The organism is Nocardioides sp. cx-169, from assembly GCF_021083605.1.
Classification (GTDB): Bacteria; Actinomycetota; Actinomycetes; order Propionibacteriales; family Nocardioidaceae; genus Nocardioides.
Genome location: NZ_JAJNRO010000009.1, coordinates 171,425 through 225,976, shown reverse-complemented (window position 1 = coordinate 225,976; position 54,552 = coordinate 171,425). Strand labels below are relative to the sequence as shown.

Here is a 54,552-nt window from a genome sequence, read left to right as displayed (position 1 = left end):
CGCCCGGGGTGTGCGTGCGCTCGTGACGGCCGTGGATGGTGCCCTCCCTGAGGCCGGCCAGGATCTCGTCGCGCACCGACGCGGACAGGCGCGGCTCACGGTTGCCGAGCACGGCGACGGTGACGCCCGCGGCGCGGCCGACGGCCGGCGTCCAGGCGGTGGCGTCGCTCGCGTCGTCCGCGCGCACGCAGAACACCCGCCGCCGCTCGGCCTCCGCCGCGACGCGCTCGTTGACCTCCGCGACGTCGGTGACGGCCAGTGCGTACCAGGAGTCCTCCAGGTCCGCCTCCGCGAACCCGCGGCGGTGCCAGGTGACCTCGCCCGCTCCGACCAGGCCCTCGATCGCGGGGGTGACATCCGGGGAGACGACGTGGACGACGGCGCCGGCGGCCAGGAGCTGGGGGATGCGGCGCTGCGCGACGTGGCCACCGCCCACCACCACCACGCGCCGGCCGGCCAGGCGCAGGCCCACGGGGTACGTCGCTATCTCGTCCACGCGCTCATCATCGCCGGTCCCGCCTCCGGGGTGATGGCCAGGGTTCGGTGCGGCCACTAGGTTGGTCCGCATGAGTCTCGAGCGTCCTCGCAGCCCGAACCCGTACGACCTCCTGCCCTCCGTGCCGTCCTTCACGGTGACGAGCACCGACGTCGACCACGGCGAGCCGCTCAAGGACGACCAGGTCGCGGCCCACGGGAACACCTCCCCCCAGCTGTCCTGGGAGGGCGCCCCCGAGGGCACCAAGAGCTACACCGTCACCTGCTTCGACCCCGACGCACCCACGCCGAGCGGCTTCTGGCACTGGGTGCTCGTCGACCTGCCGGCCGACGTGACGTCGCTCGACACCGGCGCGGCCGCCGGGCCGCTTCCCGGCAATGCCTTCCACGTCCGCAACGACGCCGGCGAGCTCGGGTTCAGCGGCGCCGCCCCGCCGGAGGGGGACCACCCTCACCGCTACTACTTCGTCGTGCACGCGGTGAAGGACGAGTCGCTGGGGGTGGACGCCGACGCCTCTCCCGCCGTCGTGTCGTTCAACCTGGCCTTCAAGACCCTCGGCCGCGCGATCCTGCACGGCACCTACCAGCACTGAGCCCGTCGCCACCCGGCCGGGCTCAGGTGCTGAGGCCGCGGAGCCGGTCGGCGAACGGCGTGGGGTCGGCGAACTCGTCGCGGACCACGTGCAGTGAGCGGCGGCCGCCGAGCAGGTCGACCAGCTCCCCCGCGGCGCGCTCGATGCGTTGGTCCAGGCCGTGGTCGCCGAAGTCCTCGGTCGCCGCGAACACGCCCGTGGGCACGACGACCGCGCGCAGGTAGGCGAACAGCGGGCGCAGTGCGTGGTCCAGGACCAACGAGTGCCGCGAGGTGCCCGCGGTGGCGCCGATCAGGACCGGCTTGCCGAGGAGCAGACCGGGCTCCAGGACGTCCACGAAGGTCTTGAACAGGCCGCTGAAGGACGCACTGAACACCGGCGTGACCATGATCAGCGCGTCGGCCTCGCGGACCTGATCGAGCACCGCCTCGAGCTCGGCGTCGGGGAAGCCGGTGAGCAGGTGATCGGCCAGGGCATGCGCGAGCGGCCGCAGCTCGACGACGTCCACATCCGCGCCGGCGCCGAGCCGTGCGCGCGCCGCGTCGGCCAGGCGGTCGGTGAGCAGCCGGGTCGATGAGGGCGACGACAGGCCCGCCGAGACGGCGAGGACGCGGGTCATGCCGACACCGTCCCCGCGACCCCGGCCTGTTCGACCGACCCGGCCGCGGCGTCCCGCGCGGCCACGAGGCCGGCGTGGGTGGGACCGTCGGGCACGTGGGCCGGGCGACCCGCGGCGAAGCCGGCGCGCAGGTCGGGCAGGATCTCCCCGAGCAGGTCGAGCTGCTCCAGCACGGTCTTCAGCGGCAGGCCCGCGTGGTCGACCAGGAACAGCTGGCGCTGGTAGTCGCCGACGTACTCGCGGAAGCCGAGCGTGCGCTCCAGCACCTCCTGGGGGGAGCCCACCGTGAGCGGGGTCTGCGAGGTGAAGTCCTCCAGAGAGGGGCCGTGGCCGTAGACCGGGGCGTTGTCGAAGTACGGGCGGAACTCCCGGACGGCGTCCTGGCTGCGGCGGCGCATGAAGAACTGCCCGCCCAGCCCGACGATCGCCTGGTCCGCGGCGCCGTGACCGTAGTGCGCGAAGCGGCGCCGGTAGAGCTCGACCATCTGCCGGGTGTGCGAGACCGGCCAGAAGATGTGGTTGTGGAAGAAGCCGTCGCCGTAGTAGGCCGCCTGCTCGGCGATCTCGGGGCTGCGGATGGAGCCGTGCCACACGAACGGGGGTACGCCGTCGAGCGGGCGCGGGGTGGCGGTGAAGCCCTGCAGCGGGGTGCGGAAGCGGCCCTCCCAGTCGACGACGTCCTCGCGCCACAGCCGGTGCAGCAGCGCGTAGCTCTCGATCGCGAGGTCGATCCCCTGGCGGATGTCCTTGCCGAACCACGGGTAGACCGGGCCGGTGTTGCCGCGGCCCATCATCAGGTCCATGCGGCCGTCGGTGAGGTGCTGGAGCGTGCCGTAGTCCTCGGCGATGCGCACCGGGTCGGTGGTGGTGATGAGCGTGGTGGAGGTCGACAGCAGGATCCGCTCGGTCTGCGCGGCGATGTAGGCCATCGTGGTCGTCGGGGACGATGCGACGAAGGGCGGGTTGTGGTGCTGGCCCACGGCCACGACGTCGAGCCCGATCTCCTCGGCCTTCTTCGCGATCTCGACCTGCGCCTTGATCCGCTCGTGCTCGCTCGGCGTCCGTCCGGTCGTCGGGTCGGCCGTGACGTCGCCGACGCTGAAGATGCCGATCTGCATGCTGTCCATCTCCTCGGACTGGTTGAACGATCTATTACCCGCTCAACCGGCCCGCGACCCGCCCTATTCCACTCCCCGCGAACGCCGCCGTCGTGGGAGGCTGCGGCAATGCCTTTGCACGTCGCCGTCGCGACGCGCGCCTTCAAGAGGTACGCCACCTATGTCGGGGCCACGCTCGCCGGCATCTTCACCAACTGCGTCTTCGGCGTGATCCTCTGCTTCGTCTATATCGAGGTGTGGGGCCAGAACCCCGACGCCGGCGGGTACGACGTCGCCGACGCCGTCACCTACGTGTGGCTGGGGCAGGCGATGATCATAACCGTCGCGGTCTGGGGCGGCGGCACCCCGGACGACCTCGCCGAGCGGATCCGCACCGGTGACGTGGTGATCGACCTCTATCGTCCCGTCGGGATCCTCGGCTGGTACCTCGCCGGCGACCTCGGCCGGGCGGCCTACCACCTGCTCACCCGCGGCGTCGCACCCACGGTGGTCGGCGGGCTGCTCTTCGACCTGCGCTACCCCGCCGACGTCCTGACCTGGGTGTGGTTCCTCGCCGCGATCCCGGTCGCGGTCACGGTCAGCTTCGGGCTGCGGATGCTGGCCGCCCTCACGGCGTTCTGGCTCCTCGACGACCTCGGGCCGCGGATACTGCTCGGCTTCGCGGCGCTGTTCTTCAGCGGCCTGACCGTCCCGCTGGTGATCCTGCCCGGGGCGCTGCGCGACGTCGCGATGGCGCTGCCCTGGGCGACGTTCCTGCAGGTGCCGGCCGACATCTGGCTCGGGAAGCGCACGGGAGCCGAGGTCGCGGAGGGGCTGGCGTTCATGCTCGGCTGGGCCGCGGTGCTGCTCGCGGGCTGCGCCTTCGTCCTGCGCCGCGCCGAGCGCCGGGTGGTGGTCCAGGGTGGCTGACGCGGCGGTCGACTACTACCGGATCGCGAGCCTGTGGGTGCGCTCGTCGGTGGCCTATCCTGCGTCGTTCTGGATGATGGCGGTCGGCAGCTTCCTGATGACCGGGCTCGACTTCGTCGCGATCTGGGTGCTGCTGCGCAACGTCTCCGAGCTGGGCGGGTTCGGCCTCACCGAGATCGGCCTCCTCTACGGCGCCACGGGGCTCGGCATCGCGTTCGCCGACCTGCTCGTGGGCCGGGTGGATCGACTGGGCCAGATGATCCGGATGGGCCGCCTGGACACGATGATGACCAAGCCGGTGCCGCTGCTGGTGCAGGTGTGCGCCGACGAGTTCGCGCCGCGCCGCTTCGCCCGGGTGGCGCAGTCGGGGATCGTCTTCGTCTGGGCGGCGACGTACGTCGACTGGTCGCTGCCGCGGGCGCTGGTCGCCGTGGAGATGCTCGTCAGCGGGGCGGTGATCTTCTTCAGCCTGTTCGTCGCGCTCGCGTGCGTGCAGTTCTGGACCGCCGAGGGCACCGAGTTCGCCAACGCGTTCACCTACGGCGGCAACCAGGTCACGCAGTTCCCGATGTCGGTCTTCCCCGCGGAGGTCGTCAAGGCGCTGACGTTCGTCCTCCCGATCGCCTTCGTCAACTGGTACCCCTGCCTCTACCTCCTCGGCCGCGAGGACCCGTTCGGCCTGCCTAAGGCCCTGCAGTTCGCCTCCCCCGTCGCGGCCGCCCTGTGCCTGGGCGTCGCGGTCCTCACCTGGCGCTTCGGCGTGCGTCACTATCGATCCACCGGGAGCTGACATGTCGCTGATCGAGGTGACCGACCTGCGTCGCACCTTCACCGTGCGCCGCCGCGTCGAGGGCGCGCGCCGCAAGCAGCGCACCGAGGTCGAGGCCGTCCACGACCTGACCTTCGGCATCGACGCCGGCGAGATGGTCGGCTACATCGGGGCCAACGGCGCCGGGAAGTCCACGACCATCAAGATGCTCACCGGGATCCTGGTGCCCACCAGCGGGCGGATCTCGGTCGCCGGCGTCGACCCGAGCCGCCACCGCACGGCGCTGGCCCGGCGGATCGGGGTCGTCTTCGGGCAGCGCACCTCGCTGTGGTGGGACCTCCCGCTCCGCGACTCCTTCGACCTGCTGCAGAAGATCTACCGGACCGACCCGGCGCGCCACCGCGCCAACCTCGAGGAGTTCCTCGAGCTGCTCGACCTGCGCGACCTCCTGGACACCCCCGTGCGCCAGCTCAGTCTCGGCCAGCGGATGCGCGGCGACATCGTGGCGGCGCTCCTGCACGACCCCGAGATCCTCTACCTCGACGAGCCTACGATCGGCCTCGACGTGGTGAGCAAGGGCCGACTGCGCGAGTTCCTGCGCGCGCTCAACCGCGACCGCGGCACCACCTTGATGCTCACCACCCACGACCTGCAGGACATCGAGGCGCTCTGCGACCGGGTGATCGTCATCGACCGCGGCACCCTGGTCTACGACGGCACGCTGCCGGGGCTGCACGAGCGCGGCGGCTCGCGCCGGACGGTCGTGGTCGACCTGGCCGACGAGGCGCCGCCGATCGAGGTGGCGGGCGCCGTGACGCGCCGGGTGGAGGGGCCCCGGCAGTGGTTGAGCTTCCCCGCGGGCGCCAGCGCCGCCCCGATCGTGGCCGCGCTGGCCTCGTCGTACGACGTCGCGGACCTCTCGATCCAGGAGCCCGACATCGAGGAGGTCATCCGCGAGCTGTACTCGGCCCCCCGGTCCGGCTGAGCACCAGCACCGCGCGGTCGTCGTCGCCGCGCTCGACCCGATCGATCATGCGACGGGCCGAGCCGACGGGGCCGCCGTCACGGATGGCGTCGCGGGCGACACGGCGCAGCCAGTCGATCCCGGAGTCCAGGTCGCTGATGGGCGACTCGATCACCCCGTCGGTGTAGAAGAGGAGGGCGTCGCCGACGCCGAGGACGCCCTCGCTGACCGTCAGCTCGGGATCGGGCTCGATCCCGATCGCCATCCCCCGCGCGTTGTCGATGTGCCACACGTCCGCGGCCGTGTCCCAGCGCAGCGCCGGCGGGTGTCCCGCGCTGGTGACCGAGTAGCGGCCGTCGTGGAGGTCGAGGACCACGTGTACCGCCGTGGCGAACGAGTCGTCGAGGCCGCGCCGGAGCAGGAACCGATTGGCCGCCTGCATGAGGTCGCCCGGGGGCAGAGAGCCGATCAGGCCACCGAGCGCACCGGCGAACTGCAGCGCCTGCGGCCCGGCCCCGAGGCCCTTGCCGCACACGTCGACCAGGACGAGCTCCAGGCGGCGGCGGTCGTCGGCGAGGTCCGCGACGAGGAAGTCCCCGGCGTACCCGACCCCGTCGGAGGCAATCATCGCGGTCTCGGCGTGCCACCCCTCCGGCATCGGGGGGAGGGCGCTCTGCGACTGGAGCCGGTCCTTGAGCTCCGACAGCAGGGCCTCGCTGAGCGGCGACGGGAGGCCGCTGCGCTGACGGCTGGACTGGTAGAGGATCAACGCCACCGCGACGCCCATCGTGATCAGCGCCGCGGTCCGGGGGCCGTCGACCGGCCCCTCCAGCAGCATCGCGGTGACGGCGGCACAGGCGGTCCAGGTCGTCATCACGGCCAGGAACCAGAAGCGCAGCAGCAGCATGCCGACGATCAGCCAGACGAAGTACGACGTGAGCGGCAGCGCGTTGTAGTCGGTCAGCGAGATCACGAACGACACCGCCACCAGGGCCATCAGCACGCCCAGGACCTCGCGCTGCCCCTCGGTCGAGCCCGTGCGCCAGCGGCGCACGCGGTCGCGCAGGTAGCGCGAGGCGACGTTCGTCACGATCGTCGCCCCCAGCTCACATCGGCAGGCTAGTGGTCCCGGGCCTCTCACCTGCGATGATTCGCCGAAGCCCCGGGTAGCTCGGCGAAACCGCGCGCGAGCGGCTCCGAGAAGCGGCCCACGAACCGCCCGTACGCGTCAGCCGAGACATAGAACGACATGGCATCCTCTACCGCATCGGAGCCTGCAGCGACACGGTGAGCGGGAACTGGTCCCCGCCCACGTCGACCCGCCAGCTCCCGGATCCGAGCCAGTCCGAGGTGACCGGGCCGTCGTGGCGCAGCAGCGCCAGCCCGATGCTCCCGCCGACAGTCTCCCCCCACGAGGCGCTGGTCACCTGACCGACCGGCGAGCCGTCGAGCAGCACGAGCTCGCCACCCCACAGCATCGGCTCAGGGTCCGGGACCACGAACGACACCACCCGGCGTCGCGCGCCGCCCTCGGCCAGCGCCGCGCGGTGCGCGGCGAGCGCCGTCCGCCCCAGGAAGTCCTTGTCACCCTTCAGCGCGGTCGCGAACACCAGCCCGGCCTCGACGGGGGTGAGGTCCGGGGTGAGCTCCCGGCCGAACGCGCGGTAGCCCTTCTCCAGCCGCAGCGACTCGATCGCGTAGTAGCCCGCGTCGACCGCGCCGCCGGCACGCAGCGCCGCGTGCACGCCCACCGCCTCGGCCACCGGCACCATCAGCTCCCAGCCGAGCTCCCCGACGTAGGTCATCCGGGTGGCACGCACGGAGGCACCGGCGACCATGACCTCACGGCTCGTGGCGAACGGGAAGTCGTCCTCGGACAGGTCGGCGTCAGTGAGCGTCCCGAGCAGGTCGCGCGACGCGGGCCCCATGACGCCGAGGACGGCGTGGTCGTCGGTCACGTCGCGCACCCGCACGTCGAGCCCCTCCGGCACCTGCCGCCGCAGCCAGTCGAGGTCGCGCACGGTCGTGGCCGAGCTGGACACGAGGAGGAACGACGCCTCCCCCGTCCGGGTCACCGTCAGGTCGGCCTCGTAGGTCCCTCGCGCGTTGAGGAACGGCGTGTAGACGCAGCAGCCCACCGGGACGTCCACGTCGGCCGCGCAGACCCACTGCAGCCCCGCGAGCGCGTCCGGGCCGTCCACGACGTACTTGCTGAAGGAGGTCTGGTCGAACACCGCGACCGCCGTGCGCGTCGCCCGCTGCTCGACCGCCGACGCGGCCAGCCAGTCGGGCTTGCCCCAGGCGTAGTCGAGCGACGCGGGGCCGAACACGAGCGGGCGCTCCCAGCCCATGCGGGTGCCGAACACGGCACCGGACGAGGCCAGCACCTCGTGCAGGGGCGAGGTCCGCTGCGGCCGGCCGGACTGCAGCTCGCGGTTGGGCCACGGCACGGCATAGTGCAGGCCGAGCACCTCCACGACCCGCGAGCGCAGCCACGTCTCGTCTGCGTGGAACGGCGCGAAGCGACGCACGTCGACCGCCGTCAGGTCGCTGGTCGGCTCGCCCTCCACGATCCACTCGGCCAGCGCCCGCCCGGCGCCTCCGGCCGACGCGATGCCCACCGAGTTGAAGCCGGCTCCGACGAAGAGCCCGGCGACCTCGGGGGTCTCCCCGAGCAGGAACTGGTTGTCGGGTGTGAACGACTCCGGTCCGTTGTAGAACTTGCGGACCCCGGTCTCGGCGAGCGCCGGCACCCGGCGCACCGCCTCGTCCATGAGGACCGAGAAGTGCTCCCAGTCCTCCTCGAGCAGCTGGAACTCGAACGGGTACGGCAGGTCCGAGGGTGAGCGCCAGGGCTTGGCCTCGGGTTCGAAGCCACCGACGACCAGCCCGCCGACCTCCTCCTTGAAGTAGGTCCACCCGTCGGGGTCGCGCATGATCGGCAGGTCGGGGTGGCAGCCCTCGACGGCCTCGGTCACGACGTAGAAGTGCTCAGCGGAGTGCAGCGGCACGGTGACGCCGGCGAGGTCGCCCAGCGCCTTCGCCCACTGACCGGCGCAGTTGACCACGACCTCGGCCTCGACGACCCCGTGGTCGGTCCGGACGCCCGTGACCCGCGGGCGCCGCGGGCCCTCTACCAGCTCGAAGCCGGTGACCCGGACCTGCTCGAGGATCCGCGCGCCGCGCTGCCGGGCGCCCTTGGCCAGCGCCTGCGTGAGGTCGGTCGGGTTGACCTTGCCGTCACCCGGGAGCCAGATGGCCCCGAGCAGGTCGTCCACGCGCATGGCCGGCCACAGCTCCTGGGCGCGCTCGGGCGACACCAGCTCGCAGTCCATGTCGTACGCCGTCGCGTTGGCGGCCGTGCGCCTCAACTGGGTCATCCGGTCCTCGGTGCGCGCGACGATCACCCCGCCGGTGTTGCGGTAGCCCGTGGCGAGCCCGGTCTCCTCCTCGAGCGAGGCGTACAGCTCCGCCGAGTACTGCACCAGCCGGGTGCCGCTCTCCGAGGCCCGCAGCGGCCCCACCAGACCGGCCGCATGCCAGGTCGTGCCACCGGACAGGTGGCCCTGCTCGAGCAGCAGCACGTCGGTCCAGCCCAGCCTCGCCAGGTGGTAGGCGACCGAGGTGCCGATCACGCCGCCGCCCACGATGACCACGCGCGATCGCTCAGGCAGGTCAGCCACCGCCAGCCACCTTCTCCAGCAGACGTGGCAGGTCGGGGCCGCGGAAGACGGCGGCGGCCTTGTCCAGCCGCTGCGCGCCCCACGCGAAGAAGTCGAAGTCGAGCGGGCTCGTCGCGGCCTGGATGAAGCCCCACAGCGACCAGCCGTAGGCCGAGCACAGCGCCTGGACCCGCACCCGCGCCAGGTCGGCCGGCGTCGGGTCACCGAAGTAGGCGGCCGTCCACGCCTCGACGAGGTCGGCGTCGAAGTCGCACTCGGTGGCGGTGTTGCCGAGCTCGAAGGCGGCGTCGTTGTTGCCGGAGTACTCGTAGTCGATGAGCCACACCCGGGTGCCGTCGTCGATGAAGTTGGCCGCGAGCAGGTCGTTGTTGCACGGCACGGTCGGCCGAGGGGCGGCGGCGAGCGCTCGCCGTACGGTCTCCCAGTCCTCGGCCAGGTCGTCGTAGGACGACGGCAGCCGGAAGCCGCTCGACTTCACCGTCGCCAGGTACGTCGCCTGGCGGGCGAACATGTCGAAGTCGCCGTCGAAGCGCGGGCCGGCGTGCAGGGCCCGCACCGCCTGCGCCGCACGTCCGAGCACCCGCTCGTCGGTGAACGAGCCGTTGTCGAGCACCGCTCCGGGCAGGTGCTCGATCACCAGCATCCGCAGGTCCGGCCGGTACTCCACGACCGGAGCGCCCACCCCTGCCTGGGCGGCCCGCATCGTGTTGTGGTGCTCGGCGTCCCGGTCGATGCCGAGCAGGCCCACGTCGCCGGTCGAGCAGCGCACCACGTAGTCGCCTCCGTCGCCGGTGCGCACCCGCACGTTGTGGTTGGTCAGCCCGCCCGGCAGCTCGGAGACCCGACGGGACCGCCCCGCCAGGCAGGCGAGGCGGTCCAGGTCGCTGTCGAGCTGGGACAGGGTCACTACTCGTCGAAGACCTCGACGACGGCCTTGTCGATGGTCGTCTTGGGGCCGGTGAACCAGTGCCTGGCCGAGACCGTCCACCAGACGGCCAGGGCGACGAGCGCTCCGATCGTGACGATCGGCGCGTAGTTGACCGATGCCCACGTGAACTCGTCGCGCCACGGCGCGCCGGCCGGGACCGTGGGCAGCATCAAGAACAGGCACACGACCACGATCTCGACCACGGCCACGATGTTCATCCACTTGTACTTGGCGCCGTTGTTCCACGACCCGAGCTCGAAGTCGTCGCCGATGCGCCACCGCAGCCAGATCGGGATCGCGAAGGCGAAGTACAGGCCGATGACCGCGATGGAGGTGACAGCGAAGAACGCGGTGGGAATGCCGTTGATGCTCTTGAGCGCCGGGAGGGTCACCAGGGCGGCCGTGATCGCCACGAACATCACCGCGTTGGCCGGAACCCTGTTAGCGCTGAGCGCCGCCCACCGTCTCGAGCCTGGGATCCCGTTGTCGCGGGCGAACGCGAAGGTCATCCGCGACGCCGACGTCATGCAGGCGGTGGCGCAGAAGAACTGGGCGGCCGCCGAGATGAACAGCACAAGACCGGCCCAGTTCTGGCCGAGGGCGGTGTTGAAGATGTACGCCACGCCCCCCAGCCCGACCTCCGCGTTCGCGGGGTTGCCGTCCACCCCGTCGGGGATCGCGAAGGTCACCGCGAGCAGGAGGATGTAACCGCCGATCACGGAGTAGAGGATCGACTGCCAGATGCCGCGCGCGGCCGCGTTCGATGCCGACTCCGTCTCCTCGGAGAGGTGGGCGGAGGCGTCGAAGCCGGTGATCGTGTACTGCGTGAGCAGGAAGCCGAACGGGATGACGACCGCGAAGAAGCCGAATGCGCTGGTGCTGCCGTCGAACCAGCCGGAGTTGTTGAACGTCTCGGTGAAGACGTAGCCCGGGCTCTGGTGGGAGTCGGGAACGATCACCAGGATCAGCACGATGATGAGGGCGCCCGCCACGTGCCACCACACCGAGATGTTGTTGAGCACCGCCATGAGGTGGCTGCTGAAGATGTTGAGCACCGAGGCCAGCACCAGCACCACCACGAAGATGATGAAGATCGTTCCGAGGCCCGAGCTCTCCGCCCACCCGTCCGAGACGGTGTCGAGGGTCAGGTCGATGAACGTCGCGCAGCCGTAGGAGACGCCCGCGGTCACGGCGATCAGGCCGATGAGGTTGAGCCAGCCGGTGAAGAAGCCGGCGCGGGCGCCGCCCAGCTTGGCGGCCCACCAGTAGATCCCGCCGGACGTCGGGTAGGCCGAGACCAGCTCCGACATCGTGAACCCGATGATCAGGATGAAGATGCCGAGGATCGGCCAGGACCACGAGATCGAGATCGGGCCGCCGTTGTTGAATCCCGCGGCGTAGTTGGTGAAGCAGCCGGCAAGGATCGAGATGATCGAGAAGGAGATGGCGAAGTTGGAGAAGCCGGACCAGCTGCGGTTCAGCTCCTGCGAGTACCCGAGTCGGGCGAGGTGCTCCTCGTCGGCGCTCAGCTTGGTGGCGGCGTGGTGCTCGGGGACGGGCTCGTGTGCTTCGGGCATACGCACCTCTCAAGGATGTGGCGTCGTTGGAGGGAACGTAGACCGGGGTGTTCAGGGGTGTAAATGGCTCTGCAATAATTTGGTCTGAACTCAGACCATTGTCTTGCGGCCGATTGACACTGCCGTGCACCCGAACGAAGGATGACGTCCATGGCCGCCTCCCCCGCGCAACACCTGCCTGAGGCGGTGCTACGGCCGGTGCGGGGCCACCATGCCTTCGAGGCGTGCGTGGAGCAGCTGGGCACCGCCATCCGGCTCGGTGTCTACCCGCTCGGCTCGACCCTCCCGCCGGAGCGCGAGCTGGCCGAGCGGCTGCGCGTCTCCCGGGCCACGCTGCGCGAGGGCATGGCCGCGTTGCGCGAGGCCGGGCTGGTCCAGACCACGCGCGGGCGCGGCGGCGGCACCGTCGTCACCCTCAAGCCCCGGACTCCGTCCGCCCGCGCCGCGGCGCGAATCGCCCCAACCAAGCGACGCGACTGGCTGGACGCACTGGAGTACCGACGCGTCGTCGAGCCGGGCGCGGCCGCGCTCGCCGCCCAGCGCGAGCTGACCGCCGTACGGCGGGAGCGGCTGGAGCAGGCCCATGCCGAGGTCGCCGGGGCCGATCGTGCGGCCGCGCACCGGCAGGCCGACAGCCGGTTCCACCTGACGGTCGCCGCGCTGAGCGAGTCCCCGCGGCTGATCGAGGCCGTGACCTCGGTCCAGGCCACCCTGCACGAGATGCTGCTGGCGATCCCGGTGCTGGACGCCAACATCGCCCACTCCGACCGCCAGCACGCGACGGTCGTGCGGGCGATCCTCGCGGGCAGCCCCGACCGGGCCCGCCGGGCCATGGAGCACCACTGCGACGACACAGCCGCGCTGCTGCGCGGCCTGCTGGGATAGGAGCCCCATGACGACCACCGAGCTGCGAAACGAGCGCCACCTGAGCATGCAGCACCTGCTCGACCGGATCCGCGACGGCAGGGTCGACACCGTGATCGTCGCCTTCACCGACATGCAGGGGCGCCTGCAGGGCAAGCGCCTGCACGGGCACTACTTCGCCGAGCACGTGGTGGCCCACGGCACCGAGGGCTGCAACTACCTGCTCGCCGTCGACGTCGACATGAACACCGTCGACGGCTATGCCATGTCCTCGTGGGAGAAGGGCTACGGCGACATGGAGTTCGTCATGGACGAGCGGACGATCCGACTGCTCACGCACCTCGACGGGACCGCGATGGTGCAGTGCGACCTGGCGTGGGCCGACCACGCCCCGGTCGTGCAGTCCCCCCGCGCGATCCTGGCCCGCCAGCTGGAGCGCTGCGCGGAGCAGGGGTGGACGGCGCTCGCCGGCACCGAGCTGGAGTTCATCGCCTTCGACACGACGTACGAGGCCGCGTGGGCGTCCGGCTACCGCGACCTGACGCCGGTGAACCAGTACAACGTCGACTACTCGATCCTCGGCACCAGCCGCGTCGAGCCTCTGCTGCGCTCGATCCGCAACCACATGTACGCCGCCGGGATCGACGTCGAGGGCGCCAAGGGCGAGTGCAACCTCGGCCAGCACGAGATCGGCTTCCTCTACGCCGACGCACTGACGACCGCGGACAACCACGCGGTCTACAAGAACGCCGCGAAGGAGATCGCCGCCCAGCAGGGCCAGGCGATCACCTTCATGGCCAAGTACGACGAGCGCGAGGGCAGCTCGTGTCACATCCACCTGTCGCTGCGCGGGACCGACGGGTCGCTGGTGTTCTGGGACGAGGACAAGGGTGAGCGCACGCCGCTGTACGACCACTTCGTGGCCGGCGTGCTCGCGACGGTCTCGGACTTCACGTTGATGTTCGCCCCGAACATCAACTCCTACAAGCGCTTCGCCGACGGCTCGTTCGCCCCCACCACGATCGCCTGGGGTCTGGACAACCGCACGTGTGCGGTGCGGCTGGTCGGGCGCGGACCCACAGCGCGCATGGAGAACCGCGTGCCGGGCGCCGACGCCAACCCCTACCTCGCGCTGGCCGCCATGCTGGCCGGCGGCCTGCACGGCATCGAGCACCGGCTGGAGCTGGAGGAGCCGCTGGTCGGCAACGCCTACACCTCCGGGCGCCCCAAGGTGCCCTCGACCATGGCCGCGGCACGCGAGGCCTTCACCTCCTCGGCCATCGCGCGCGCCGCGTTCGGTGACGAGGTCGTGGACCACTACACCAACATGGCCGACGTGGAGCTCGCCTCCTTCGGCGCGGCCGTGACCGACTGGGAGCTGCGACGCGGCTTCGAAAGGCTGTAATGAGCTCCTACACCGTCATCAACCCCGCCACCGCGACGCCGGTGACCGAGGTCCACCTGGCCTCGGTCGAGGAGACCGATGCGGCGATCGAGGCCGCCCAGGAGGCGTTCGTCGGCGGCTGGCGCGACCTCGCGCCCGGGGAGCGCGCCAGGCTCCTGCGGCGCTTCGCGTCGGTGGTCGACGCTCACGTGGAGGAGCTGGCCGAGCTCGAGGTCCGCAACGCCGGCCACACCTGGGGCAACGCCCGCTGGGAGGCGGGCAACGTCCGCGACTGCCTCAACTACTACTCCGCCGCCCCCGAGCGTCTCTTCGGCCGGCAGATCCCGGTGCCGGGCGGGGTCGACCTGACCTTCCGCGAGCCGCTGGGCGTCGTGGGCGTGATCGTGCCGTGGAACTTCCCGATGCCGATCGCGGGCTGGGGCTTCGCGCCGGCGCTGGCGGCCGGCAACACCGTGGTCCTGAAGCCCGCCGAGCTCACGCCGCTGACCGCCATCCGCCTGGGCGAGCTCGCCCTTGAGGCCGGCCTGCCGGAGCACGTGCTCACCATCATCCCGGGCAAGGGCTCGGTGGTCGGCGAGCGGCTCGTGACCCACCCGCTCGTGCGCAAGATCGTCTTCACCGGCTCGACGGCGGTGGGCAAGCAGATCATGGCCGGCTGCGCCGACCAGGTGAAGCGCCTGACCCTCGAGCTCGGCGGCAAGAGCTCCAACATCGTCTTCGCCGACGCCGACATCGACGCGGCCGCAGCCACGGCGCCGTACGCCGTCTTCGACAACGCCGGCCAGGACTGCTGCGCCCGCTCGCGGATCCTCGTCCAGCGCTCGGTCTACGACGAGTTCCTCGACAAGCTCGAGCCGGCCGTGACCGGGATGCGGGTGCTCGACCCGAGCGACGAGGCCAGCGAGATGGGTCCGCTGATCTCCGCGCAGCAGCGGGCGACCGTGCGCGGCTTCCTGGACGAGGTCGAGGTGGCCTTCGCCGGGAACACCCCCGGAGGTGACGGCTTCTGGGTGCCCCCGAGCGTGGTCACCACCGAGGACGCCGAGGCCCGCATCTGGCGCGAGGAGGTCTTCGGGCCGGTCGTCGCCGTCATGCCCTTCGACGACGAGGCTGACGCCGTGGCGCTGGCCAACGACACCGAGTACGGCCTGTCCGGGTCGATCTACACCCGCGACCTCGCCCGCGGCCTGCGCGTGGCCCGCGCCGTCGAGAGCGGCAACCTCAGCGTCAACTCCCACTCCGCGGTCCGCTACTGGACGCCGTTCGGCGGCTACAAGCAGTCCGGCCTCGGCCGCGAGCTCGGCCCGGACGCCCCTGCGGCGTTCACCGAGGAGAAGAACGTCTTCATCGCACACTGACCCCCATCCCCGGTGGTCGAGCAGCGAGGGCCGCCAAGGCGCGAGCGCCCGTCGAGACACCGGAACCGAAAGGAACCTCATCACCATGGCAGGACGCATCCAGGACCGGGTCGCCGTCATCACCGGCGGCTGCTCGGGCATCGGCCTGGCGACCGTGCAGCGCTTCGTCGAGGAGGGCGCCAAGGTCGTCATCGGCGACATCGACGACGAGCGAGGCGAGAAGCTCGTCGACTCGCTCGGCGGGGAACGAGTCGCTGCGTACGTCCACGTCGACGTCACCGACAAGGAGCAGGTCGACGCGCTGTTCCGCACGGCCAAGCAGACCTACGGCTCGGTCGACATCGCCTTCAACAACGCCGGCATCTCCCCGCCCGAGGACGACTCGATCCTCGACACCGAGCTGGACGCCTGGCGCAAGGTGCAGGAGGTCAACCTGACCAGCGTGTACCTGTGCTGCAAGGCGGCGCTGCCCTACATGCTCGAGCAGGGCAAGGGGTCGATCATCAACACGGCCTCGTTCGTGGCCGTGATGGGTGCGGCCACGTCGCAGATCTCCTACTCCGCATCGAAGGGCGGCGTGCTGTCGATGACCCGCGAGCTCGGCGTGCAGTTCGCCCGCCAGGGCGTCCGCGTCAACGCACTGTGCCCCGGCCCGGTCAACACTCCGCTGCTGCAGGACCTGTTCGCCAAGGACGCCGAGCGTGCCGCGCGCCGCCTGGTGCACGTGCCCATGGGGCGCTTCGGCGAGCCGGAGGAGATGGCCTCGGCCGTGCTGTTCCTGGCCTCGGACGACTCCTCCTTCATGACCGCCAACACGTTCCTGGTGGACGGCGGCATCTCCGGCGCCTACGTCACCCCGCTCTGACATGGCCGCGCCCGTCATCGGCCTGACCACCTACCGGGAGCAGGCGGCCTGGGGGGTGTGGCGCCAGCGCGCCGACCTGCTGCCCACGCAGTACGCCGAGGCCGTCGCCGCCACCGGCGGCCTGCCCGTCCTGCTGCCGCCGGTCGCGGTCGCCGGTGCCGCCGACGAGGTGGTGGCCCGCCTCGACGGGCTCGTGGTCTCCGGCGGCGCGGACGTCGATCCGGCGCGCTACGGCGCCGAGCCGCACCCGCGCACGGCCGCGTGGCGACCGGACCGCGACGCCTGGGAGGTGGCGCTCCTCGACGCTGCCGAGGCGGCCGGCCTGCCCGTCCTCGGCGTGTGCCGGGGGATGCAGCTGATGGCCGTCCACGCGGGCGGTGCGCTCGACCAGCACACGCCGGACCTCGTCGGCGACGAGCGGCACTCCCCCGGCGGGGACGAGTTCGGCGCGGTGTCCGTCGCCACGACGCCGGGCTCCCGGCTCGCGGGGTTGGTGGGCGAGCACCTGGCGGTCAGCTGCCACCACCACCAGTCCGTGCGCTCGCATCCCGGCTTCGCCGCCGTCGCCCACGCCGATGACGGCACCGTGGAGGCCATGGAGGCGCCGGGCGACCGGTTCTGTGTCGCCGTGCAGTGGCACCCGGAGACCGCGGCCGACGTCGGGTTGCTCGCCGGGCTGGTGCGCGCGGCCTCGTCGTACGCTGCGCACCGGGCCTGACAGACTGCGGGCATGACGCTGGAGCCCATCCCCGACGTCCTCGGTGAGCCCTGGGTGGCGGAGACCCTCACGCTGCGCCCCGATGACGAGGGCGAGGTGGTGGCGACCCTGGTCAGCCGACGGGCGCCGGTCGCCAGCCGCGGCGCCGTGCTCCACGTGCACGGCTTCGCCGACTACTTCTTCCAGACCGAGTACGCCGTGTGGTGGCTCGAGCGCGGCTACGACTTCTACGCGCTCGACCTGCGCAAGTACGGACGCTCGCTGCTGCCGCACCAGACCCCTAACTACGTCGCCGACCTGCGCGAGTACGACGAGGAGCTGGCCGAGGCGTGGCACCGGATCACCGCCCGCGACGGGCACACGCAGGTCGTGGCCTCCGCCCACTCCACCGGCGGGCTGATCCTCCCACTGTGGCTGGACCGACGGCGTCCGACCCAGCTCGCCGCTGTGGTGCTCAACTCCCCCTGGCTGGACCTGCAGGGCAGCGCCGCCGCGCGGCTGGTCGGCACGCCCATCATCAAGCGGGTCGGCGCGCGCCAGCCGATGCGCGAGATCAGGCGGGCGGTCTCCGGGCTCTACGCCCGCAGCCTGCACGCCCAGCACGAGGGCGAGTGGGACTTCGACCTGGCGTGGAAGCCGATGATGTCGTTCTCGGTCTACGCCGGCTGGCTGCGCGCCGTACGCGAGGGGCACGCCCGTCTCCAGCGCGGCCTCGACCTGCGCTGCCCGGTGCTGGTGCTGTCCTCGGACCGCTCCTCACAGCCGCAGGCGATGGGCGAGGACGTGCACAGCACCGACATCGTCCTCGACGTGCGCCAGATCCGCCGCTGGTCCACCGCGGTCGGTACCCACGTCACCTACGTCGCCGTCCCCGGTGCCCGTCACGACGTCGTGCTCTCGCGGGCCGAGCCGCGCGCCCGCGTCTATGAGGAGCTCGGCCGCTGGCTCACCACCTACGTCGCTCCCCCGTCGCGCTCGCTGCTCTGACCTGCGCAGCCGCTAGGGTCACCCGCATGAACTCCGTCACCGGTCTCGCCCTCGGCCGCATCGCCGTCGGCGTCGCCTCGCTCGCCAAGCCCGACCTCGTCGCCTCCTCGATGGGCCAGACGCCCTCGCCGCTGCTCACCCAGTGGTTCGGCTCGCGCGAGATCGCGCTCGGCGCCCTGACCCTGGTCGCCTCCGGCAGCGCCCGGCGCAACCTGGTCCTCGTCGGCATGGCCGTCGACGGCGCCGACGCCGGCACGGCGTACGCCGCCATCCAGGCCGGCCACCTGCCCAAGCAGACCGGCTACGGCCTCATGGCAGTCGCCACCGGCGCCCTGCTGTCCGGGCTGGCGGGACTGCGCGTCAAGAAGCGCAAGACGCTCACCGCGTAGCGGCGCGATCCTCAGGTCAGCAGCAGCGCGCACAGCGCCACCAGCCCGACGATCACGATGATGGCGCGCAGTACCAGCGGCGGCAGCCGGCGGCCGACGCTCGCCCCGAGCACGCCTCCCACGACGGAGCCCGCGCCGATCAGGGCGACGATCAGCCAGTCGACGTCGGCCACGAAGGCGAACAGCAGCCCGGCGACCCCGTTGACGCCGGCGGCGAGCACGTTCTTCACGGCGTTGAGCCGCTGCAGGTGCTCGGCGACCCCGATCCCGAGGACCGCCATCAGCAGCACGCCCTGGGCGGCGCCGAAGTAGCCGCCGTACACCCCGGTCAGGAGCACCGCCGGCCACACCCACCAGGCGCCGTCACGGCCGGTGTCGCCGCGCGCCTCGCTGCGGCCCGCGACCCAGGCGGAGAGCCGCGGCTGGAAGATCACCAGCACCACCCCGAGCAGGATCAGCACCGGCACGATGGCGGAGAAGGCGTCCTCGGGCAGCACCAGCAGCAGCACCGCGCCCGTGGCGCCGCCGATGAGGGAGCCCGACAACAGCCTCAGCACCCGCGAGCGCTGTCCGGCGAGCTCGCGCCGGTAGCCGATGGCCCCCGACACCGAGCCCGGCACCAGGCCGATGTTGTTGGACACGTTGGCCGTGACCGGCGGGACCCCGAACGCCAGCAGGGTCGGGAACGTGATCAGGGTCCCCGACCCGACGACGGTGTTGATCGTGCCGGCCGCGACCCCGGCGAGCAGGATGGCCGCAGCCTCGAGGAGCGGCACCGACTACGAGACGGGGGGCGGTGGTGGCGCGTCGTCCCCGGCCGGCGGCACGGCGCCGATCGGCTTGGTCGGGTTGGCGGCAGCCTTGGCCTCGGCGATGGCGTCCTCGACGGCCTTGCTCGTGCGGCCCCGCTCGGACGCCGCCAGCGCGCCACTGCCGGCGAGCTCCGCCGGCTCCGTGCTGCCCATGTCGACCCGGGTCCGCGGGCCCTCGGTCTCGCGCGGGATGCCGGCCATCTCGGTCATCGTCGAGCCCAGACCCTCGAGCGCCTTGCCGATCTCGCTCGGCACGATCCAGAGCTTGTTGGAGCTGCCCTCGGCCAGCTTGGGCATCATCGTGAGGTACTGGTAGGCCAGCAGCGACTGGTCGGGGTTGCCGTCGTGGATCGCCTGGAAGACGGTCTGGATGGCCTGGCCCTCGCCCTGGGCGCGAAGGATCGACGACTCCCGGTCGGCCTGGGCACGCAGGATCAGCGACTCGCGGTCACCCTCGGCGGAGAGGATCGAGGCCTGCTTCTCACCCTCCGCGGTGAGGATCGCGGCCTGGCGGCCGCCCTCCGCGGTGAGGATCTGGGCCCGCTTGTCGCGGTCGGCGCGCATCTGCTTCTCCATCGAGTCCTTGATGGAGGGCGGCGGGTCGATGCCCTTGAGCTCGACCCGATTGACCCGGATGCCCCACTTGCCGGTGGCCTCGTCGAGCACCCCGCGCAGGCGGGTGTTGATCTCGTCGCGGCTGGTGAGCGTGGCCTCGAGGTCCATGCCGCCCACGATGTTGCGCAGCGTGGTCATCGTGAGCTGCTCGACGGCCTGGATGTAGTTGGCGATCTCGTAGGTCGCCGCGATCGGGTCGGTGACCTGGAAGTAGATGACGGTGTCGATGGAGACCACCAGGTTGTCCTGGGTGATGACCGGCTGCGGCGGGAAGCTCACGACCTGCTCGCGCAGGTCGATGAGGTAGCGCACCTTGTCGATGAACGGCACAACGACGTTGAGGCCGGCGGACAGCGTCTCCTTGTACTTGCCGAACCGCTCCACCACGCCCGCCCGCGCCTGCGGCACGATCCGAACGGTCTTGGCGAGCAGGACGATCACGAACAGGAACAGCAGTCCCAGCAGGATCAGGGCGACCATGGGGTTCTCCTTGGCTTGCGGGTCAGGGCTGGGGGTCAGGGCTCGAGGGTGGGCACGGGGTGCACGTAGGCGGTGGCGCCCTTGATCGCGAGCACCTCGACGGTCTGGCCGGGCGCGATCACCAGGTGCTCGTCGTACGGGGCTGCGGACCAGACCTCGCCCGCGAGGCGGATCCGGCCGACCTCGAGACCGCTGATCTGCTCGGTCACGACGGCGCGCTGGCCGACCAGCTTGGAGTGGCCCAGGGTGAGCTCGGGGCCGCCGTGGAAGCGCCGCGCGAGCTGGGGGCGCACCAGCGCCAGCATGGCGACCGACGCGCCCGCGGCCACGAGCGCCTGCAGCGCGAACGGCGCGCCGACCAGGGCCAGGATCATCCCGGCGACCGCACCGGCGGCCATCATGATCAGCACCAGGTCGAGACTGAACATCTCCGCGACACCGAGGACGATGGCCAGGCCGAGCCACGTCTGCCACAGGTTGTCCGCCAGCCAGTCCATGTCCGGAGCCTATCGGTGGCGCGTCTGCCGGCGGGCGGAATAGCGGCCCTCCTCGTGGTGCAGCGCCAGCGGCATGCCGAAGGTCGCCGAGAGCACCGGCTCGGTGAGCACCTCCTCCAGCGGTCCGGCCGCCACGACCCCGCCCTGGCGGAGCAGCAGCGCGTGCGTGAAGCCGGGCGGAATCTCCTCGACGTGGTGCGACACCAGGACCGTCGCCGGCGAGTCCGCGTCCATCGCCAGGACCGACAGCGTGGACACCAGGTCCTCGCGGCCGCCGAGGTCGAGGCCGGCTGCCGGCTCGTCCAGCAGCAGCAGCTCCGGGTCGGACATCAGCGCCCGGGCGATCTGGACACGCTTGCGCTCGCCCTCGCTCAGGGTGCCGAAGGTGCGCTCCGAGAGGTGACTGACCCCGAGCTCCACCAGCAGCGCGTGGGCCCGCTGGTGGTCGAGGTCGTCGTAGGTCTCCACCCAGCGGCCCACCACGCCGTACGACGCGGAGACGACGACGTCGTGGACCCGCTCGCTGCGCGGGACGCGCTCGGCGATCGCCGCGCTGGTGAGACCGATGCGGGGGCGCAGCTCGAAGACGTCGACGGTGCCGAGGACCTCGCCGAGGATGCCGGCGACCCCGGTGGTCGGGTGCATCTGGGCGGAGGCGACCTGGAGCAGCGTGGTCTTGCCGGCGCCGTTGGGACCCAGGATCACCCAGCGCTCGTCCTCCTCGACGGTCCACGAGACCTGGTCCAGGAGGGTCGCCTGGCCGCGCCGGACGGTCACATCGGCGAACTCCAGCACGGCTCCCATGGCGGTCACCCTATCCAGACCCGTCGGCGCCGTCCGCGGGGCGTGGCAACTACCATCGAGCGTCGTGAGCAGCCCTCTTGCCGTCTCGGGCCGCGTCGCGTGGTGGGGCACCTCCTGGCTGCGCGGCCACATCGTCGCCGACCAGCTGCTGGACGCCCTGCTGACCGACAGCGTCTCGCACGTGGTGGGCGGTCTCGGGGAGGGTGGTCCCGAGCCGATCCTCACCGCCCTGGCCCGGCTGCGGGCGCTCGGAGCGACCGGCTTCGGCGCTGCCCTCCCCGCGGAGGGGGACCCGGTCGGGCTCGGCGGCCCGGCGGAGTTCAACGCCGACGCGCTGGAGGTCGGCGAGGCGGTGATCGCCATCGGTGCAGGGGTGGGCCTCACACCTCGGGCGGTGGGTCCGACGTACGAGTGGCACGCCCGGCCGGCGGCTGCCCGACAACTTCCCGACGTCGGCGAGGCGGACCGGGGGCTGCGCACAGCGCTGCTGGAGGGCGCCCGTGACCTCGCCGCCCTCGACGTCGCCCGGTGGCGGCCCGAGGTCGCCGACCGGCTGCTGAACCTGCGCCACGTCGTGCCACTCGCGGCGCCACCGGGCGTGCCCGCGCGGTGCGTGGACCTGGCCGCACGCGGCCTCCAGGCCCTCGAGATCGTGGACCTCGCGCTGGCCGACGACGGCGGCGCCATCACGGCCGCGGAGATCGCGGCGCGCCGCGCCGCGCTGGTGGTGCTGGAGCGCGCCGGGCGCCGCGCCCTCGTCGCCGCCTGCTCCCCCGAGGTCTGGCCGCCGTCTTAGCCTGCGGTCCAGAGGCCGAGCACGTTGCCGCTCGGGTGGTGAAGTGGAAGCGCCGACCGCCCGGGAAAGAGAAGGGCGATCATGGCGCAAGCATGGACGGCACCACCGACAGCGAGACGGTGGGCGATAGCCTCGCCTCCATCATGAGCCCGAAGTCGAAGCCCGAGACGCTCCTGATCACCCTCACCGGCAAGGACCGGCCCGGCGTGACCTCGTCGGTCTTCGGCGCGCTGGCGCAGGCGGGCGTCGAGGTGCTCGACATCGAGCAGATCCTGCTCCGTCGGCGGCTGATCCTCGGCGTGCTGGTGACGGCCCCGCGCGACTGGAGGAAGCTCAAGGCCGCGGTCGAGGAGACCGCCGCCGAGCTCGGGATGACCGTCGAGATCGACCGGGGGTCCGGCGACAACAAGCCGCGGCGCGAGGGCCGTTCCCACGTCACGATCATCGGAACGCCGCTGAAGGCCGGGGCCATGGCCGCCATCGCGGGCCGGATCGCCGACTGTGGCGGCAACATCGACCGGATCGAGCGGATGGCCCGCTACCCCGTCACCGCCATCGACCTGCACGTCTCGGGAGCGAACCCCGAGCGACTGCGCGCCGTCCTGGCCGCGGAAGCGGCGACCCAGACCGTCGACGTCGCCGTACAGCCCGCCAACCTGCTGCGCCGCGGCATGCGCCTGATCGTCCTCGACGTCGACTCCACGCTGATCCAGGGCGAGGTGATCGAGATGCTCGCCGCCCACGCCGGTCACGAGGCGGAGGTCGCCCGGATCACCGAGTCCGCGATGCGCGGGGAGCTCGACTTCGAGGCCTCCCTCCGCGCCCGCGTGCGGCTGCTCGCCGGCCTGGACGCCTCGGCACTGGACGCGGTGTACGAGGAGATCGTGGTGACCCCGGGCGCCCGCACGATGGTGCGGACCCTGCGTCGCCTCGGCTACCGCTTCGCGATCGTCTCCGGCGGCTTCAGCCAGATCACCGACCGCCTCGCCGAGGACCTCGGCATCCACTACGCCCGCGCCAACGAGCTCGAGATCGTCGACGGCGTCATCACCGGTGAGATCGTCGGCGACGTCGTGGACCGGGCCGGCAAGGCCCGCGCCCTGCGGGAGTTCGCAGCCGAGGTCGGCGTCCCCGAGGCCGCCGTCATCGCCATCGGCGACGGCGCCAACGACCTCGACATGCTCAACGCCGCCGGCCTGGGCATCGCCTACAACGCCCGCCCGATCGTCCAGCAGGCGGCCGACACCTCCGTCAACGTCCCCTACCTCGACGCCATCGTCTACCTCCTCGGCATCTCCCGCGAAGAGGTCGAGATGGCCGACGCCGAGGCCGGCATCGTCACGCCTGCGCCGCCGGTGTGAGCAGGTTTCTCAGCATCTGCTGATAACCCGGCGCTTATGGGGACGAATTCCGGCCCAGAAGCACCGGAGAACCCCCAGAACCCCGGCTCGTCAGCAAGCGATTCTCCTCGGGAACAGCTCGCGCCTGATCCGCGCGGCCAAGCGTGCGGGGTCGGCCAGTTCGCTCCAGGTGACCCGGATGCAGCGCCACCCGGTCAGACGGCAGATCTCTCGCTCCCGGTCACGCTCCCGGATGACGACGTCGCTCGTGCGCTCGCCCGGCCTCAGCAGCTTCTCGTACTTCACCAAGCCGTCGAACTCGACGAACACGCCGAGGTGAGGCCAAGCGAAGTCCAAGCGCCACACGACTCGTCCCGCCTCGTCCCGGATCTCGTACTGCGGCACCGGGCACGGCAGCCCCTGTTGGAAGCAGCACCAGAAGGTGCGCGACTCCCCCACTGTCTCGATCCGCGCATCCGACAGCCTGAGGACGAGCTCAATCCCGATCGACCCGGGCCAGTTCTCCATCCCGACGTACTGGGTACGAAGCTGCTCGGCCGTGGCGAGCCGCCGGTGGAGGACGTCGTTCGCGGCGCACAGAGCTGCCTCGGTGCCGGCGAGCGTGGCGGCCTCCAACACGGCTCGGGCCGGCGTCATCACCGGCGCGTGGTTCACTACGCAAAGGTCCCCGGGCCCAAGTCGCCCTTCGTGCTGGTTGATGTCGCGACCACGTCGGCCGGACAGACCGTCGGTCCGCGTCGTGTGGACCGTCGACAGGTCGAAGCCCCACAGTGGCACGTCCCACTCGGCCAGAGCGGAGGTGTGCGAGAGCACCACGGGAGTGCGTGTCACTCCCAGCACGGCATGCCCGCGCAACACGTAGCGGCTCTCCCGGTCACAAGAGGTCCAGACAGTGTCGGGAGCGTAGGTGCCCACTCTGACCTTCACCAGCCCTTCACGCTTCACCAGGCGGGCGATGGCGCGGTCGTCCAGACCCTGCGCGATCAGGTCTCGACGGAACGTGAGCGGTGTGTTGCGGGGATGATCGGCAGGGCGAGTCCGGGCAGGAAGTCTCATGGATGTCACGCTGCCCGGCGAGCGCGTCGCACTAGGGCACGCCGGCATCACCGGTGGAGATGAGTTGCAGGGACCGAGTCCTGTGGACAGCAGGTGGCCACGACGACCCACCGCCTCTGGGGCTTTCCCTGCTCTTCTGGGCAAGAATTCTGGCCCGGAACAGCAGGGTTTTCAGCATCTGCTGATAACCAAGCCCAGCCCGCTCAGGCCCGGGCGACGTGGAACGCAACCAGCCGAGCGCGACCGGCGTCGAGGTCGGCCCACGACGCGTCGTAGGAGAAGAGCGCGAGGGAGCAGGTCGGGAAGCCTGCGGTGAGGTGGGCGGTGGCGGCGGGGTCGCCTTCGCCGTCGTCGAGCAGGGCGGCCAGGTAGGCCATGGTCGGGTTATGGCCGACCAGCATCACGGAGGCGACGTCGTCGGACAGCGCGCGCACCAGGTCCAGGGCCGTGTCGGGGCCGGCGGAGTACAGGCCGCGGTCCAGCGACGGGTCGAGCGACCACCCTGCCCCGGACGCCACGGCCGCCCAGGTCTCCTGCGTGCGTACGGCGGCCGAGACGAGCGCGACATCCGGCCGCACGGCCCGGGACGCCAGCCAGGCGCCGGCGGCTGTCGCGTCGGCACGACCACGAGCCGTCAGCGCCCGCGCGACGTCGGTGGCGCCGGCCGGTTCGGCCTGGGCGTGACGCATGACCACGACGGTGCGATGAGCTGCGGGCATCCCCACACCATAGGGTGACTCGCATGGCCAAGGGACCCCTGATGATCATCGGCGGCGCCGAGGACAAGCTGCGCAAGCGCAGCATCCTCCAGGCGTTCGTCACCGCCGCGGGTGGGGCCGAGGCGCGCATCGCCGTCATCCCCACCGCCTCCTCCCTCGGCGTCGAGGTCGTGCAGGTGTACGACGCCCTGTTCCGCCGCGAGGGCGCGGCCGATGTGATCGCCGTGCGCCCCGAGACCCGCGAGGACGCCCACGACGAGACGCTGGTCAAGACGCTGTCCGACGCGACCGGCATCTTCATGACCGGGGGCAACCAGCTCAAGCTCTCCGCCATCATCGGCGGGACGCCGCTCGGCGACGCCATCATCGACGCCCACGAGCGCGGCGTGGTGGTGGCCGGTACGTCGGCCGGCGCCAGCATCCAGTCCAGCCACATGGTCGCCTTCGGCGGCCCGGGGGCCACGGCCAAGCAGCGCATGACCCAGGTCGCCGCGGGGCTGGGGCTGCTGCAGACCTCGGTCATCGACCAGCACTTCGACCAGCGCAACCGCTACGGCCGGCTGCTCATGATCGTCGCCCAGTCCCCCCAGCTCCTCGGGATCGGAGTCGACGAGGACACCGCCGCGATCGTGGAGTCCCGCGAGACCGACGGCGCGGAGCACGAGGTCCTGCGGGTCATGGGGCGCGGGGCGGTCACCGTCTTCGACCCGGCCCACATCACCACCGACGCCTACGAGGCCAAGCGCTCCGCGCCGATCCTGGCCAGCGGGGTCGTCCTGCACGCGCTCCCGGCCGGGAGCGAGTTCGACCTCACGAGCCGCACGCTGGTCCCCCCGGACCCACGGGTCGACCTCGAGGAGGCGGCCGAGATCGCGGAGGCCAGCCACGACCTGCGCCAGATGGCCCGCGACATCGCGGCCGCCGACGCCTCCCCCAGCGCACTGCGGCGCCGCCTCGCGCGCGCCCGCAGGCAGAGCACACCGCCCACCCACGGCCCGGATGGAGTCACCTCATGAGCGAACGCCCCACCCCCGACCTCCACATCCTCGAGACCCGGGTCTACCGCGGCGCCAACATCTGGTCCTACGACAAGGCCATCCACCTCGTCGTCGACCTCGGATCACTCGAGGACTTCCCGACCAACACGATCCCGGGGTTCACCGACAACCTCCTGCAGATGCTGCCCGGCCTGCGCGAGCACTCCTGCTCGCGCGGCAAGCGCGGCGGCTTCGTGGAACGCCTCAACGAGGGCACGTGGCTCGGCCACGTCGCCGAGCACACCGCGCTCGCCCTGCAGCAGGTGGTCGGCCACGACATCCGCCGCGGCAAGACCCGCCAGGTCAAGGGCCAGAAGGGGGTCTACAACGTCATCTTCGGGTACGCCGACGAGCAGGTCGGCCTCGCCGCCGCCCGGCTCGCGGTGCGCCTGGTCAACCACCTGGTCCAGGCCGACCCCGAGCTCGACTGGGAGCAGGAGCTCGAGTCCTTCATCCTGCGCGCGGAGCGCACGGCCTTCGGCCCCTCCACCCAGGCCATCCTGGACGAGGCGGTCTCGCGCGACATCCCGTGGATCCGGCTCAACCAGCACTCGCTGGTCCAGCTCGGCCAGGGCGTCCACGCCAAGCGCATCCGCGCCACCATGACCTCCAACACCTCCGCGATCGCCGTCGACATCGCCTCCGACAAGGACCTCACCACCCGGCTGCTGGGCGCGGCCGGACTGCCGGTGCCCAAGCAGGACACGGTGCGCACCGAGGACCAGGCGGTCCGCGCGGCCGACCGCATCGGCTACCCGGTGGTCGTCAAGCCGCTCGACGGCAACCACGGCCGCGGCGTGTGCCTCGACCTGCAGGACGCGCAGGAGGTGCGCCAGGCGTTCGCCGTCGCCAAGGAGCAGTCCCGGCGCGGGGTGGTGGTCGTCGAGTCCCTGATCGTCGGCAAGGACTACCGCTGCCTGATCATCGACGGCCGGGTCGCCGCCATCGCCGAGCGCGTACCGGCCTCGGTGACCGGCGACGGCACGAGCACCGTCGAGCAGCTCGTCGACACCGCCAACGCCGACCCCCGCCGTGGCGTCGGCCACGAGAAGGTGCTGACCCGGATCAAGGTCGACGACGCCGCGGTCGAGCTCGTCCGCGAGCAGGGCTTCGAGATGACCGACGTACCGCCCGAGGGCCAGGTGGTGAAGCTGGCCCTGACCGGCAACATGTCCACCGGCGGCATCTCCATCGACCGGACGCTCGAGGCGCACCCCGAGAACGTCGAGATCGCCGAGGAGGCCGCCCGCATGATCGGGCTCGACATCGCCGGCATCGACTTCATCTGCCCCGACATCACCGAGCCCGTCCGCGAGACCGGCGGCGCCATCTGCGAGATCAACGCCGCGCCGGGCTTCCGCATGCACACGCACCCGACGATCGGCGAGCCGCAGTTCATCGCCAAGCCGGTGGTCGACATGCTGTTCCCACCCGGGGCGACCAGCCGGATCCCGATCGTGGCCGTCACCGGGACCAACGGCAAGACCACGACCTCGCGGATGATCAGCCACATCTTCAAGGGGATGGGGCGCAAGGTCGGCATGACCTCGACCGACGGGGTCGTGATCGACGAGCGGCTGCTGATCCGCTCCGACGCATCCGGCCCGCGCTCGGCCCGGATGGTCCTGCAGAACCCCCGCGTCGACTTCGCGGTCTTCGAGGTGGCGCGCGGCGGGATCCTGCGCGAGGGTCTCGGCTACGAGCGCAACGACGTCGCCGTCGTGCTCAACGTGCAACCCGACCACCTCGGGCTGCGTGGCATCGACACGATCGAGCAGCTCGCCGACGTCAAGGCCGTGCTGGTCGAGGCGGTCCCCCGCGACGGCCACGCCGTGCTCAACGCCGACGACCCGCTGGTGCGAGAGATGCGCCGGCGCTGCTCGGGCCAGGTCGTGTGGTTCTCCATGGAGGAGCCGGGCTCGGAGGTGCGCGACATGATCGACGCCCACTGCCGCCGCGGCGGCAAGGCGCTGGTCCTCAACCCCTCGGAGCGCGGCGAGATGATCGTCGTCAAGCACGGCCCCCGAGAGATGCAGCTGGCGTGGACCCATCTGCTGCCCGCGACGTTCGGCGGGAGAGCGCGCATGAACGTCCAGAACGCGCTCGGTGCCGCGGCCGCCGCCTTCGCGGCGGGCGCCCCCCTGCACGACATCCGCCTGGGCCTGCGGACCTTCTCGACCAGCTACTACCTCTCCCCCGGCCGCCTGAACGAGATCGAGGTCAACGGCGTCAACGTCATCGTCGACTACTGCCACAACGCCCCCGGCATGCGCATGCTCGGGGACTTCGTGGACCGCGTCGGGGAGACGTTGGCCTCGTCGCACGACCTGGCCCGCCCGTCGCGGATCGGCGTCATCGCCACCGCCGGCGATCGCCGGGACCAGGACATGTGCGAGCTCGGCGAGATCGCGGCCCAGCACTTCGACGTGGTCATCGTCCGCGAGGACGCCAGCCTGCGCGGCCGCGAGCGAGGCGACGTCGCCGGGCTCGTGGCGCAGGGAGTGCGCGCGGCCATGGACGCCGGCGCGCGCTGCAAGCAGGTCGAGGAGGTGCACGACGAGATCGAGGCCGTGCGTCATGCCATGGCCCGCGCCAACCGCGGCGACCTGGTGGTGATCTGCGTCGACAAGCACGCCGCAGTGATGACCGAGCTCGAGGACTGGTCGTCGCAGGCGCAGGCCGGCGCCGGGGTGACCCTGGACGCCCCGGCGGCCGACCCCGACTTCGTGGCGACCTCCAGCGAGGCCTGATGCGGGTCCTGGACCTCACCACGCTCCCCGGCCGCCGGGTCGACTCCCACGGCAGCCGGGGCTTCTCCGTGGCAGCCTTCGGCCTCACCGCCGACGCCCACCTGGTCACGGTGACGCTGGCGCCCGGTGGCGTCATCGCCCGGCATCCCGCGGCCGGCCGCCAGCTGCTGGTGGTGCTCGCCGGTGAGGCCGTCGTCTCCGGCGGCTCGGACGGGGAGGGCCGGGAGGTGGCCGTGGGTCCTGGACAGGCGGTGGTCTGGGAGCCGCACGAGCCCCACGAGACCCGGACGACCGACGGCCTCACCGCGCTGGTGCTCGAGGGCGAGGTCGAGGTCGGCAGCCCCGGCCACCACGTCGACCCCGGCGACGTCTGAGGTACGACGATGGACGCCTACAGCACCTCACACCTCGTGATGCTGGCGGCGTTCGTCGTCGGGCTGCCCCTGGCGGTGCTCCTCGGCCGCTGGGAGCGGCGTACGGGCACCAGGACGCTCAGCAGGGCCGCTGCGCTCGCCATCCCGCTCGTGCACGTGCCGACCCAGGTCTACGACGTCGCGACGCGCTTCGAGCTGGGAGTCTCGCTGCCGTTCCACCTGAGCGACCTCGCCTGGATGGCCGCCGCCGTGGCACTGTGGACGCACCACCGCTACGCGGTCGCGCTCACCTACTTCTGGGGCCTGGTCCTCACCACCCAGGCCATCGTCACGCCGTCGCTGGGTGAGGACTTCCCCGACGTGCGCTACTTCGCCTACTGGTTCATCCACCTGCTGGTGGTATGGGCGGCCGTCTTCCTGGTCTGGGGACACGGGCTCGCACCGCGCTGGCGCGACTACCGGTTCACCGTGGCGGTCACGTTCACCTGGGCGGTCTGCGCCTACGCGTTCAACGAGGTCGCGGGGACCAACTACGGCTACCTGCAGCGCAAGCCCGGAGGAGGCTCGGCCCTGGACCTGCTGGGGCCGTGGCCGGTCTACGTCTTCGCGGAGATCGGCATCGTGCTGGTCGTGTGGGCGCTGATGACCTGGCCGTGGGTGCAGCGGGCCTCAGCCGGTCGCGGCGCGGACCTTGGCGGCCAGCGTCTCGGGTGAGTCCGGCTTCCCGCCATGCTCGGCGATCCAGTCGTAGCACTCCTGCCGCTCGGCGTGGCACATGATGCCGACCACGTCACCCGGCAGCGCCTGACCGACGAGGGCCGCCAGCACGCCGACCTCGGTCGGGTACGCCGGCACGCCGGTGACGCCGACCCGCTCGGCGCCGGCGCGCATCAGGGCCTCGAGCTCCTCGGTGGTCCGCCCGCGCAGGTAGTGCTCCTTGTGACCGATCGCCACCACGTCGCTGTCGCGGGCCGCGATCTCCCCGAGCTTCTCGATCAGCTCGTCCTGGCGGTCGCCCACGACTCCCAGCCCCAGCAGCAGCCGGGACCCTGGGGCGCGCACACCGTTCATGATCTCCATCAGCGCCTCGAGCCCGGCCTCGTTGTGCGCGAGGTCCATGACCACCGACACCTCCCCGAGCGTGAAGAAGTTCATCCGCCCGGGGTTGTGCTCCGCGTCGGGCAGGAAGCTGCGCAGCCCCTCAACCACGACCTCGCGCTGGATCCCGATGGCGAGGGAGGCCGAGACGGCCGCCAGGGTGTTCTCGACGTTGAAGCGCGAGAGCCCGGCCAGCGTCATCGGGACGTCGACGAGCTCGATCAGGGGGTCGGGGTCGGCCTTGGCGGTGAGGACGCAGACCCAACCGTCGATCACGGTGGTGGCCCGCCCGCCGGCGGTCAACGTCTCGCGGATCGCGGGCGAGTCGGGGTCGCGGCTGAAGACCCACGGCTTGCAGCGGATCACGTTGCGCATGTCGTAGACGCGCGGGTCGTCGCCGTTGAGCACCGCCCACCCGCTCTTGCGGGTGATCCGCGGCACGACCGCCTTGACCTCGGCGAGCTGGTCGACCGTGTCGATCCCCTGGAGCCCGAGGTGGTCGGCCGTGACGTTGGTGACCACGGAGACGTCGTTGCGGGTCAGCCCGATGCCCTTGAGCAGGATCCCGCCGCGCGCGGTCTCGGTCACCGCCAGCTCCACCTGCGGGTGATCGAGGACGCGGCCGGCGCCGCTGGGCCCGGAGTAGTCACCACCCTCGACCAGCTCGCCGTCGATGTAGATGCCGTCGGTGTTGGACCACCCGACGAGCCGGCCGTCGGTGCGGGCGATGTGCGCGACCATCCGCGACGTGGTCGTCTTCCCGTTGGTGCCGGTGACGGCCACGACCGGCACCCTCGGCGTCAGCGTGCGTGGCCGCTCCCCCGGATCGCTGGCAGAGACCCGCGCGGCCGCCGCGCTCACGGCGGAGTCGATGTCCTTACTCAGCAGCGAGTCGAGGACGTCCCCGATCGCCCGCCCCATCTCCTGCGCGCGCTCGCGGTGGGTCCAGGGGAACGCGACCACGATCCGGTGCTGATCGCTGGTCGGCCGAACGCGGACGCCGAGCCGCGACGTGCCCGACTCCTGCGCGACCGCGCGCACCAGCCGCGCGATCGCGCGCAGCGCGAAGCGCTGGCGGAACCCCGACTCCGGCGCCCCGGGTCGAGCGTTCTTCAGGCCGATCCGGGCCGCGAACCGCAGCGCCGTCTCCTCCGACGCCGCGGCCAGGGCACTGATGTCCAGCGTCAGCTTGATGGCCGCGCGCGGGAAGTACAGGTTGGGCCCCTCGAGGACCCGGAGCTCGATGAGGGAGGACGTCACCGCCCGAACGCTACTGGTCAGGCACCCATCGCATGGAAGCCGCCGTCGACGTGCACGATCTCGCCGGTCGTGGCCGGGAAGAAGTCCGACAGCAGCGCGCAGACGGCCTTGGCCGTCGGCTCCTGGTCGGTGTTGTCCCAGCCGAGCGGGGCACGGGTGCCCCACATGTCCTCCAGGTCGCTGAACCCGGGGATGGCCTTGGCCGCCAGCGTGCGCAGCGGACCGGCCGCGACCAGGTTGACCCGGATCCCCTCGGCGCCCAGGTCACGGGCCAGGTAGCGCGAGGTCGACTCGAGCGCGGCCTTCGCCACGCCCATCCAGTCGTAGGCCGGCCAGGAGACCGTCGCATCGAAGGTCAGCCCCACGAGCGAGCCACCGGAGCCCAGGAGCGGACGGGTCGCCTGTGCCAGCGCCTTGAGCGAGTACGCCGAGACCTGCAGCGCCTGCGCCACGTCGTCCCACGGGCCGTCCATGAAGTTGCCGCCGAGCAGCGTGGCGGGGTTGCCGTAGGCGATGGAGTGGACCACCCCGTCGAGGCCGTCGACGTGCTCGCGCACGGCGTCCGGGAGAGCAGCGAGGTGGTCCTCGTCGGTCACGTCGAGCTCGATGACCGGAGGGGTCTCGGGCAGGCGCTTGGCGATGCGGCGGGTGATGCCGAGCGCGCGGCCGAAGTTGGAGATCAGGACGGTGGCGCCCTGCTCCTGGGCCACCTTGGCAGTCGCGAAGCCGATGGAGCTGTCCATCGTGACGCCGGCCACGAGGATCCGCTTGCCGGCCAGGATGCCGTTCGGGTTGATCTCGCTCATCTCAGTGCCCCATCCCTAGTCCGCCGTCCACCGGGATGACCGCCCCGGTCACGTAGGCGCCGCCGTCGCCGGCCAGCCAGGTCACCGCGGCGGCGACCTCCTCGGGGGCGGCGTAGCGCCCCAGCGGCACCTGGGTCTTGATCGCCGCGCGCTGCTCGTCGGTGAGCACGCCGGTCATGTCGGTCTCGACGAACCCGGGCGCAACGACGTTCGCCGTGATCGAGCGCGAGCCGAGCTCCCGGGCCAGCGAGCGCGCCATGCCGACCAGGCCCGCCTTCGAGGCGGCGTAGTTGACCTGCCCCGGGGAGCCCAGCAGGCCCACGACCGAGGAGATGAAGACGATCCGGCCGCGACGCAGGCGCAGCATGCCCTTGGCGGCGCGCTTGGCCAGCCGGAACGACCCGGTCAGGTTGGTCTCGATCACCGAGGACCACTGCTCCTCCGACATCCGCAGCAGGAGCGTGTCGTCGGTGATGCCGGCGTTGGCGACCAGCACCTCCACCGGTCCGTGCTCGGCCTCGACGGCGAGGAACGCCGCCTCGACCGCCTCCGGGTCCGTCACATCGCAGCGGACGTCGAGGGCGCCCATCGGCGCCCCACCGCTGCGCGTTGTCACCGCGACCCGGTCGCCCTGCGCGAGGAAGGCCTCGGCGATGGCGCGGCCGATGCCGCGGTTGCCGCCGGTCACCAGAACCGATCGGGGCTCGTGCTGCGTGTCGTCGCTCACGTTCACCGACGCTAGCGATTACCGGGAGGTAGGCCTAAACCGATGCGTCAGTCGTCCTCGAGCCGGAAGCCGACCTTGATGCCGACCTGGAAGTGCTCGACCGCCCCGTCCTTGACCTGGCCACGGACCTGGGTCACCTCGAACCAGTCGAGGTGGCGCAGGGTGCGAGCGGCACGCTCGACGCCGTTGCGGATCGCGGCGTCGATGCCCTCGGGAGAGGTGCCGACGATCTCGGTGACGCGGTAGGTGCGGTCGCTCATGGGATGCCTTTCGTTGCACGAGTTCGGGTGCCTGGAGGCTACCGCCACCGGCGTAGGATCGAGACATGGCTCGGCAACGCAAGACGGACGGCGCGGCCGTCCGCATCACCACCGCCGAGGTGAGCCGTGAGGAGGACATCGCCGCCCGTCAGCGGCGCTACCTGCTCTCCATGAGCCTGCGGTCGGCCTGCTTCGTGGGCGCGGTCGTCGCTGCGTTGGCCGGCCTCACCTGGCTGTGGCCGTTCCTCATCGCCTGCGCGATCGTGCTGCCCTACATCGCGGTGGTCCTGGCCAACGTCGCCACCACCCGCAGGGAGGGCTTCGAGCTCCGCGGTGCGCCCGGCTCCCACCCGGAGCTGCCCTCCGGCGGGGGCCACCGGGACTGAGCCGTCGGGACCTCGTGGGCCAGACTGGTCCCATGGACCCCGACCTGTGCTCGGCCAAGGGCTGTCAGGCGCCTGCCACCTGGCAGCTGCTGTGGAACAACCCCCAGCTGCACACCCCTGACCGGCGCAAGATCTGGCTCGCCTGCGACGAGCACAAGGGGACGCTCTCGGACTTCCTGACGGCGCGTCGGTTCTTGAAGGACGTGCAGACACACCCGGCTGCGTAGTCCCCAGCCAGCGGTTGGCTCACTGGGTCTCGACACGCTCCCTCGCGGCTTCGCGGGCTCAGCCGCACCCGGCTGCGTTGTCCCCGCCGTCGGCAGTCGGCTCACTGGGTCTCGACACGCTCCCTCGCGGCTTCGCGGGCTCAGCCGCGGTCGCTGCTCGACCACCGACGTTGACCCCCGCTGACGCGGTGGTCAACCCCCGATGGCGGACATGGGGCGGTCGGGCTGCAGGAAGCCGGGGTCGTCGATGCCGTGGCCGGGCAGCTTGCCGGCGACCGCCGCGACCCAGCGGCGGGCGATCTCGTCGTCGGCGGCGCCGCTGCGCAGGGCCAGGCGGAGGTCGGACTCGTCGCGCGCGAACAGGCAGTTGCGCACCTGGCCGTCGGCGGTGAGCCGGACCCGGTCGCAGTCGCCGCAGAAGGGGCGCGTGACCGAGGCGATGACCCCCACGGTCCCCGGCCCGCCGTCGACCAGGAACAGCTCGGCCGGCGCGCTCCCGCGCGGCTCCTTCGCCGGCGTGAGCGCGAACCCGGTGGCGAGCCGGGCGAAGATCTCGTCGGCGGTCACCATGCCGTCGCGCTGCCAGCCGTGCTGGGCGTCGAGGGGCATCTGCTCGATGAAACGCAGCTCGTAGCCGCGGTCCAGGCACCAGCGCAGCAGCTCGGGCGCCTGGTCGTCGTTGACGCCCCGCATGAGCACCGCGTTGACCTTCACCGGTCCCAGCCCTGCGGCCTCCGCGGCGGCGAGCCCGGCGATGACGTCGTCGACCCGGTCGCGGCGGGTGATGGTCTTGAAGGTGTCGGCGCGCACCGTGTCGAGGCTGACGTTGACCCGGTCGAGCCCGGCGTCGGCGAGCGCCTGCGCCGAGCGCGCGAGCCCGAGCGCGTTGGTGGTCATCGACAGGTCCGCGTCGGGGCCGATCTCGCGCACCCGGCCGATGATGTCGACGATGCCGCGGCGCACCAGCGGCTCACCGCCGGTGAAGCGGATCTCCTGGATCCCGAGCCGCTCCACGCCCACGCCGATCAGCCGCACGAGCTCGTCATCGGTCAGCATCTTCTCGTCCGGGAGCCAGTCCAGGCCCTCCGCCGGCATGCAGTAGGTGCACCTCAGGTTGCACTTGTCGGTCAGCGAGACGCGCAGGTCGGTCGCCACGCGCCCGAACCTGTCCCCGAGCTGCAAGACCTCCATGAACGCAGTCTAGGGGGCGCAGATAATCTCGAGGGGTGCGCGCGTTCCGGTTTCTCATGAGCAGACGGTGGGCGCTCTTCGCGGCGGCCATCGTGGTGGTGGCCTCCGCTACCTGGTGGCTGGGCCAGTGGCAGTTCGACCGGCTTGCCGACCGCAAGGAGCGCAACGAGGTCGTCCGGGCCAACGAAGGTGGCGCCCCGACGCCGGTCGACGAGGTGCTCGAGCCCGGCGGGGACGTCGCCGAGGACCATGAGTGGCTGATCGTGACGGCCACCGGCACCTACGACACCGACGACACGGTGATCGTGCGCTACCGCACCCGCGACGGCAGGTCGGGGATCGACGTGGTGGTGCCGCTCGTCACCTCCTCCGGCACTGCCCTGCTGGTCGACCGTGGCTGGATGCCCACCGCCAACCAGGGCGACGCTGCCCTCGACGACGTACCCGCTCCCCCGAGCGGCGAGGTCACCGTCACGGGCTGGGTCCGCGCCGACGGCACCGGCTCGTCCACGGCGGTCACCGACCGGTCCACCCGGGCGATCAACAGCAAGGCGATCGGCGAGGCGCTCGGCCGCGACGTCTATGGCGGCTTCGTCGAGCTCCAGTCCGAGGACCCGGCGCCGGCGCCGGCGACCAGCCTGGAGCAGGTGGAGCTGCCCGAGCTCGACAACGGCCCGCACTTCTTCTACGGCCTGCAGTGGTGGTTCTTCGGCGTGCTGGCGATCTTCGGCTTCTTCTACCTGATGTACGACGAGTGGCGCGGCAGCCGCCGTGGCCGCGGCTCGGGGGCGGTCGCGAGCCGCGAGCCCAAGCCGGTCAAGCAGGGGCGCGTCCGCCAGAGCAACCACCCCTACGTGCTCGCCCAACGTGCCCGCGACGCCGAGAACGACGACAGCCACCAGATCGACACGTAGCGGCGCAGCGGCCGGAGGTGGCGGACCCGGGCCGCTCGACGGCTCCGGCCTCGCTAGACCTCGACCGGCGCCGGCTTGTGGTCGAACTGGGTGCGGTACAGGTCGGAGTACAGCCCACCGCGAGCCAAGAGCTCCTCGTGCGTGCCGAACTCGACGATCCGGCCACCGTCGAGCACCAGGATCTGGTCAGCGTTGCGCACGGTCGAGAGCCGGTGGGCGATGACGAGGGAGGTGCGGCCCTCCAGCGCGGCGTCGAGGGCCCGCTGGACGGCGGCCTCCGACTCGCTGTCGAGGTGGGCGGTGGCCTCGTCGAGCACGACGATCGAGGGCGACTTCAGCAGCAGTCGGCCGATGGCCAGGCGCTGACGCTCTCCACCGGAGAGGCGGTAGCCACGGTCGCCCACGACGGTGTCGAGCCCGTCGGGCAGGCTGCCGACCAGCTGGGCGACCTGAGCCGCCTCCAGCGCCGCCCAGATCTCCTCGTCGGTGGCGTCCGGGCGGGCGTAGACCAGGTTGGCGCGGATCGTGTCGTGGAACATGTGGGCGTCCTGGGTCACGTAGCCGACCACGTCCTCCAGGGAGTCCAGCGTGACGTCGCGTACGTCCTGGCCGCCGACGCGCACCGCACCGGACTCCACGTCGTAGAGGCGGGCGACCAGGTGGGTCATGGTCGTCTTGCCGGCGCCGGAGGGGCCGACGAGCGCGATCATCTGGCCGGGCTCCGCGACGAAGCCGACGTCGGTGAGCACCTGCTCGTTGTCGCGCGACTCGACGCGGGCCACGGACTCCAGCGAGCCCAGCGAGATGTCCTCGGCCTTGGGGTAGGTGAACGAGACGTGCTCGAACTCCAAGCGCCCGGCGTCACGGGGCAGGGCGATGGCGCCCTCCTTCTCGCGGACCGAGGACGGCAGGTCGAGAACCTCGAAGACCCGCTCGAAGCTGACGAAGGCGGTCATGATGTCGATGCGCACGTTGGAGAGGCCCTGCAAGGGGCCCAGCAGCCGCAGGAGCAGCGTGGCAAGGGCCAGCAGGGTGCCGATCGTGAGCGTCTTGTCGATCACCAGGCTGCCGCCGACGCCGTAGACCAGCGCCGTGGCGAGCGCCGGGACCAGCATCATCGACGCCCCGAAGATCCGGGTGATCAGGGAGATCCGGATCCCGAGGTCACGGACGTTGGCGGCCTTGGTCTGGAACAGCGCGTCCTCGTCGGCGCGTCGGCCGAAGAGCTTGAGCAGCATCGCGCCGCCGACGTTGAAGCGCTCGGTCATCACGTTGCCGAGGTCGGCGTTGCCGTCCATCTGCCGGCGAGTCAGCCCCGCGAGGCGCCCGCCGACCCAGCGCGAGACGAAGAACAGGATCGGGAAGAGCGCCAGACAGAGCAGCGTCACCTGCCAGCTCAGGGCGATCATGGCGATGCCGACCACGAGCACCGAGATGCTGTTGGAGACCGTGCTCGACAGCGTCGAGGTGAAGGCGCGCTGCGCACCGATCACGTCGTTGTTGAGCCGGCTGACCAGGGCACCGGTCTGGGTCCGCGTGAAGAACGCGAGCGACTGGCGCTGCACGTGGGCGAACACCTGGGTGCGAAGGTCGTAGATGAGGCCCTCGCCGATGCGCGAGGAGAGCCAGCCCCCCAGGACGGCGAGCACGGCCGTGAGCACCGCGACACCGGCCATAGCGAGGGCGATCACGCTCACCACACCGCGGTCGCCGGCGAGGATGCCGTCGTCGACGATCCGCTGCACGAGCAGCGGCATGACCACGACCATCGCGGCGTCCACCACGGTGAGCGTGAGGAACACCGAGATCAGGCGGCGGTGGGGCCGGGCGAACCCGAGGACCCGCCGCACCGTCTTGCCCTCGAGGCGGTTGTTGACGACGCTCCGGTCGGTGCGCAGGTTGCGCCAGACGGCGCCGTTGGGGGACATGCCGGACATCCGGGCCCTCCTACTCCCCCGGCGCTGACGTCATGTCAGCCGGCCAGGAACTGGGCCACCTCGCGGAACCTGCGCACCTGGGCCTCACGCTCCAGGCGGCGCTGCTCCTCAAGAGGGCGCTGGGCTGCTCCGAGGAGAAGACCCTTGATCTCGGACACCGCCCCCGGGAGCGGGGCGGTCAGGGCGACCACGAGGTCTGCGACCGTCGCATCCAGCTCCGCCGCCGGTACGGCGGTCAGCGCGAGGCCGATGTCGACGGCCTCGGCCGCTCCGACGGTGCGAGCGGTGGCGCAGATCTCGAGTGCCCGTGCGTAGCCAACGCACTCGACGAGCGGTTTTGTTCCCGTGAGGTCGGGCACCAGCCCGAGCGCTGCCTCCTTCATGCAGCCGGGCGTCATCGGCCAGGACCCGCAGGTCGCAGGAGAGGGCGAGCTGGAAGCCGGCCCCCACGGCGTGGCCGCGCACGGCCGCGACGGAGATGAAGCAGCGGCCAGCTCGTCAGGTGACATGTCCGGAGTCTAGGAAGCCCCACTGACGGTCCCAGGAGGAGGGCACTGGTGCCGAACCCGCACGCCAGGTACTGTAACTACATGAAGTCACTAGAGATTGCTACGCGCTGGGCGCTCCTGGTGGGCGGCTTCGCGGTCGTGAGCGGCTGGTTCGTCAGCAGCCTGCTCGTGCGCGGCGCCTGAGCCCGCCGCCACGACGGCTCAGGCCAGCGACACCAGGTCGGCGTACTCGTCGTTCCAGAGGTCCTCGTCGCCATCAGGCAGCAGCAGCACCCGGTCCGGCTCGAGCGCCAGCACCGCGCCCTCGTCGTGGGTCACCAGCACGATCGCACCCTCGTAGGTACGGATCGCCGCCAGGACCTCCTCGCGCGAGGCGGGGTCCAGGTTGTTGGTGGGCTCGTCGAGCAGCAGCACGTTGGCGCTGGAGACCACGAGGCTGGCCAGGGCCAGGCGGGTCTTCTCGCCGCCCGACAGCACCGCCGCCGACTTGTTGGCGTCGTCGCCGGAGAAGAGGAACGAGCCGAGCACGCTCCTGGCCTCGGTGTCGGTCAGCTGCGGCGCGGCGCTCTGCATGTTCTCCAGCACCGTGCGGCTGGTGTCGAGGGTCTCGTGCTCCTGGGCGTAGTAGCCGATCTTGAGCCCGTGCCCGGGGATGACCCGGCCCGTGTCCGGCTTGTCGACGCCCGCGAGGATCCGCAGCATCGTGGTCTTCCCGGCGCCGTTGAGGCCGAGGATGACCACCCGTGAGCCCTTGTCGATGGCGAGGTCGACGTCGGTGAACACCTCCAGCGAACCGTAGGTCTTCGACAGCTCCTCGGCCATCAGCGGCGTCTTGCCACAGGGGGCCGGCGAGGGGAACTTGATGTTGGCGACCTTGTCGGCCTGCCGCTCGCCCTCGAGCCCGGCCATCATCTTCTCGGCGCGCTTGAGCATCGACTGGGCCGCGACCGCCTTCGACGCCTTGGCCCGCATCTTGTTGGCCTGGTCGGTGAGCGTCTTCGCCTTGCTCTCGGCGTTGGCGCGCTCGCGCTTGCGGCGCTTCTCGTCGGTCTCGCGCTGGGTGAGGTAGTGGCGCCACCCCATGTTGTAAACGTCCATGGTCATCCGGTTGGCGTCGAGGTGGAGGACCTTGTTGACGGTCTCCTCCAGCAGCGCGTTGTCGTGGCTGATCACGATGAACCCGCCCTTGTGGGCCTTGAGGAAGTCGCGCAGCCAGACGATCGAGTCGGCGTCGAGGTGGTTGGTGGGCTCGTCGAGGATCAGGATCTCGGCGCCGGAGAACAGGATGCGCGCCAGCTCCACGCGACGACGCTGCCCGCCGGAGAGCGTCTTCAGGGGCTGGCCCAGGATCCGCTCCTGGATCCCGAGGCTGGCCGCGATCGTCGCCGCCTCCGACTCCGCGGCGTAGCCGCCCCCGGCATGCAGCTCCGCGTCGGCGTTCGTCCAGCGCCGCATGGCGCGCTCGGAGACCGCCGGGTCGTCGCTGCCCATCTCCGCCTCCGCCTCGCGCAGGCGGCGTACGACGTCGTCGAGGCCGCGCGCGGACAGGATCCGGTCACGCGCCAGGACCTCGGGGTCGCCGGTGCGCGGGTCCTGCGGGAGGTAGCCGACGTCGCCGGTGGCGGTGACCTGTCCGGACGCGGGCTGCGCCTCACCGGCGAGGATCTTGGTGAGTGTGGTCTTCCCGGCGCCGTTGCGGCCGACCAGGCCGACCTTGTCGCCGGCGGCGACGCGGAAGCTGACGTTGTCCATGAGGAGCCGCGCGCCGGCTCGTACTTCGAGCTGGTGGGCAGTGATCATCAGGGTCACTAGTGTAGGTACGCCGTCCCGGGTACTCGGTCCCGGCATGCCCTTCGACCGAGAGGAAGCCGATGCGCTTCAACCCCAAGGCCAGGCTCGACACCGGCAGGATGCGCGATGCCGGCCGCGGGACCCAGGGTGGCGGGAGGGGCGGCGGCAGAGGCCTGCCCATCCCCGGGGGCATCGGCGGGGGCGGCATCGGAGGTGTGATCCTGCTCGTCGTGCTGTTCGTCGTGGCGCAGTGCTCGGGGGTCGACATCCTCGGTGGGGGTGGCGGCACCGGTGGCGGCGGGAGCGCCTTCGACACCAGCCGCATGGCCGACACCGGGCTCTACGACAAGTGCGAGGACGGCAACGACGCCAACGAGGACAAGGACTGCCAACGCGTCGCGGTGGAGAACTCGCTCCACAACTTCTGGGGCGAGGAGCTGGCCGAGGAGTTCCAGCCCCCACAGGGCCTGGTGACCTTCTCCGGCGCGGTGCAGACCGGCTGTGGCGGCGCCACGTCCGACGTCGGCCCGTTCTACTGCCCGCCGGACCAGACCATCTACCTCGACTCGACGTTCTTCGACCAGGTCCTCGAGGACCAGCTCGGCGGTCCCGACGGCGGCTTCGTGGAGGCCTATGTCCTCGCCCACGAGTACGGCCACCACATCCAGAACCTGCTCGGCGCCATGAGCAAGGTCCGCACCCAGCAGGGCCCGCAGAGCGACGCGGTCAAGCTCGAGCTGCAGGCCGACTGCTACGCCGGGATGTGGGCGAGGGCCGCCACCCAGACCGAGGACCGCGACGGCAACGTCCTGTTCTCCTCGCTGACCGACGAGGACATCCGCCTGGCCCTCGAGGCCGCGGCCGCCGTGGGCGACGACCGCATCCAGAGCAAGACCCAGGGGCAGGTCACCCAGGAGTCCTGGACCCACGGCTCGGCCGAGCAGCGACAGCGCTGGTTCGAGGTCGGTCTCTCCGAGGGCTCGCTGGCGGCCTGCGACACCTTCGACGGCCGCCGCGTCTGACCACACGGCGGTCGAGGTGGAAACCAGCCGGCACGGTGGTTTCGGTGCGAGCGAGGCGAGCCTCGAAACCGCCCGCAGCCCTCACCAGCCCAGCAGCGCCTCGATCGCGGGGAACTGGCGCTGCAGGGCGCGCAGGTGAGGGGCGACCGCGGGGTGTCGGTACTTGCCGGCGAGGGCTCCCTCTCCCCCGGCGACTCGCGAGAGCGCCCACTCGGCGCGGGTGAGAGCGGTGTAGACGCCGGTGATGCGCGCCCCGGCGAGCACCTCGTCGCGCGTCGCGAGCCCGGGCGGGAGGCCGAGCAGGTAGGCGTCCAGCAGCGGCTCGAACTCCTCACGCGTGGCCAGCGACAGGAGGCCGAGGTCCGCCCCGACGGGCCCGGTGCCGAGGGTGGCCCAGTCGATCGCGACCACATCGTCCCCCGCTCGCCCGGGGAGGTTCGCCAGCGTCGGGTCGCCGTGCTGCGCGACGGCGGGCAGCGACTCGCTCAGGTCGAGCAGGCTGGAGCGGCGGGTCCACAGGTGGTCGGCGATGTCGGCGACCGTCGTACGCGCCAGGGTCGGCCAGCCGCCGCGGGCCTCGACCCGGCGCAGCCGGGTGCGCAGCTGGTCGCGGGCCAGCCAGGCCAGGGCGGGCAGCCCCGCGCCCGCGAAGCGCCCCAGGGCCACCGCCACGAAGAGCCCGCTGACGGCCGCGTCCTCGACCCACTCCCGGGTGATCGTGATGCCCTCCCCGTCCTCCTCGACCGCGGCCGGGGTGGCGCGCAGACCCGGGGTGGCCGCGGTGAGGCTGCAGTCGAGCACGTCGGCCTCGCGCCGCCAGAAGGCGAAGTGGCGGGGGTCGGAGAGCTCCGGGGGGTCGCCGTCGACCGGTCGTGCGAGGCGCTTGACCACCATCGGGCGACCGCCGAGGGACGTGCGCCAGAGGCCGACCGTCGACGTGCCGGTGCCGCCCGGGAGCGGGTGCCACCCTGGCTCGGGCTGCCACATGACCCGGACGCTAGCGGAAAACCGGTCGTGCACAGCGCAGGCGGGCGCCGGAGGCCCCTCAGCGTCGCGGCGGCAGCGGGTGCAGCTCGACGTCGGTGAGCCGACCGTCGGCCGCGACCGCGGTCATGTACGTGCAGTGCGGCTGACGTCGGCGGTCGGTGGGCGAGCCCGGGTTGAGCAGGCGCAGCCCGGTCGTGGCCGTCGTGTCCCACGGGATGTGGCTGTGCCCGAACACGAGCACGTCGTCATCCGGATAGGCCGCGGCGCACCGCTGCTCGCGCCCCTTCGCATCACCGGTCTCGTGGACCACGGCGAGTCGCACCCCGTCGATCTCGGCGCGGGCCACCTCCGGCAGCCGGCGGCGCAGCTCGGCGCCGTCGTTGTTGCCGTAGCAGGCGAGCAGCCGCCGCGACCGCGCCTCGAGCGCGTTGAGCAGCGACGGCTCGACCCAGTCGCCGGCGTGGACGACCAGGTCGGCGGACTCCACCTCGGCCCACACCCGATCCGGCAGATCCCGGGCTCGCTTCGGGACGTGCGTGTCGGCCAGCAGCAGGAGCCGGGTCACGACGACTCCCCCGCGTTGCGTACGTCGAAGCGCGCGGCGCAGGCGTCACGCACAGCCTGCTCGAGGATGCCGCGGCGCGGGTCCGGGACCGGGAGCCACGGCCCGACGACCCTCAGCCCCCTCAGGCGAGGATCGGCGAGCACCTCGTCGACCGCCGCCCGGTCTCCGCCCACCACCACCGGCCGCGACCCGGAGCCGAGGATCCGTGCGGCGTGGTCGGCGGCCGCCTCGTAGGCCTGGCGTGCCTGGTTCTCCCGGCGCCGGGCGAAGCGCTGCTGCGACTGACCTCCGGCCTTGGTGCGCCCCTGGACGTGGCGCTGGCCGGTCTTGGACTCGACCACTGACTCCCCTGCCAGCCGCGCGAGCGCGAAGCCGCCCTTGCGCACCAGGAGCACACCCCAGTCGGCGGGCACCCCGGACGCCGCCGCGGCCGCGAACGACGCCGCGTCCGCGCTGCCGGCGTAGGGCGCGTCGAAGGGCAGCACCGCGGTGAAGTCCGAGCCGTCCTCGGCCGCGCCAGTCAGGGCTCCGTGCGCCAGGGTGAGTGTCGCGCGGCCGTGGCGCTCGGCGAAGTTGGCGATCCACCGCTCGACGCGGGCGGCAGGCACGATGATCGACACGTAGCCGACGGTAGCGAAGCGAGGGAACCAGACCGTCACCTGGCACGTGTCAGTGGTGTGGAGACGGACGCGGAGAGCCGCGAGAGCCAGGTCGCGGGGTCTACGCGCGCACCTGCGGTCCCCTGATCGGCCTGCTGACGGTGATGGGCGGCTCGCGTGCCGACGCCGAGGAGATCGCCCAGGACTCCTTCGTCAAGCTGCTGGAGCACTGGGACAAGGTCCGCGCCTACGACGACGTGGACGCGTGGCTGCGCACCGTCGCCGTGCGGATGCTGGTGTCCCGGCACCGGCGCCGCCAGCTCGCCGCACGCGGGCTGCGCCGCCTCGCCTCCCGTACGCCGCTCGCGTCACCGCCGCCCGACGCGACCCGCCTCGATCTGGGCGACGCCCTGGCGGCCCTGCCGCTGGGCAGCCGCGCCGTCCTCCTGCTCCACCACGTCCACGACCTGCCCGTCGACGAGGTAGCCACCCTGCTGCGGGTGCCGCCCGGCACGGTCAAGTCCCGCCTCTCGCGAGCCCGCGCGGCCCTGGCGCCGCTGCTCGCCGACCCCGAACGGACCGCCCCATGAGCGAGCTCGAGCGACGCCTGGCCTCCGAGGTCGAAGCCGCCTCCCCCACCGACCCACCGGCGTACGGCGAGGTGCTCACGCGCCGCCGGCGTCGGCGTCAGCGCCGGCGTGCGTTGCTCACCTCGGCGGCCGCCGTCGTGCTCGTCGCCGGGGTGCTCGGCAGCATGGCCGCGCTGCGCACGCACGAGCCCGGCGGGGCCTCGCCCGCGATCGACCCGACGCCGACCGCGACCGAGGGCCCGCCGCCGGGCGACATCGCCGACGTGCCCCCGGAGTGGGACGACCGGCAGGCGCCGCCGGTGGTGCTCCAGCTCGACGGACGCGAGGTCCCCCTGGAGCCGTGGACCTCCTGCTACACCGCCCCGGCGAGCGCCGACGGGACCGCGTCCGGCACCTGCTCCGACGGGTTCGCGCAGCCGCCGTTCGAGAACGTCGGCGAGCGGAGCACGGTGCCGTTCTCGTTCCCGCTGAAGGGCTGGGAGTTCGAGGCGACGTTCTCGCCGTCCGGCGAGGGCGAGTGCGAGCGCACCTTCACGGTCCCGGTGGAGCGGACCGGCACCTACACGTTCGCGATCCCGTCGGCCGGACCCCCTGGTGACTATGCGGTGGATGTCTTCGGGAACGGCCCCGAGGGCGACGTCATCACCACGCTCGCGTGGACGACCACGGAGTCCGGCCACGTGCCCGAGCCGAGCGGCTACCTGGGTCTGGTCTCCGACGACGACGGCTACGTCACCTACGGCCTGGAGATGAGTGTCCAGGACCTCGCCACGACGCCGAGACGCGCGTCGCTCCGGGTGGTCGTCACCGCCGCCGACGGCGCGTCGCGGGTCTACGGACCGATGCCTCCCGACCGCGGCTGCTACGGCGCCGGGCAGGTTGTCTTCACCGAGGAGCAGGGCTCCACCGAGCCGTTCGTGCTCGGCCCTGCGCCCTTCACCTACCGCGCCGAGCTCACCCTCGACGGCACGCAGTACGTCGGCACCGCCATCTGGCCGCGCGACGAGAACGACCAGCCGCCGTACACGGACCTGACCTTCGACCCGCCGCTACCGGCCTATGGTGGTTGAGCAGGGACGGAGTTCCGTCGCCCACCAGCCTTCCACGCGCCTCAGACGTTGAAGCCGAGGGCGCGCAGCTGCTCGCGGCCGTCGGGGGTGATCTTGTCGGGGCCCCAGGGCGGCATCCAGACCCAGTTGATGGCGACGTCGTTGACCAGGCCCTCGAGGGCGGAGTTGGTCTGGTCCATGATCACGTCGGTGAGCGGGCACGCGGCCGAGGTGAGCGTCATGTCGAGGACCACGTTGCTGCCCTCGTCGACGTGCACGTCATAGACCAGGCCGAGGTCGACGACGTTGATGCCCAGCTCGGGGTCGACGACGTCCTTCATCGCCTCGGTGACGTCGTCGATCGAGACTGTCGACACGCCTCCGCCGGTGGCCTCGGGTACGTCGGGCAGGTCGGTGTGGTCAGCCATCAGATCTCCTTCGATGCGATCGCGTCGGACGGGACCGCCTGGGTGGTGGCGTCTTTCCAGGCCATCCAGGACAGTAGTGCGCACTTGACGCGCGCCGGGAACTTGGCGACACCGGCGAACGCGATGCCGTCCTCGAGGACGTCCTCGTCGGGCACGACCGTGCCCTTGCCCTGCATGAGGGTGAGGAACTCCTGGTGGATGCTCATCGCCTCGTCGACCGGCTTGCCGATCACCAGGTCGGCCATCACCGAGGTGGAGGCCTGCGAGATGGAGCAGCCCACCGCGTCGTACGACACGTCGCTCACGACGCCGTCGTCGACGTGGACGCGCAGCGTCACCTCGTCGCCACAGGTGGGGTTGACGTGGTGCACCTCGGCCCCGAAGGGCTCCCGGAGCCCCGCGTGCAGAGGGTTCTTGTAGTGGTCCAGGATGATCTCCTGGTAGAGCGCGTCGAGTTCTTGGGTCATCTCTCAGCCCAACTTGAAGTAGGACCGGGTGTATTCCAGCCCCTCGACGAGCGCGTCGATCTCGGCCGGGGTCGTGTAGAGGTACGACGACATCCGCGTCGAGCTCTGCACGCCGTAGCGGGCGTGGGCGGGCTTGGCGCAGTGGTGGCCGGCGCGCACGGCGATGCCACGCGAGTCGAGCACCTGGGCGATGTCATGCGGGTGCACGCCCTCGACCTCGAAGGAGATCGCGCCCCCGCGCTCTCGGGCCTCCAGCGGACCCAGGACCTTGATCCCCGGGATCGTCGCCAGGCCCTCGAGCGCGTAGGCGGTGATGGCCTGCTCGTGGGCGTGAACGGCCTCCATGCCGATGTGCCCGAGGTAGTCCACCGCCGCGCCGAGACCGATGGCCTCGACGATCGGCGGGGTGCCGGCCTCGAACCTGTGCGGGATCCCCGCGTACGTCGAGACGTCCATGCGGACGGTCTCGATCATCTCGCCACCACCGTGGAACGGCGGCAGCTGGTCGAGCACGGCCCGCTTGCCCCACAGCACACCGACGCCGGTCGGCCCGACGACCTTGTGGCCGGTGAACGCCAGCAGGTCGGCGCCCGAGGCCACGACGTCGACCGGCAGCTGCGGCACGGCCTGCGAGGCGTCCACGACCACGATCGCGCCGACCTCGTGGGCGCGCCGCGCGATCTGGGTGATCGGGTTGATGGTGCCGAGCATGTTGGACACCCAGGCCAGCGAGACCACCTTGGTGCGCTCGTTGACGAGCTCGTCGAGGTTCGACAGGTCGAGCCGGCCGTCCTCGGTCAGCCCGAACCAGCGCAGGGTCGCACCCTTGCGCTGCGTCAGCAGCTGCCACGGCACGATGTTGGAGTGGTGCTCCATCTCGGTGATGACGACCTCGTCGCCCTCGCCGATGGCCAGGTCGCCCGTAGCCCACGCGAGGGTGTTGGCGACCAGGTTCAGCGCCTCCGTGGCGTTCTTGGTGAAGATGACCTCGTCGCGGTCCGGCGCGCCGATGAACGCCGCCACCTTGTCGCGCGCCGCCTCGAACGCCTCGGTCGACTCCGCCCCGAGCTGGTGCATCGCGCGGGCGATATTGGCGTTGTGACGCTCGAGGTGGTCGACCATCGTGTCGATGACCACCTGCGGCTTCTGCGAGGTGTTGGCGCTGTCGAGGTAGACCAGCCGCTGCCCGTTGTCGAGCGTGCGCTCGAGGATCGGGAAGTCCTTGCGGATGATGTCGAGCTCGGGGAGGAGACCTTCCATCAGCGTTCCTTTCGGCTTACGGGGTCTCGTCGCGGACGCGCTGAGGCTCGTCCGGCTCGACCGGCGAGGGTCAGACCTTGGTGAGGTACTTGTCGTAGCCCTCGGCCTCGAGCTGGTCGGCGAGCTCGGGGCCACCTTGGTCGGCGATCTTGCCGTCGACGAAGACGTGGACCCGGTCGGGCGTGATGTAGCGAAGGATCCGGGTGTAGTGCGTGATCAGCAGGACGCCCTTGCCCTCCTGCTCGCGGTAGCGGTTGACGCCGGCCGAGACGACCTTCAGCGCGTCGATGTCGAGACCGGAGTCGGTCTCGTCGAGCACCGCGATCTTCGGGTTCAGCAGCTCGAGCTGGGCGATCTCGTGGCGCTTCTTCTCGCCGCCGGAGAAGCCCTCGTTGACCGAGCGGGTGCCGAAGGACGGGTCCAGGTTGAGGTCCTCGAGCGCCTTGTTGACGTCCTTGACCCAGTGACGCAGCTTGGGCGCCTCGCCGTCGATGGCGGTCTTGGCGGTGCGCAGGAAGTTCGAGACCGAGACCCCGGGCACCTCGACGGGGTACTGCATCGCCAGGAACAGCCCCGCGCGGGCCCGCTCGTCGACCGACATCGCCAGGACGTCCTCGCCGTCGAGGGTGACGCTACCGCCGGTCACGGTGTACTTGGGGTGGCCGGCGATCGAGTAGGCCAGCGTGGACTTACCCGAGCCGTTGGGGCCCATGATCGCGTGCGTCTCGCCGTCGTTGATCGTCAGCGTGACGCCCTTGAGGATCTGCTTGGGACCGTCCTCGGTGTCGACCGAGACGTGCAGGTCGGTGATCTCGAGCGTGCTCATGTGTGTGTCTCCTAGGTTCTGCGGAACGTCAGGGGGTCAGCTGGGGCGAACGCCGTTGAGGGGCGTGGCGACGTCGACGTAGACGCCGTCCTCACGGACGTCCACCGGGAAGGTGGCGACCGGTTCGGTGGCGGGAAGGCCGCTGGGCTTGCCGGTGCGGAGGTCGAAGCGCGAGCCGTGCAGCCAGCACTCGACCGTGCAGTCCTCGACCTCCCCCTCGCTCAGTGCGACCGCGGCGTGGGAGCAGAGGTCCTGCAGCGCGAACACCTCGTCGCCGTCGCGCGCGATCGCGACGTCCATGCCACCGACGGTGACCCCGAGGGCCTCGTCGGTCGGTACGTCGGACAGGGCGCAGGCGAGCTCGAAGGCCATCAGGCGAGCTCCTTCAATATCGTTCCTGAGGAGCCGAGGGACGAGGCGTCTCGAAGGACGTTCTTGGACAGCTCTTCCTCGACGGTCGCCATCAGCTTCTCCTCCAGGGAGGGGACGCCGATCTTGCGGATCAGGTCGTTGAAGAAGCCGTGCACGACCAAGCGGCGCGCCTCGGCCTCCGCGATGCCGCGGGCGCGAAGGTAGAACAGCTGCTCGTCGTCGAAGCGGCCGGTCGCCGACGCGTGGCCGGCGCCCTCGATCTCGCCGGTCTCGATCTCGAGGTTCGGCACCGAGTCGGCCTGGCAGCCGTCGGTGAGCACCAGGTTGCGGTTCTCCTCGTAGGTCTCGATGCCCTCGGCCACCTTGCGGATGAGGACGTTGCCGACCCAGACCGTGTGCGCGCCCTGGCCCTGCAGCGCGCCCTTGTAGACGACGTTGCTCTTGGTGCGCGGCTCGTTGTGGTCGGCGAAGAGCCGGTGCTCGAGGTGCTGGCCCTCGTCGGCGAAGTACAGGCCGAGCAGCTCCGCGGCGCCGCCGGGACCGGCGTACCTGACGTTGGCGTCCATGCGCACGACGTCGCCGCCGAAGCTGATCGCCACGTGCTTGTAGGCCGCGTCGCGCCCCACGAGCGCCTCGTGGTGGGTCAGGTGAACCGCGTCGTCGTCCCAGTCCTGCAGCGAGACGACCGTGACCTCGGAGCCGTCGCCGGCGACCACCTCCACCACCTGCGCCAGCGAGGCGTGGCCGGTGTGGTCGAGCACGACGAGGCCGCGGGAGTGGGCGCCGAAGCGCAGCACGACGTGCTCGGCCTCGGTGACCGACGCGTCGGTCCCGCGCAGCCGGAGGACCACCGGGGCGTCGAGCTCGCTCTCGGCGGGGACGTCGACGAGCAGGGTCGAGGGCACCTCGGCCAGCACCCGCGCGGCGAACCGCGTGTTGGGCACCAGGCCGCTGACGCCGCGCAGCGCGCGGGCCTCGTCGCCCTCGACGACCCGGACCGCGACCCCCTCGGGGGCCTCCCACTCGGTCGCGATCACCGGGGCGAGGAACTCCGCCTCGGCGTGCAGGCCGCGCAGGCGCTTCAGCGGGGTGAACCGCCAGATCTCCTCGCGGCCCGTCGGCACGGGGTGGTCGGCCAGGTCGAAGGACCCGGGAGGGTTCAGGTGGCTCTCGATCTTGGGCGTCTCGAGCATCGACTCCACGCTCTCGCGTGCAGCATCGGTCACAGTCACTACGTCGTCTTTCCTTGGTTCGGGTGGTGGTTTCGAGGCTCGATTCGCTCGCACCTCAACCACCGTGGGGGCCGGGGGCCGTGGCGGCTAGCCGACGGCCCCTTCCATCTGCAGCTCGATCAGTCGGTTGAGCTCGAGGGCGTACTCCATCGGCAGCTCCTTGGCGATCGGCTCGATGAAGCCGCGCACGATCATCGCCATGGCCTCGTCCTGCTCCATGCCGCGCGACATCAGGTAGAAGAGCTGGTCGTCGGAGACCTTGGAGACGCTCGCCTCATGGCCCATGGAGACGTCGTCCTCGCGGATGTCGACGTACGGGTAGGTGTCGGAGCGGCTGACCTGGTCGACCAGCAGCGCGTCGCACAGCACATTGGACTTGGAGCCGTGGGCGCCCTCGTTGACCTGGATCAGGCCGCGGTAGGACGTCCGGCCACCACCGCGCGCCACCGACTTGCTCAGGATCGAGCTCGAGGTGTGCGGAGCCGCGTGCACCATCTTGGCGCCGGCGTCCTGGTGCTGGCCCTCGCCGGCGAAGGCGATCGACAGCGTCTCGCCCTTGGCGTGCTCGCCCATGAGGTAGACCGCGGGGTACTTCATCGTCACCTTGGAGCCGATGTTGCCGTCGACCCACTCCATCGTCGCGCCGGCCTCGCAGACGGCGCGCTTGGTGACGAGGTTGTAGACGTTGTTGGACCAGTTCTGGATGGTCGTGTAGCGGCAGCGGCCGCCCTTCTTCACGATGATCTCGACGACCGCGGAGTGCAGCGAGTCCGAGGAGTAGATCGGCGCGGTGCAGCCCTCGACGTAGTGCACGTAGGCGTCCTCGTCCACGATGATCAGCGTGCGCTCGAACTGGCCCATGTTCTCGGTGTTGATCCGGAAGTAGGCCTGCAGCGGGATGTCCACGTGGACGCCCTTGGGCACGTAGATGAACGAGCCGCCCGACCACACCGAGGTGTTGAGCGCGGCGAACTTGTTGTCACCGACGGGGATGACGGTGCCGAAGTACTCCTGGAACAACTCCGGCTGCTCGCGCAGCGCGGTGTCGGTGTCCAGGAACAGCACGCCCTGGGCCTCGAGGTCCTCGCGGATCGAGTGGTAGACGACCTCGGACTCGTACTGCGCGGCGACCCCGGACACGAGGCGCTGCTTCTCCGCCTCGGGGATGCCGAGCTTGTCGTAGGTGTTCTTGATCTCCTCGGGGAGGTCGTCCCACGTCGCCGCCTGCTTCTCGCTGGAGCGCACGAAGTACTTGATGTTGTCGAAGTCGATCCCGCCGAGGTCCGAGCCCCAGGTCGGCATCGGCTTGCGGTGGAAGAGCTTGAGGCCCTTGAGGCGCAGGTCGAGCATCCACTGCGGCTCGTTCTTGAGCGCGGAGATGTTGCGCACGACCTCCTCGCTGAGGCCGCGCTGCGCCGTCGCACCCGCGACGTCGGTGTCGGCCCAGCCGAAGTCGTAGCGGCCGATTCCCTTGAGCTCGGGGTTGAGCTCTTCGATGGAGGTCATCTGGTGACCCTCTCCTTCTCATTGGCCTGCTCGTTGGTCGAGCCTGGGCTGGTGGGCGCGGTGGCGGGGATGCAGGTGGTGCAGACCCCGTCGCCGTGCGCGATGGTGGCGAGCCGCTGCACGTGGTGGTCGAGGACGCGGCTGATCGCCGCGGTCTCGGCCTCGCACAGCTGGGGGAACTCATGGGCGACGTGGGAGACCGGGCAGTGCTGCTGACACAGCTGCTCCCCCACGACCGGGAGCTGACGCACCGAGGCGGCGTAGCCCTCGTCGGTGAAGATCCGGGCGAGCACCTCGGCCGGGCTCAGGTGCGGCTCAGCGGCGGACAGCGCCCCGAAGCGCTCCTCGACGAACGCCACCCGGCGCTCGGCGAAGGCGCGGACGGCATCCTCGCCCCCGGTCTCGGCAAGGAAGCGGAGGGCCTGAGCCGCCAGGTCGTCGTACTTCTGGTCGAAGCCGTCGCGACCGGTCTCGGTGAGCGCGAAGAGCTTGGCGGGGCGGCCCCGGCCGCGGACGGCCTGCGAGCGCGGCTCGCGCGCCTCCACCGAGCCGTCCTCGACCAGCTGGTCGAGGTGGCGGCGTACGGCGGCCGGCGTCAGGTCGAGCCGCACCGCGAGCGCCGCGGCGGTGGACGGACCTTCGACGAGGATCGACCGCACGACGCGCTGGCGCGTCGTCTGGTCCGGCCCGGGCACGGGCGTGGCCACCTCGTCGAATTCCACAACAACATTGTGACGTTAATGCCCAACCCGGTTCAAGCAAGGTGAGCCTTACCCAGGGTCGGTGCGTGACCCGGGTCTCGTCGCCCGAAGCCAGGCCAGCCCCGCGAACGGCAGGACGAGCGGGAGGAAGGCGTAGCCCCGGCCGAAGTGCGACCACACGGTCCGGTCCGGGAACCACTCGGTCACCGCGTAGCTGAGCACGCCCACCACCAGCACCCCGGCCAGCTCGACCGAGCACGCCACCGCGGCGACCCACCAGCCCCGTCGGCCGCCGAGCAGCAGGCAGGTCGTGGCCACGAGGTAGACGACGGCCGCGAACAGCGAGAGCGAGTACGCCACCGGTGCCCGGTCGGCGTGCGCCCCCAGCTGCACCAGCGAGCGGCCGGTCGCGGCGACCGCGAACACGCCGTAGACGAAGACGAGCACCCGACCGGGGCCCGAGGCGAGGTCACGCACCGGCACCACTCCAGATCGACCACAGGCGCACCTCGAGCGCGACCACGGTGAGCGCGGCCACCGCCAGGACGGCGGTGCCGGCCCGCGAGCGCTCGGCCAGGGACCAGAAGGCTCCCACCGGCAGCGCCAGCGCCACGCCCACGAGATAGCTGACGAACAGCACGCCCGAGACGTCGCGGTCGGTGCCCGACAGCTGCACCACGCCCACCACGAGCTGCACCAGCAGCACGACCTCGACGAGTGCCAGCAGCGCGAACTCCCGGTCGTTGGCGGGCTCGTCGCGCACCAGCAGCACCGCGACCGCGATCAAGGTCACGGCGCTCAGCACGAGCACCGCACCCATGACCCAGACGTTCACGGCCGCAACCCTAGACTGCCCTGGTGCCTGTCATTCCCGCTGTCTCCGTCGACGGCTTGGTGATGAGGTACGGCGACAAGCTCGCGGTCGACGGCCTCAGCCTCACCGTGGAGCAGCACACGATCACGGCCGTGCTGGGTCCCAACGGCGCGGGCAAGACCACCACGCTCGAGACCTGCGAGGGCTACCGCGGCCCGCAGCAGGGGACCGTCCGGGTGCTCGGGCTGGACCCGGTGCGCCAGCGCAAGGAGCTGCACCCGCGCATCGGCGTGATGCTGCAGGGCGGCGGTGCGTGGAGCGGCGTACGCGCGATGGAGATGCTGCGCCACATGGCCCGGCTGCACGCCCACCCGCTCGACGTGGAGCCGCTCGCGGAGCGGCTGGGGCTGGGCGAGTGCGGCCGCACGCCGTACCGGCGCCTCTCCGGCGGCCAGCAGCAGCGCCTCGCGCTCGCGCTGGCGCTGGTGGGGCGCCCGGAGGTGGTGTTCGTGGACGAGCCCACCGCGGGGATGGACCCGCAGGTCCGCCGTACGACCTGGGAGCTCCTGCAGGAGCTGCGCGAGGACGGCGTCACCGTCGTGCTGACGACGCACTACATGGACGAGGCCGAGCAGCTCGCCGACATGATCCACATCATCGACCACGGCCGCCTGGTCGCCTCCGGGACGCCGCTGGAGCTGGTCCGCGGCGGCACGGTCACCACGATCCGCCTGGTCGTCACCAAGCCCTTCCCGCCCGGGGCCCCCGGCTCGTTGCGCGAGGCCCTCGGGCCCGAGACCGTGGTCGCCCAGCTCGACGACGTCAGCCTGCTCGTGACCGGGCCGGCCGACGCCTCGACGCTGGCCAAGGTCTCGCGGTGGTGCGACGTCAACGGCGTCCTGCCGGAGTCGCTCACGCTCGGCCAGCGCAACCTCGAGGACGTGTTCCTCGACCTGACCGGAGGCGAGCTGACCCCGTGACCGGCACCTTCACCCCGATGCCCGGAGCCGCACCGCTCCCCCGCCAGATCCTCGCCCAGGCCGGCATGGAGGCGCGGCTGATGCTGCGCAACGGCGAGCAGCTGCTGCTCGCCGTCGTGATCCCCGCGATCGTCCTCGTCGGCGGCGTGAAGGGCTCCGACCGCATCGGACTGGACTTCTCGCGCCCGGCGGTCGACGTCATCACGCCCGGGGTGCTGGCGCTCGCGATCATGTCCACGGCGTTCACGTCGCTGGCCATCGCGACCGGCTTCGAGCGGCGCTACGGCGTCATCAAGCGCCTCGGCACCTCGCCGCTCTCCCGCACCGGCCTGCTCGCCGGCAAGGTGGGCGCGCTGCTGCTCGTCGAGGTGCTCCAGATCGCGGTCATCTCCGGCGTCGGCCTCGCCCTCGGGTGGGAGCCCTCCGTCGACCTGCTCGGCACGGTCCTGGCCGTGGTGCTCGGCACCGCGGCGTTCGCCGGCCTCGGTCTCGCTCTCGCCGGCTCC

Annotated in this window: 59 protein-coding genes (2 of these 59 only partly in view); 25 read left to right on the top strand and 34 right to left on the bottom strand. The window is 71.4% G+C overall.

Annotated elements, in window-relative coordinates:
- Window positions 1-496, bottom strand: the beginning of a protein-coding gene (gene cobA / locus LRP67_RS14375; RefSeq protein ID WP_231270848.1) for a uroporphyrinogen-III C-methyltransferase. Its footprint begins 728 nt before the window's first position; only the first 496 of its 1,224 coding nucleotides appear in the window; its start codon is at window positions 494-496; its stop codon lies beyond the left edge, outside the window.
- 70 nt (window positions 497-566) lie between these two features.
- Between cobA and LRP67_RS14370 the strand changes: the two genes are divergently transcribed.
- Window positions 567-1,088, top strand: coding sequence for a YbhB/YbcL family Raf kinase inhibitor-like protein (locus LRP67_RS14370; RefSeq protein WP_231270847.1), 522 nt, complete (start codon window positions 567-569; stop codon window positions 1,086-1,088).
- A 22-nt stretch (window positions 1,089-1,110) separates the two neighbouring features.
- Here LRP67_RS14370 and LRP67_RS14365 read toward each other — a convergent pair whose 3' ends face one another.
- A complete protein-coding gene (locus LRP67_RS14365) occupies window positions 1,111-1,707 on the bottom strand; it encodes an FMN reductase (RefSeq protein WP_231270846.1) in 597 nt (198 codons plus the stop codon).
- Entirely contained in the window at window positions 1,704-2,825 is a 1,122-nt protein-coding gene (locus tag LRP67_RS14360) for an LLM class flavin-dependent oxidoreductase (protein WP_231270845.1), read from the bottom strand. The genes LRP67_RS14365 and LRP67_RS14360 overlap by 4 nt, the downstream gene beginning before the upstream one ends.
- Before the next feature lie 108 nt (window positions 2,826-2,933).
- On the opposite strand from LRP67_RS14360, the gene LRP67_RS14355 reads away from it, so the two are divergent.
- The 3 genes from LRP67_RS14355 to LRP67_RS14345 are packed head-to-tail and all read left to right on the top strand — an operon-like array spanning window position 2,934 to window position 5,488.
- Window positions 2,934-3,734 (top strand): ABC-2 family transporter protein, encoded by an 801-nt coding sequence (locus LRP67_RS14355; protein ID WP_231270844.1) that lies wholly within the window; start codon window positions 2,934-2,936, stop codon window positions 3,732-3,734.
- Window positions 3,727-4,524 carry an ABC transporter permease gene (locus LRP67_RS14350; protein ID WP_231270843.1) on the top strand — a complete coding sequence of 266 codons (798 nt, stop codon included), beginning with the start codon at window positions 3,727-3,729 and terminating at the stop codon, window positions 4,522-4,524. Before LRP67_RS14355 ends, LRP67_RS14350 begins: the two co-directional genes overlap by 8 nt.
- Before the next feature lies 1 nt (window position 4,525).
- On the top strand, window positions 4,526-5,488 hold the full coding sequence (locus LRP67_RS14345; RefSeq protein ID WP_231270842.1) for an ATP-binding cassette domain-containing protein: 963 nt from the start codon (window positions 4,526-4,528) through the stop codon (window positions 5,486-5,488).
- On the opposite strand, the gene LRP67_RS21915 is transcribed toward LRP67_RS14345, so the two are convergent.
- The 4 genes from LRP67_RS21915 to LRP67_RS14325 all read right to left on the bottom strand — a co-directional run bounded on the left by LRP67_RS21915 (window position 5,451) and on the right by LRP67_RS14325 (window position 11,655).
- Complete coding sequence (locus LRP67_RS21915; protein WP_231270841.1) at window positions 5,451-6,557, bottom strand: PP2C family protein-serine/threonine phosphatase; 1,107 nt, start codon at window positions 6,555-6,557, stop codon at window positions 5,451-5,453. The two genes, LRP67_RS14345 and LRP67_RS21915, sit on opposite strands and share 38 nt — an antisense overlap.
- Window positions 6,558-6,726: 169 nt before the next feature.
- On the bottom strand, window positions 6,727-9,150 hold the full coding sequence (locus LRP67_RS14335) for an FAD-dependent oxidoreductase (protein ID WP_231270840.1): 2,424 nt from the start codon (window positions 9,148-9,150) through the stop codon (window positions 6,727-6,729).
- Entirely contained in the window at window positions 9,143-10,057 is a 915-nt protein-coding gene (locus LRP67_RS14330; RefSeq protein WP_231270839.1) for a phosphotransferase, read from the bottom strand. The genes LRP67_RS14335 and LRP67_RS14330 overlap by 8 nt, the downstream gene beginning before the upstream one ends.
- On the bottom strand, window positions 10,057-11,655 hold the full coding sequence (locus LRP67_RS14325) for an amino acid permease (protein WP_231270838.1): 1,599 nt from the start codon (window positions 11,653-11,655) through the stop codon (window positions 10,057-10,059). The genes LRP67_RS14330 and LRP67_RS14325 overlap by 1 nt, the downstream gene beginning before the upstream one ends.
- A 150-nt stretch (window positions 11,656-11,805) precedes the next feature.
- Between LRP67_RS14325 and LRP67_RS14320 the strand changes: the two genes are divergently transcribed.
- The 7 genes from LRP67_RS14320 to LRP67_RS14290 all read left to right on the top strand — a co-directional run bounded on the left by LRP67_RS14320 (window position 11,806) and on the right by LRP67_RS14290 (window position 18,241).
- Window positions 11,806-12,540 carry a FadR/GntR family transcriptional regulator gene (locus LRP67_RS14320; protein ID WP_231270837.1) on the top strand — a complete coding sequence of 245 codons (735 nt, stop codon included), beginning with the start codon at window positions 11,806-11,808 and terminating at the stop codon, window positions 12,538-12,540.
- A 7-nt stretch (window positions 12,541-12,547) separates the two neighbouring features.
- A complete protein-coding gene (locus LRP67_RS14315) occupies window positions 12,548-13,924 on the top strand; it encodes a glutamine synthetase family protein (RefSeq protein WP_269211576.1) in 1,377 nt (458 codons plus the stop codon).
- Window positions 13,924-15,282 carry an aldehyde dehydrogenase gene (locus LRP67_RS14310; protein WP_231270836.1) on the top strand — a complete coding sequence of 453 codons (1,359 nt, stop codon included), beginning with the start codon at window positions 13,924-13,926 and terminating at the stop codon, window positions 15,280-15,282. Before LRP67_RS14315 ends, LRP67_RS14310 begins: the two co-directional genes overlap by 1 nt.
- A gap of 85 nt (window positions 15,283-15,367) precedes the next feature.
- Window positions 15,368-16,147, top strand: coding sequence for a 3-oxoacyl-ACP reductase (locus LRP67_RS14305; RefSeq protein WP_231270835.1), 780 nt, complete (start codon window positions 15,368-15,370; stop codon window positions 16,145-16,147).
- A gap of 1 nt (window position 16,148) precedes the next feature.
- Window positions 16,149-16,865, top strand: a complete 717-nt coding sequence (locus LRP67_RS14300; protein WP_231270834.1) for a gamma-glutamyl-gamma-aminobutyrate hydrolase family protein — start codon at window positions 16,149-16,151, stop codon at window positions 16,863-16,865.
- Between the two features lie 12 nt (window positions 16,866-16,877).
- The gene (locus tag LRP67_RS14295) at window positions 16,878-17,852 is read left to right on the top strand and encodes an alpha/beta hydrolase (RefSeq protein WP_231270833.1); all 975 of its coding nucleotides are present in this window, start codon (window positions 16,878-16,880) and stop codon (window positions 17,850-17,852) included.
- A 26-nt stretch (window positions 17,853-17,878) separates the two neighbouring features.
- Entirely contained in the window at window positions 17,879-18,241 is a 363-nt protein-coding gene (locus tag LRP67_RS14290) for a hypothetical protein (protein ID WP_231270832.1), read from the top strand.
- An 11-nt stretch (window positions 18,242-18,252) separates the two neighbouring features.
- Here LRP67_RS14290 and LRP67_RS14285 read toward each other — a convergent pair whose 3' ends face one another.
- The 4 genes from LRP67_RS14285 to LRP67_RS14270 are packed head-to-tail and all read right to left on the bottom strand — an operon-like array spanning window position 18,253 to window position 21,449.
- Window positions 18,253-19,017 (bottom strand): sulfite exporter TauE/SafE family protein, encoded by a 765-nt coding sequence (locus LRP67_RS14285; protein ID WP_231270831.1) that lies wholly within the window; start codon window positions 19,015-19,017, stop codon window positions 18,253-18,255.
- A gap of 3 nt (window positions 19,018-19,020) precedes the next feature.
- On the bottom strand, window positions 19,021-20,148 hold the full coding sequence (locus LRP67_RS14280) for an SPFH domain-containing protein (protein ID WP_231270830.1): 1,128 nt from the start codon (window positions 20,146-20,148) through the stop codon (window positions 19,021-19,023).
- Window positions 20,149-20,183: 35 nt separating this feature from the next.
- Window positions 20,184-20,645: an NfeD family protein gene (locus LRP67_RS14275; protein ID WP_231270829.1), complete on the bottom strand. Its 462-nt coding sequence runs from the start codon at window positions 20,643-20,645 to the stop codon at window positions 20,184-20,186.
- Window positions 20,646-20,654: 9 nt separating this feature from the next.
- Complete coding sequence (locus LRP67_RS14270; protein WP_231270828.1) at window positions 20,655-21,449, bottom strand: ABC transporter ATP-binding protein; 795 nt, start codon at window positions 21,447-21,449, stop codon at window positions 20,655-20,657.
- Window positions 21,450-21,513: 64 nt separating this feature from the next.
- Between LRP67_RS14270 and LRP67_RS14265 the strand changes: the two genes are divergently transcribed.
- Together LRP67_RS14265 and serB are read left to right on the top strand one after the other, a co-directional pair.
- A complete protein-coding gene (locus LRP67_RS14265) occupies window positions 21,514-22,245 on the top strand; it encodes a hypothetical protein (protein ID WP_231270827.1) in 732 nt (243 codons plus the stop codon).
- 143 nt (window positions 22,246-22,388) lie between these two features.
- A complete protein-coding gene (gene serB, locus LRP67_RS14260; RefSeq protein WP_231270826.1) occupies window positions 22,389-23,606 on the top strand; it encodes a phosphoserine phosphatase SerB in 1,218 nt (405 codons plus the stop codon).
- Between the two features lie 90 nt (window positions 23,607-23,696).
- On the opposite strand, the gene LRP67_RS14255 is transcribed toward serB, so the two are convergent.
- On the bottom strand, window positions 23,697-24,662 hold the full coding sequence (locus LRP67_RS14255) for a hypothetical protein (RefSeq protein ID WP_231270825.1): 966 nt from the start codon (window positions 24,660-24,662) through the stop codon (window positions 23,697-23,699).
- Window positions 24,663-24,865: 203 nt separating this feature from the next.
- Window positions 24,866-25,381, bottom strand: coding sequence for a histidine phosphatase family protein (locus LRP67_RS14250; protein WP_231270824.1), 516 nt, complete (start codon window positions 25,379-25,381; stop codon window positions 24,866-24,868).
- A gap of 23 nt (window positions 25,382-25,404) precedes the next feature.
- On the opposite strand from LRP67_RS14250, the gene LRP67_RS14245 reads away from it, so the two are divergent.
- Genes LRP67_RS14245 through LRP67_RS14230 form a run of 4 tightly spaced genes read left to right on the top strand, consistent with a single transcriptional unit; the run spans window position 25,405 to window position 30,256 of the window.
- Complete coding sequence (locus LRP67_RS14245; protein ID WP_231270823.1) at window positions 25,405-26,397, top strand: cyanophycinase; 993 nt, start codon at window positions 25,405-25,407, stop codon at window positions 26,395-26,397.
- Window positions 26,394-29,168 (top strand): cyanophycin synthetase, encoded by a 2,775-nt coding sequence (gene cphA, locus LRP67_RS14240; protein ID WP_231270822.1) that lies wholly within the window; start codon window positions 26,394-26,396, stop codon window positions 29,166-29,168. The genes LRP67_RS14245 and cphA overlap by 4 nt, the downstream gene beginning before the upstream one ends.
- Window positions 29,168-29,542 (top strand): cupin domain-containing protein, encoded by a 375-nt coding sequence (locus tag LRP67_RS14235; protein WP_231270821.1) that lies wholly within the window; start codon window positions 29,168-29,170, stop codon window positions 29,540-29,542. The genes cphA and LRP67_RS14235 overlap by 1 nt, the downstream gene beginning before the upstream one ends.
- A 9-nt stretch (window positions 29,543-29,551) precedes the next feature.
- Complete coding sequence (locus tag LRP67_RS14230) at window positions 29,552-30,256, top strand: TIGR02206 family membrane protein (protein ID WP_231270820.1); 705 nt, start codon at window positions 29,552-29,554, stop codon at window positions 30,254-30,256.
- Here the strand turns inward: LRP67_RS14230 and LRP67_RS14225 are convergent.
- Genes LRP67_RS14225 through LRP67_RS14210 form a run of 4 tightly spaced genes read right to left on the bottom strand, consistent with a single transcriptional unit; the run spans window position 30,212 to window position 33,693 of the window.
- Window positions 30,212-31,900 (bottom strand): Mur ligase family protein, encoded by a 1,689-nt coding sequence (locus tag LRP67_RS14225; RefSeq protein ID WP_231270819.1) that lies wholly within the window; start codon window positions 31,898-31,900, stop codon window positions 30,212-30,214. The two genes, LRP67_RS14230 and LRP67_RS14225, sit on opposite strands and share 45 nt — an antisense overlap.
- 17 nt (window positions 31,901-31,917) lie before the next feature.
- On the bottom strand, window positions 31,918-32,706 hold the full coding sequence (gene fabI / locus LRP67_RS14220; RefSeq protein ID WP_231270818.1) for an enoyl-ACP reductase FabI: 789 nt from the start codon (window positions 32,704-32,706) through the stop codon (window positions 31,918-31,920).
- A gap of 1 nt (window position 32,707) precedes the next feature.
- Window positions 32,708-33,433: a 3-oxoacyl-ACP reductase FabG gene (fabG, locus tag LRP67_RS14215; RefSeq protein WP_231270817.1), complete on the bottom strand. Its 726-nt coding sequence runs from the start codon at window positions 33,431-33,433 to the stop codon at window positions 32,708-32,710.
- A 47-nt stretch (window positions 33,434-33,480) separates the two neighbouring features.
- Window positions 33,481-33,693, bottom strand: coding sequence for a dodecin (locus tag LRP67_RS14210; protein WP_231243557.1), 213 nt, complete (start codon window positions 33,691-33,693; stop codon window positions 33,481-33,483).
- Window positions 33,694-33,758: 65 nt separating this feature from the next.
- Between LRP67_RS14210 and LRP67_RS14205 the strand changes: the two genes are divergently transcribed.
- Together LRP67_RS14205 and LRP67_RS14200 are read left to right on the top strand one after the other, a co-directional pair.
- Window positions 33,759-34,079 carry a DUF3099 domain-containing protein gene (locus tag LRP67_RS14205; protein WP_231270816.1) on the top strand — a complete coding sequence of 107 codons (321 nt, stop codon included), beginning with the start codon at window positions 33,759-33,761 and terminating at the stop codon, window positions 34,077-34,079.
- A gap of 32 nt (window positions 34,080-34,111) precedes the next feature.
- The gene (locus tag LRP67_RS14200) at window positions 34,112-34,306 is read left to right on the top strand and encodes an acetone carboxylase (protein WP_231270815.1); all 195 of its coding nucleotides are present in this window, start codon (window positions 34,112-34,114) and stop codon (window positions 34,304-34,306) included.
- Between the two features lie 192 nt (window positions 34,307-34,498).
- Here LRP67_RS14200 and moaA read toward each other — a convergent pair whose 3' ends face one another.
- On the bottom strand, window positions 34,499-35,497 hold the full coding sequence (gene moaA / locus LRP67_RS14195; RefSeq protein ID WP_231270814.1) for a GTP 3',8-cyclase MoaA: 999 nt from the start codon (window positions 35,495-35,497) through the stop codon (window positions 34,499-34,501).
- A gap of 56 nt (window positions 35,498-35,553) precedes the next feature.
- Here moaA and LRP67_RS14190 point away from each other — a divergent pair, with 56 nt between their 5' ends.
- Entirely contained in the window at window positions 35,554-36,411 is an 858-nt protein-coding gene (locus tag LRP67_RS14190) for an SURF1 family protein (RefSeq protein WP_231270813.1), read from the top strand.
- 53 nt (window positions 36,412-36,464) lie between these two features.
- Here LRP67_RS14190 and LRP67_RS14185 read toward each other — a convergent pair whose 3' ends face one another.
- The 3 genes from LRP67_RS14185 to LRP67_RS14175 all read right to left on the bottom strand — a co-directional run bounded on the left by LRP67_RS14185 (window position 36,465) and on the right by LRP67_RS14175 (window position 40,657).
- Window positions 36,465-38,348: an ABC transporter ATP-binding protein gene (locus LRP67_RS14185; RefSeq protein WP_231270812.1), complete on the bottom strand. Its 1,884-nt coding sequence runs from the start codon at window positions 38,346-38,348 to the stop codon at window positions 36,465-36,467.
- 35 nt (window positions 38,349-38,383) lie between these two features.
- A complete protein-coding gene (locus LRP67_RS14180; protein WP_269211574.1) occupies window positions 38,384-38,731 on the bottom strand; it encodes an enoyl-CoA hydratase/isomerase family protein in 348 nt (115 codons plus the stop codon).
- A 327-nt stretch (window positions 38,732-39,058) separates the two neighbouring features.
- Entirely contained in the window at window positions 39,059-40,657 is a 1,599-nt protein-coding gene (locus tag LRP67_RS14175) for an ABC-F family ATP-binding cassette domain-containing protein (protein WP_231270811.1), read from the bottom strand.
- Window positions 40,658-40,728: 71 nt separating this feature from the next.
- Here LRP67_RS14175 and LRP67_RS14170 point away from each other — a divergent pair, with 71 nt between their 5' ends.
- A complete protein-coding gene (locus tag LRP67_RS14170) occupies window positions 40,729-41,670 on the top strand; it encodes a neutral zinc metallopeptidase (RefSeq protein WP_231270810.1) in 942 nt (313 codons plus the stop codon).
- Window positions 41,671-41,751: 81 nt separating this feature from the next.
- Here the strand turns inward: LRP67_RS14170 and LRP67_RS14165 are convergent, their stop codons facing one another.
- Genes LRP67_RS14165 through LRP67_RS14155 form a run of 3 tightly spaced genes read right to left on the bottom strand, consistent with a single transcriptional unit; the run spans window position 41,752 to window position 43,842 of the window.
- Window positions 41,752-42,657 (bottom strand): phosphotransferase, encoded by a 906-nt coding sequence (locus LRP67_RS14165; RefSeq protein WP_231270809.1) that lies wholly within the window; start codon window positions 42,655-42,657, stop codon window positions 41,752-41,754.
- Between the two features lie 58 nt (window positions 42,658-42,715).
- Window positions 42,716-43,222, bottom strand: coding sequence for a metallophosphoesterase (locus LRP67_RS14160; RefSeq protein ID WP_231270808.1), 507 nt, complete (start codon window positions 43,220-43,222; stop codon window positions 42,716-42,718).
- Window positions 43,219-43,842 (bottom strand): acVLRF1 family peptidyl-tRNA hydrolase, encoded by a 624-nt coding sequence (locus LRP67_RS14155; protein ID WP_231270807.1) that lies wholly within the window; start codon window positions 43,840-43,842, stop codon window positions 43,219-43,221. The genes LRP67_RS14160 and LRP67_RS14155 overlap by 4 nt, the downstream gene beginning before the upstream one ends.
- 122 nt (window positions 43,843-43,964) lie before the next feature.
- Between LRP67_RS14155 and LRP67_RS14150 the strand changes: the two genes are divergently transcribed.
- Window positions 43,965-44,411: a sigma-70 family RNA polymerase sigma factor gene (locus LRP67_RS14150; protein ID WP_308189763.1), complete on the top strand. Its 447-nt coding sequence runs from the start codon at window positions 43,965-43,967 to the stop codon at window positions 44,409-44,411.
- Complete coding sequence (locus LRP67_RS14145) at window positions 44,408-45,481, top strand: hypothetical protein (RefSeq protein ID WP_231270805.1); 1,074 nt, start codon at window positions 44,408-44,410, stop codon at window positions 45,479-45,481. Before LRP67_RS14150 ends, LRP67_RS14145 begins: the two co-directional genes overlap by 4 nt.
- A gap of 41 nt (window positions 45,482-45,522) precedes the next feature.
- Here LRP67_RS14145 and LRP67_RS14140 read toward each other — a convergent pair whose 3' ends face one another.
- From LRP67_RS14140 to LRP67_RS14095, 10 genes are all read right to left on the bottom strand, one after another.
- Window positions 45,523-45,888 carry a metal-sulfur cluster assembly factor gene (locus LRP67_RS14140; RefSeq protein WP_269211573.1) on the bottom strand — a complete coding sequence of 122 codons (366 nt, stop codon included), beginning with the start codon at window positions 45,886-45,888 and terminating at the stop codon, window positions 45,523-45,525.
- Window positions 45,888-46,355, bottom strand: a complete 468-nt coding sequence (sufU, locus tag LRP67_RS14135) for a Fe-S cluster assembly sulfur transfer protein SufU (protein WP_231270804.1) — start codon at window positions 46,353-46,355, stop codon at window positions 45,888-45,890. The genes LRP67_RS14140 and sufU overlap by 1 nt, the downstream gene beginning before the upstream one ends.
- A 3-nt stretch (window positions 46,356-46,358) precedes the next feature.
- Window positions 46,359-47,615, bottom strand: coding sequence for a cysteine desulfurase (locus LRP67_RS14130; protein WP_231270803.1), 1,257 nt, complete (start codon window positions 47,613-47,615; stop codon window positions 46,359-46,361).
- 70 nt (window positions 47,616-47,685) lie between these two features.
- Window positions 47,686-48,441, bottom strand: coding sequence for a Fe-S cluster assembly ATPase SufC (gene sufC / locus LRP67_RS14125; RefSeq protein ID WP_231270802.1), 756 nt, complete (start codon window positions 48,439-48,441; stop codon window positions 47,686-47,688).
- Window positions 48,442-48,477: 36 nt separating this feature from the next.
- Window positions 48,478-48,813: a non-heme iron oxygenase ferredoxin subunit gene (locus LRP67_RS14120; protein ID WP_231243578.1), complete on the bottom strand. Its 336-nt coding sequence runs from the start codon at window positions 48,811-48,813 to the stop codon at window positions 48,478-48,480.
- Complete coding sequence (sufD, locus tag LRP67_RS14115) at window positions 48,813-50,006, bottom strand: Fe-S cluster assembly protein SufD (protein WP_269211606.1); 1,194 nt, start codon at window positions 50,004-50,006, stop codon at window positions 48,813-48,815. Before sufD ends, LRP67_RS14120 begins: the two co-directional genes overlap by 1 nt.
- Window positions 50,007-50,132: 126 nt before the next feature.
- The gene (gene sufB / locus LRP67_RS14110) at window positions 50,133-51,551 is read right to left on the bottom strand and encodes a Fe-S cluster assembly protein SufB (RefSeq protein WP_231270800.1); all 1,419 of its coding nucleotides are present in this window, start codon (window positions 51,549-51,551) and stop codon (window positions 50,133-50,135) included.
- Window positions 51,548-52,273, bottom strand: a complete 726-nt coding sequence (locus LRP67_RS14105; RefSeq protein WP_231270799.1) for a metalloregulator ArsR/SmtB family transcription factor — start codon at window positions 52,271-52,273, stop codon at window positions 51,548-51,550. Before LRP67_RS14105 ends, sufB begins: the two co-directional genes overlap by 4 nt.
- 48 nt (window positions 52,274-52,321) lie before the next feature.
- Window positions 52,322-52,729 carry a hypothetical protein gene (locus LRP67_RS14100; protein WP_231270798.1) on the bottom strand — a complete coding sequence of 136 codons (408 nt, stop codon included), beginning with the start codon at window positions 52,727-52,729 and terminating at the stop codon, window positions 52,322-52,324.
- Window positions 52,722-53,087 (bottom strand): hypothetical protein, encoded by a 366-nt coding sequence (locus LRP67_RS14095; RefSeq protein WP_231243583.1) that lies wholly within the window; start codon window positions 53,085-53,087, stop codon window positions 52,722-52,724. The genes LRP67_RS14100 and LRP67_RS14095 overlap by 8 nt, the downstream gene beginning before the upstream one ends.
- Window positions 53,088-53,110: 23 nt before the next feature.
- Between LRP67_RS14095 and LRP67_RS14090 the strand changes: the two genes are divergently transcribed.
- Together LRP67_RS14090 and LRP67_RS14085 are read left to right on the top strand one after the other, a co-directional pair.
- Window positions 53,111-54,046 (top strand): ABC transporter ATP-binding protein, encoded by a 936-nt coding sequence (locus LRP67_RS14090; protein ID WP_231270797.1) that lies wholly within the window; start codon window positions 53,111-53,113, stop codon window positions 54,044-54,046.
- A protein-coding gene (locus tag LRP67_RS14085; RefSeq protein WP_231270796.1) for an ABC transporter permease crosses the window boundary here: on the top strand, window positions 54,043-54,552 show its 5' portion. It continues 255 nt past the right edge of the window; only the first 510 of its 765 coding nucleotides appear in the window; it begins with the start codon at window positions 54,043-54,045; its stop codon lies beyond the right edge, outside the window. The genes LRP67_RS14090 and LRP67_RS14085 overlap by 4 nt, the downstream gene beginning before the upstream one ends.

Bases quoted from the DNA above. Each gene is read 5' to 3' on its own strand.
- LRP67_RS14370 (WP_231270847.1), top strand. From the start codon at position 567: ATGAGTCTCGAGCGTCCTCGCAGCCCGAACCCGTACGACCTCCTGCCC.
- LRP67_RS14365 (WP_231270846.1), bottom strand. From the start codon at position 1,707: ATGACCCGCGTCCTCGCCGTCTCGGCGGGCCTGTCGTCGCCCTCATCG.
- LRP67_RS14360 (WP_231270845.1), bottom strand. From the start codon at position 2,825: ATGCAGATCGGCATCTTCAGCGTCGGCGACGTCACGGCCGACCCGACG.
- LRP67_RS14355 (WP_231270844.1), top strand. From the start codon at position 2,934: ATGCCTTTGCACGTCGCCGTCGCGACGCGCGCCTTCAAGAGGTACGCC.
- LRP67_RS14345 (WP_231270842.1), top strand. From the start codon at position 4,526: ATGTCGCTGATCGAGGTGACCGACCTGCGTCGCACCTTCACCGTGCGC.
- LRP67_RS14325 (WP_231270838.1), bottom strand. From the start codon at position 11,655: ATGCCCGAAGCACACGAGCCCGTCCCCGAGCACCACGCCGCCACCAAG.
- LRP67_RS14320 (WP_231270837.1), top strand. From the start codon at position 11,806: ATGGCCGCCTCCCCCGCGCAACACCTGCCTGAGGCGGTGCTACGGCCG.
- LRP67_RS14315 (WP_269211576.1), top strand. From the start codon at position 12,548: ATGACGACCACCGAGCTGCGAAACGAGCGCCACCTGAGCATGCAGCAC.
- LRP67_RS14310 (WP_231270836.1), top strand. From the start codon at position 13,924: ATGAGCTCCTACACCGTCATCAACCCCGCCACCGCGACGCCGGTGACC.
- LRP67_RS14305 (WP_231270835.1), top strand. From the start codon at position 15,368: ATGGCAGGACGCATCCAGGACCGGGTCGCCGTCATCACCGGCGGCTGC.
- LRP67_RS14300 (WP_231270834.1), top strand. From the start codon at position 16,149: ATGGCCGCGCCCGTCATCGGCCTGACCACCTACCGGGAGCAGGCGGCC.
- LRP67_RS14295 (WP_231270833.1), top strand. From the start codon at position 16,878: ATGACGCTGGAGCCCATCCCCGACGTCCTCGGTGAGCCCTGGGTGGCG.
- LRP67_RS14290 (WP_231270832.1), top strand. From the start codon at position 17,879: ATGAACTCCGTCACCGGTCTCGCCCTCGGCCGCATCGCCGTCGGCGTC.
- LRP67_RS14280 (WP_231270830.1), bottom strand. From the start codon at position 20,148: ATGGTCGCCCTGATCCTGCTGGGACTGCTGTTCCTGTTCGTGATCGTC.
- LRP67_RS14275 (WP_231270829.1), bottom strand. From the start codon at position 20,645: ATGGACTGGCTGGCGGACAACCTGTGGCAGACGTGGCTCGGCCTGGCC.
- LRP67_RS14270 (WP_231270828.1), bottom strand. From the start codon at position 21,449: ATGGGAGCCGTGCTGGAGTTCGCCGATGTGACCGTCCGGCGCGGCCAG.
- serB (WP_231270826.1), top strand. From the start codon at position 22,389: ATGAGCCCGAAGTCGAAGCCCGAGACGCTCCTGATCACCCTCACCGGC.
- LRP67_RS14255 (WP_231270825.1), bottom strand. From the start codon at position 24,662: ATGAGACTTCCTGCCCGGACTCGCCCTGCCGATCATCCCCGCAACACA.
- LRP67_RS14250 (WP_231270824.1), bottom strand. From the start codon at position 25,381: ATGCCCGCAGCTCATCGCACCGTCGTGGTCATGCGTCACGCCCAGGCC.
- LRP67_RS14245 (WP_231270823.1), top strand. From the start codon at position 25,405: ATGGCCAAGGGACCCCTGATGATCATCGGCGGCGCCGAGGACAAGCTG.
- cphA (WP_231270822.1), top strand. From the start codon at position 26,394: ATGAGCGAACGCCCCACCCCCGACCTCCACATCCTCGAGACCCGGGTC.
- LRP67_RS14235 (WP_231270821.1), top strand. From the start codon at position 29,168: ATGCGGGTCCTGGACCTCACCACGCTCCCCGGCCGCCGGGTCGACTCC.
- LRP67_RS14230 (WP_231270820.1), top strand. From the start codon at position 29,552: ATGGACGCCTACAGCACCTCACACCTCGTGATGCTGGCGGCGTTCGTC.
- fabI (WP_231270818.1), bottom strand. From the start codon at position 32,706: ATGAGCGAGATCAACCCGAACGGCATCCTGGCCGGCAAGCGGATCCTC.
- LRP67_RS14210 (WP_231243557.1), bottom strand. From the start codon at position 33,693: ATGAGCGACCGCACCTACCGCGTCACCGAGATCGTCGGCACCTCTCCC.
- LRP67_RS14205 (WP_231270816.1), top strand. From the start codon at position 33,759: ATGGCTCGGCAACGCAAGACGGACGGCGCGGCCGTCCGCATCACCACC.
- LRP67_RS14200 (WP_231270815.1), top strand. From the start codon at position 34,112: ATGGACCCCGACCTGTGCTCGGCCAAGGGCTGTCAGGCGCCTGCCACC.
- moaA (WP_231270814.1), bottom strand. From the start codon at position 35,497: ATGGAGGTCTTGCAGCTCGGGGACAGGTTCGGGCGCGTGGCGACCGAC.
- LRP67_RS14190 (WP_231270813.1), top strand. From the start codon at position 35,554: ATGAGCAGACGGTGGGCGCTCTTCGCGGCGGCCATCGTGGTGGTGGCC.
- LRP67_RS14185 (WP_231270812.1), bottom strand. From the start codon at position 38,348: ATGTCCGGCATGTCCCCCAACGGCGCCGTCTGGCGCAACCTGCGCACC.
- LRP67_RS14180 (WP_269211574.1), bottom strand. From the start codon at position 38,731: ATGAAGGAGGCAGCGCTCGGGCTGGTGCCCGACCTCACGGGAACAAAA.
- LRP67_RS14175 (WP_231270811.1), bottom strand. From the start codon at position 40,657: ATGATCACTGCCCACCAGCTCGAAGTACGAGCCGGCGCGCGGCTCCTC.
- LRP67_RS14170 (WP_231270810.1), top strand. From the start codon at position 40,729: ATGCGCTTCAACCCCAAGGCCAGGCTCGACACCGGCAGGATGCGCGAT.
- LRP67_RS14165 (WP_231270809.1), bottom strand. From the start codon at position 42,657: ATGTGGCAGCCCGAGCCAGGGTGGCACCCGCTCCCGGGCGGCACCGGC.
- LRP67_RS14145 (WP_231270805.1), top strand. From the start codon at position 44,408: ATGAGCGAGCTCGAGCGACGCCTGGCCTCCGAGGTCGAAGCCGCCTCC.
- LRP67_RS14140 (WP_269211573.1), bottom strand. From the start codon at position 45,888: ATGGCTGACCACACCGACCTGCCCGACGTACCCGAGGCCACCGGCGGA.
- sufU (WP_231270804.1), bottom strand. From the start codon at position 46,355: ATGACCCAAGAACTCGACGCGCTCTACCAGGAGATCATCCTGGACCAC.
- LRP67_RS14130 (WP_231270803.1), bottom strand. From the start codon at position 47,615: ATGGAAGGTCTCCTCCCCGAGCTCGACATCATCCGCAAGGACTTCCCG.
- sufC (WP_231270802.1), bottom strand. From the start codon at position 48,441: ATGAGCACGCTCGAGATCACCGACCTGCACGTCTCGGTCGACACCGAG.
- LRP67_RS14120 (WP_231243578.1), bottom strand. From the start codon at position 48,813: ATGGCCTTCGAGCTCGCCTGCGCCCTGTCCGACGTACCGACCGACGAG.
- sufD (WP_269211606.1), bottom strand. From the start codon at position 50,006: ATGCTCGAGACGCCCAAGATCGAGAGCCACCTGAACCCTCCCGGGTCC.
- sufB (WP_231270800.1), bottom strand. From the start codon at position 51,551: ATGACCTCCATCGAAGAGCTCAACCCCGAGCTCAAGGGAATCGGCCGC.